Raw genomic sequence first — 42,054 nt, 5'->3', positions numbered from 1 at the left:
GTATGATGTTATTACCCATCGTCTTTTTTCATTTTTTAATTGTATTTTTTAATGATAAAGGTGAATTGGGATTATCAACATGGATGTTAAAATATTTGTATTCTTTCGTTGCTATTATAGCATTGATAAGATCTTTTTACTTTTATACTCCAATAGCATATGAATTATACAAAAATGATACATCAATTATATTAGGTTTCTTCGTACTTGGCTTTTTTCTGAATGTGTATTTGCTAAGTGTTCAATACCTTAAATCTCGAAAACAACAGTCCTATGTGTCCAGTATAATTAAGAGTGTTTGGTGGAGTTGGTTGGTAACATTCTTACCAATTATCTCACTTTCTTTTTTGCCAGAATTATTTATTGGAAAACGCATATTAAATGCTATATCTACAAGTTGGATTCTACTTGTATTTCCAATGTCTTTTGCATACCTAATTGCATCTAATCAATTGTATGATTTCGGTCTAGTTATTCGACGTGTTATTTTCGCGGGATTGTTAGCTATCATACCTGTCTGCTTGTTCACGGGTTTTTATTATTTTATTTTTAGCTCAGTGGTCACTGAAGGCCAATTGTTATATATATTTGGTGGCTCTATGCTCCTTATGACATTGTCTCTTTATGCAGCAGAGTACTGGTCGACTAAACTCGAACCTTTTCTGTTTCCAAGAAAATATGTTCTCCAATCCGCTTTGAAGAAAATAGCAAAGAATTTGGGTTCCATTTCAAGTTTTAGAGAATTAAAAGAAATTATTCTTGTTGACATTGTAAACACATTGCATTTGCATGGTGGAGCTATCGTATTCCGCTATAAGGGTGAAGTGGAAATTATTCATGATGGGGAAATAGATACAATAGAGATAGGGCGGCTTGCAGAATCCTCTACATTATTGGAAAACTCTAAGTACATCAGCATTGAAATGAACGATCATGAAACCTATTCAAGTTATCTCATTGTTACGCGTAAAAAAACAAATATGTACCTTTCAAAAGAAGAGAAACAGTGGCTTCAGCTCATTACCTCTTATTTAGAGGTTAGTTTGGAGAATGTACATTTAATCCGAAAACTTACCCTCAACCTGCAGCAGTTTGCTGCACAGCTCCCACTTGAAGCAAACGCTCAAGATATTCAATGGTTCCGTAAAGTCATGTTTGACTTGCAGGAGGAGGAACGGATTAGAATCGCAAACGATTTGCACGATACAACGATGCAGGATCTATTTTTCCTTAAAAGAAGAATATCTTCAATTGCCGATAAAGGTACTTTGGATAAGTCAGATCAGAAACAGTTAAATAATATGAATAACTTTGTCGACATGATTAACGCGAGTCTGCGCCAAAGCTGCTTTGAACTAAATCCCCATTTGCTCAAAGAAGTAGGTTTAGTTCAAACCCTCAAAATGTATGTTGAGAAGGAATCTTATACAACTCCATTCGAGCTCACCTTGGAAACAGGCTCTTTTTCCATGATCGAAGGGAAGGACTTGCCAACCAAACGGCATATTTTTCGAGTTGTTCAAGAACTTCTGAATAATGCGAAGAAGCACTCGCACGCGGCTAGAGTCACATTTTCAATTAACGAAATTGATCAATATTTATATTTACACTATAAAGATGACGGCGTAGGCTTCAATGAAGCGTATGAAGGATTACAAAAAGAGATCGGCTCTTCAGGGATGGGAATAGAACAAATAAGGAGCAGAATCATTCATATGAACGGTCAAGTGGACATGATTACGTCGAAAGGGAAAGGGACTATTTTTAATATTAGGATTCCGGTCGGGGAGGTCATTTCTGCATGAGTGAGGTTGTTAAAACTTTGGTCGTCGATGATCACCCGCTATTTGCGCGAGCAACTCAGGCGCTGTTACAGCAAATTGATCAAATAGAAGTAATTGGTGTTGCCAGTAATGCCAAGCAATGTTTAGAGTTATTTGCTATTGAAAAGCCCCAGCTTGTATTTCTGGACTATCAGCTTCCCGATCAATCGGGAACGGAAGTCGCCAAGGCTATTAAGGACAATTCTCCTGATACACATATCGTTATTTTCACCGGATTTGACTTAAGCGGTATTATCAACAAACTAATAGAAATTAAAGTAAGCGGTGTCCTGTCAAAAGAGTCGAGTGAACGTGCAATTATGAATATGGTTAATTGTATTTTGGATGGTCAAACGATGCTGCCTCTTGCGTATTTTCATCAGATGCAATATACAGACGGGCAAGTGAAGGGGGAATTTGTGCTGCTTGAGGAAGAAGTCAACATGATGAATATGTTGGTGAAGGGGGCTACGCACGAACAAATTGCGGAGCAAATTTATATGAGCAAGCGCACGGTCGATAATTATTTGCGGAAAATCTACGATAAAGTGGGTGTGAAATCGAAAACAGAAGCATTGGAGAAGTTTATTAAAAGCAAGTATTACATATAAACGCAAGGGGAGAGGGGAATTGAATCGTAATATTCAGCAACATATGTATAACATCGTGGATGCGTATATTTATCCTCGTGATGTAAAGAGATTGTTTAAATCGATCATTTTACGTAAAGAAAATGGGGCTAATGCTTGGAGCGAAATAACAATAAATACTCACTTAATGCTAGGCGGATCTTCACCTGACATTGAACGGTTTGCAGCAGTGACAGAATTAGTAGCTTTGATTATCGATGTTATCGATGGTTTCTATGATCAAGATCAGGAGATTAAGCCGTGGCCACAATATTCAAAAGCGGAGGTTTTAAACGCAATTATTGCGCTGCTAATGGGGGTTGTCGGTGAATTGGGGCAGTTGCAGGTCGCGGGGAGCCGATTGAATGAAATTGCAAAAATAGTTACACGACGTATTAACGGTCATTATAAAGAAATGATGCATACAGTTGGAACGGTGGATGGCTATTTGCAAATAACCCAGGAGAAATGCGGTTCCCTCTTTCGGTTGGCTTGTTTCATGGGCTACATGTCAGTAAAGTGTCCGCGGGAGACGACTATGCAGTTGGATGATCTGGCTGACTGCATAGGGCTTATTCATCAGATTCAGAATGATATGTCGGGCATTGTTCGTTATGACGTGAAAAATGATTTGTATAATAAGAAACGTACGCTCCCCATCATGTATTTGCTTTCTGTGGAAGATCAGGCCTTTCGTCTGTTAAAAGACTACTATGAAGGCTTGATTACGTCAGATTTTGTTCTTCAGCGAAAGGAAACTTTTATACAGATGATAGAAGAGTCCGGCTGTATGGAATATGCTCGGGTTGTTCAAGTAGTATGTTTGCAAAAAGCTGAAGAGATTTATGAGTGTTTGCAGGCAGTCTCTCCTTACAAAATAAGGTTCAAGGAAGCCACTTATGGCAGTTTTCTAAGTGAGGAAAAGGTCCAATGAATATAATAATTGACATAAAAATAAAATTTGGACTACACTAAAAATGTGATAATCACTGTCGGAATTAATTCCCTAAGTGGGACTATAGAAGACCGGGAAGGCAAATTGCCTTTTCCGGTCTTCTCTGCCGTTCAGGCGAAGTTGCCATTCTTTAACATAAGAGACAGAAGCGAGGGCGGATGGGACATGAAGCAAAACGTGAAAGAGCATATGATTCGCTTGGTGGACGAGTATATTGAGGTGGAGGGTCTAAATGAGCTTCTGAAGTCTTTCATCGCGGATAAAGAGAAAGAGAATGGAGCCTGGGCAAAGGTTACGCTCTGCACGCATTATATGATGGGCGGGAGCTCGCCTCATATTGAGCGTTATGCAGCACTGGCGGAGTTGGCCAATCTTATCTTGGACATTGTCGATGATCTGCAGGATCAGGATCAAGAAGACAAGCCGTGGATGAAATGCTCGCAAGCAGAGGCGTTGAATGCGGTTTTGGCACTGTTAATGGGATTCATCGGCGAGCTGGGACAGTTGCAGATCAAGTCGGAATGGCTGGTCGAGGTGACGAAGATCATTGCACGCTCAATTAACGGCCAGCACAAGGATGTGGTGAATGCAGCCGTAACGGTTGACGATTATCTGGTGATGACGCAGGAGAAGTCCGGCTCTTTATTCCGCTTGGCATGTTGTATGGGATATATGACGGTAGAGCCCCCGCGGGAAACGATCGAGCAGATTCATGAGCTGGCCGATTGCATCGGGCTCGTTCATCAGATCCAGAACGATATGCGCGATCTCATCCGCTATGATGTGAAAAATGATTTATACGGCAAGAAGCGCACGCTGCCTATCTTGTATTTGCTTTCCGTCGAGGACGAGGCGTTCACTCCATTGAAGGCGTACTACGAAGGGAAGATTACGTCGGATGTCCTTTTAAGCGATAAAGAAGGCTTCATACAAACGATCCAAGCTTCGGGCTGCCTGGAGTATGGCCGAGTCGTGCAGGCGGTGTGCATTCAAAAAGCAGAGGAAATCTATGAAAAACTGCAAGGCGTCTCGCCTTGGAAGGAAAGGTTCAGGGAAGTGACATACGGCAGTTTTGTTGAGGAAGGATAACAACGATGATCATAGTGGCAGCAGACGGAAGCGGTGATTATGTCCGTATTCAGGAAGCGATCGACAGCATTGCCGATGAGAGGGAAGAAGAAACGGTTATTTACGTGAGAAGCGGCGTTTATGAAGAAAAGCTGCATATCACGAAGCAGCGAATAAGCTTGATTGGGGAGTCGGCAGAGACGACGATTGTCACTTACGGGGATTATGCGAAAAAGCTTTTTCCAAGTGGCGAGCCGTACCACACCTTTCATTCCTATACGGCCTTTATCGGTGCGGACGATGTGACGATTGAGCATCTGACATTCGAGAATTCGGCAGGAAAAGGGGAGGATGTCGGGCAAGCATTGGCCGCCTATGTGGATGGAGACAGGGTCATCTTCCGGGATTGCCGATTCCTTGGGCATCAAGATACGTTATTTACGGGGCCGCTGCCGCCAAAACCGCGGGACCGTTCCAGCTTCGGAGGGCCGCGTGGCGGCATGCCGCCGCGTGCTGTGCGGCAGTACTATGAGCGTTGTTATATTCGAGGCGATGTGGATTTTATTTTTGGCTCGGCGACGGCAGTGTTTCTGGATTGTGAAATTGTATCTTCCGGCAAAGGTTGGGTGACGGCGGCGTCCACACCGGAGGATGTTCTGTACGGATATGTGTTTATTGGCTGTAAGCTGACGGGAGAAGCGCCTGTTGAATCGGTTGGGCTTGGAAGGCCGTGGCGGAACTACGCGAAAGTGGGATTCGTACACTGCTGGTTGGGGCAGCATGTGAAGAAGACAGGCTGGGACCGCTGGAACGAGCGGGAGAGTGTAGAGGCTCTCGCTTTCGCGGAGTATGGGAATTATGGCCCCGGCGCGGATACGGGCATGCGGGTGGATTGGTCCAAGCAGCTTACGGAGCAGGAGGCGGAAGCTTTTGACGTTGACCGGATTCTGGCAGAACGGGATGGATGGAGTCCACGGGCGGCTTTGGGGGAGCCGCGTGCAGCCATCTACTTGGCTGGGGATTCCACCATGTCCGATTATGCAGCTTCCGTCTACCCGCGAATGGGTTGGGGACAGGTGCTCACGCGCTGGTTTGGAAGTGGTGCGGTTGTTTGTAATGCAGCTTCTTCAGGCCGAAGCTCCAAAAGCTTTATCGCGGAAGGACGTTTGGCCGCCATCTGGAGCAGGATTCGTCCCGGTGATTATCTCTTTATTCAGTTCGGCCATAACGATCAGAAACCGGATGAAGCCCGACACACAGATCCGCATGCAAGTTATTTGGATCATTTGCGACAGTATGTGGATGGAGCCCGGGCCAGAGGAGCTCTGCCGATTCTGATTACCTCCGTGCAGAGGCGAAGCTTCGATGAACAGGGGAACTTTACCGATACGCACGGGGAGTATCCGGCTTCGGTCAAACGGTTGGCCGAAGACTTGGAAGTTCCGCTCATCGACTTGGCCGAGAAGAGCAGGAATCTGCTGCTGTCCCTTGGAGCAGAGCGGGCCAAAGCGCTGTTCCTCTGGCTGCAGCCGGGGGAACAGGCCAACTATCCGGATGGCGTAACGGATGACACGCACTTCTCGGAAGCGGGGGCGATTGAAATCGCCCGTTTAATTGTTGAAGGCATAAAGGAGTTAGATCTGCCGCTCGCAGGGCTGATAATAGAATAATGTGAAGCCGATAGACTCGATCGCATGTGCGGTTGGGGTTATCGGCTTTTTTCATTTGCAGGAAAAACTCCCGTTATTCAAGGGGAGGGGTGGGATTATTAGGAGTTTAACTGGAAAATCTCCCATTAAATTGCTTCGAAACACTCGAATAGGGGTAAGTCTATGATATTAGCGGGAGAAATGCCATGTAAATTTGCTGATAGACAGGTACGTATCGAATTAGCGGTATTTTTTCCTGTTATTTGGCGGGCTCGTTGAGCACGGTGGTGGCGGACTCGCATAAGGGCCGGACTCTTACCGATGCCAAGTGGGTAGCCCAGACCAAGCGGGAAATTCTTTGTCGCGAAGTCATTGACAATTATTATCACTTAAAATAAAATAAATACTATATTATAATTATTATAAATAAGAAATTATTATAGCAAGAGGAGGATATTATATATATGACTCAAAATCACAATTACTTAACGACCAATCAAGGCGCTCCCGTAGGCGACAACCAGAACTCCAGAACGGCTGGTAAGCATGGACCTACGCTTCTGGAGGATTACCATTTGCTTGAGAAGATTGCGCATTTCGACCGGGAACGCATTCCGGAGCGTGTCGTGCATGCCCGCGGAGCGGGAGCATTCGGCACGTTCAAGGTTGAGCAAGCAATGAACCGCTACACCAAAGCTGCATTCCTCGGCGAAGCCGGTAAAGAAACACCGGTATTCGTCCGCTTCTCGACCGTTATCCACGGGCAGGGTTCGCCGGAAACGGCGCGCGATCCGCGCGGCTTCGCGGTTAAATTTTATACGGAAGAAGGCAATTACGACTTGGTCGGCAATCATCTTCCTGTATTTTTCATCCGTGATGCGATGAAGTTCCCGGATATGGTGCATTCCTTGAAGCCGGCACCCGACACGAATGTTCAGACACCGGACCGTTATTGGGATTTCATGTCACTCACGCCGGAGTCCACGCATATGCTGACTTGGGTCTTCTCGGATTATGGCACGCCGGCTAACTACCGGGAGATGAACGGTTTTGGCGTTCACGCTTTCAAATGGATTAATTCCGCAGGCAATTATGTGTATGTAAAATATCACTGGAAGCCGCATCAGGGCGTGCGCAATTTGACCAAAACGGAAGCAGCAGCCGTACAAGGGGAAGATTTTAGCCATGCGACGAGAGATTTGTATGACAACATCGCGAGCGGCAACTTCCCGAAATGGGATCTGCATGTACAGCTTCTACAGCCGGAGGATCTGGATGCGTTCGATTTCGATCCGCTGGATCCGACGAAAATATGGCCGGAAGACGTCATTCCTCTGCACAAAGTGGGGACGATGACGCTGAATCGCAATCCGCAGAACTTTTTCGCTGAAGTTGAGCAAGCGGCCTTCGCCCCGAGTGTGCTGGTAGCGGGAATTGAGCCGTCCGAAGATAAATTGCTGCAAGGTCGTCTATTTTCCTATCCTGACACGCAAAGACATAGACTTGGTGCCAACTACCTGCAGATTCCGGTCAACTGCCCGTATGCTGCCGTACAGAACAATCAGCGCGACGGCGCTATGCAAATGAAGCCGCAGTCCGGCAGCGTCAATTACGAGCCGACACGTCATGCCGATGCTCCGAAGGAGGCTCCGGCGTACCGCGACAGTTCCATGCCGCTGCAAGGCTATGCCGCCCGGCAAAAAATTGCTAAAACGAACGATTTTGCCCAAGCCGGTGATACGTTCCGCAGCTTCAGCGAGCAGGAGCAGGCGAACTTCATTTCCAACGTGGTAGGGGACCTCTCTACTGTTCATGAGAAATCGAAGCTGATGGCGATCTGCAATTTCTATCGCGCCGACGCCAAGCTGGGGATGGCCCTGGCGACCGGCCTGGGCATTGATATTTCAGGATATTTGCAGCATTTGAACCGATAAAAGACACACTCGTGTGCCGGCAATCATAGCTCATTCATTTATAGAATCATAAATCGCAGAGGAGGTTTCCACGATGGCCAATCATGATCTGAACCAAGCGCTGCAGCGGATGCGCGCCAAGAACATTCCTTTAACCCCGCAGAGATACGCGTTATTGGAGTATTTATATAAGCAGGGCAGTTACACAACGGTTAAAGAAATCTGTGAAGTATTGATCGTCAAATACCCGACGATCAATGCGATGACGGTGCACAGTTCTTTGCATGTTTTCAAGCAGTTAGGTTTGGTGAAGGAGCTGGCCGTGGTCGGAAGCTCCATGCGGTATGAAGCTGCGCTGAGCTCATGAGCAGTTGAAAAAAAGCGCCCCACTCGCTACAACGAGGATCTATCCTCGCGCAGCCGAGTGGGGCGCTTTGCCATGCTTATTTGGCCTCTGCAAAAGCAGACAGCGGAATCGGGAATTCTAGAATGCCTAGCGCGTAAGGAGCGTATTCGTACAGGCCGAAGTAAACGACTACTTCATCATCTTTTAAATAAAAGCCCTGATCGTTACGAATGGATTCGAACGGTTCGATCAGTTCGTAATCCTGCTCTTTTAATTGCTTTTTGATTTTTTCATTGATGATAGCTTTGTAGTTAGCATTATTGGAGACAACCTGCTTAAGGCTTAGCTCATTTCCCGTGTCGAGATCGAACGTGTGGGAGTCCCAGGAATAGAAACCGTGGGCGCCGCCTGAGAATGTGTAAACAATAAAGTAGAGGCTGAGCTTATGATCCTGATTGTATGTGATTTGATAATTCACATCGAACGTTTTTGGGAAATCAGACATCGCGGTGTCGGTATCCTCGGTAAGGTCGCTTAACTGCTGAATGGCAGCCGCTTTATATTTCTCCACCTCCGCTTGGAGGAAGGCATTGATTTTCGCACTGGCAGCTGAATGATCCCAGCCCTCGATCTGAGGATACTGCAGGGTAATACTCCGATTATCGGTTTTCGTTTGCGACTCGGACTTGTTCGTCAGCTTGAGTTCGTTCTCCTGAATTTTGGCAATCGAAACGACACGGCTTGCATCGTTGTAACCGATCTTGTAGCCCATTTGCTCAAGAAGCAGGCGCAGCGGCAGATAAGTGGTTCCGCTAATAATGACAGGAGGCAAAGCCGCGTAGAACGTGTGTCCATTCAGGGCATATTCCGTATTTTGATTGTGCATTGTCATAGTTTTATTAGGTCCGCTGACGGTGACTGTCTTAGACGCTTCATCCCACGAGGTCTTCAGGCCCAGCTCCTTACTGAGAAAAGCGAGGCCGACATAGGTGTCGCCATCTTTTGTTTTGCCGCCCGGAACATCTAGCAGTTGATCGCCGATCTGGATTTGGACAGGTGCGAGCTTGACGTCGAAATCTGTGCTGGACGTTTCTGCATAGGTGACAGCTTGCTGCGGGAGCACAACTGGACTTACGGCTAATATAAGAGCGGCAGCCAATGTGACTTTCATTGAGAATGTCTTCTTGTTCACGGCAATCTCTCCTTATGGATACATTCTAGTTAGTTAGACGATGGAAAAGTAGAAAAGTTATTGCAGTGATTAGAATTTGTCGAAAAAAAGATGGAAGTGTCATTCAGCTCATGAGCAGGGCTGAACATAACGCAAAAAAGCGCCCCGCTTGCTACAAAGAGGATCAAGCCTCGGGTAGTCGATGGGGGCGCTATGCCATGTTTATTTTGCCGCCGCAAAAGCCGACAGCGGAATCGGGAATTCTAGAATGCCCAACACGTAAGGAGCGTATTCGTACTGGTCAAAGTATACGACCACCGTGTCATCTTTTAAATAAAAGCCCTGATCGTCACGGATGGACTCGAACGGTTCGATAAGTGCATAATCTTGCTCTTTTATTTGCTTTTTAATCGTTTCGTTGATGATCGTCTTGTAGTTAGCGTTATTCGATGTCAGCTGCTGAAGACTCAGCTCATTCCCCGTATCCAGATCGAACGTATGAGAAACCCGGGCAGTGGACCCATGGGCGCCGCCTGTAAATGAATATACCTCAAAGTAGAGGCTGAGTTTATGCTTCTGATTATACGTTATTTGATAATTAACATCGAAAGAATAGGGATACTCGCTGCCGTTCTTGCTTAACCCTTGGTTGGCGGCAGTTTTATATTTCTCTATCTCGCTTTGAATGAATGCGTTAATTTTCTCGCTTGCCGCAGAATTTGCCCATCCTTCAATTTGCGGATAGTTGATCGTAATCTCCTGGTTGTCTGTCACCTTTTTCGATTCTGACTTGTTCGTTAATGTGAGTTCGTTTTCTTGAATTTTAGTAATCGTGACGACATGGCTTTCATCATTGTATCCGATTTGGTAGCCCATTTGTTCAAGGAGCAAACGCAGCGGCAAGTAGGTGGTTCCGTCCACGATCACAGGAGGCAATGTTCTGTAAAATTCGCGGCCATCCAAGGAATATTTCGTGTCTTGATTATGCATGCTCATTTTCTTGTTAGGGCTGCTGACGGTGACGGTCTTCGTAGCCTCATCCCAAGCTGTTGTCAAGCCAAGCTGTTTGCTGAGAAAAGCAAGCCCGACGTAGGTGTCGCCTTCCGCCGATTTGCCGCCCGGCACGTCCAGAAGCTGATCTCCGATCTGGATTTTCAGAGGGGCAAGCTTAATCGCGAACCAGTCGCTTTCTGTCTCCGCATGAACGGTTGCCTGTGGCAGGAGGAGGGCTGGACTAACAGCGGCTAGCAGGGCTGCAGCCAAAGTGACTTTCAGTAAGGTAGGCATGCTTTTTTTCATCATCAATCTCTCCTTTAGAGTTGGAATTCTTCTTTTAATTATTAGACGTTGGATACGTAGTAAGGTTTAACTTTCATCGAATAATGTCGAAATAATAGGAAGGATTGTTCAGGATATGCCCTGAAAACCGAACAAGCATAACGCTGATGTGAGTGTGAAATCAGAAATAGGGGCCTAAACTGGTGTATACTGGGAAAATAACTCCCAAAAGCGAACTATTTCTAAGAAATAGTTAAAAATCGTTCGTTTTTTGAAATTGACATCACACGTCAGTTGGTAGTAAACTAGGGAAGCGGGAATTAGAGCCGCACTAATTGAAAATGTCGAATCGACTCGTATAAAATCAGGGATAAGGCCTGAAAGTTTCTACCCAAAAACCGTGAATTTTTGGACTACGAGGAAGCGAATGAGGGAAACCATAGGAAGACGATGGTCTTTTTGCATTCGGTTCTTTTGCTGTCCAGCGGATAGAATCATGTATTCTAACACTGGGCATTTTTTGGTTTAAGGGGTTTTACCATACAAAAGAGAGTGGGTTAGTGATGACGGTACGTGTTGGTGTCATAATGGGAAGCCAGTCGGATTGGGAAACGATGAAGCACGCATGCGACATGTTGGAAGAGCTGGGAGTGCCTTTCGAGAAAAAGGTGGTTTCCGCACACAGAACACCGGATCTTATGTTCGAATATGCAGCCGCAGCGGCAGGCCGCGGCATTCAAGTGATTATTGCCGGAGCAGGCGGGGCGGCGCATCTACCAGGAATGGTAGCAGCCAAAACGGAGCTTCCGGTTATTGGCGTTCCCGTCAAAACGTCGACGCTGAACGGTCTGGATTCCTTGCTTTCGATCGTGCAAATGCCGGGCGGCATTCCGGTGGCGACGGTGGCGATCGGGCATGCGGGCGCAACGAATGCAGGCCTTCTGGCTGCGCAAATTCTGGGCGCTTTCGATCCCGAGCTGCAAGCGAGGGTCAGAGCCCGCCGCGAGCGCGTCGCGCAAACGGTGATGGAAAGCAGTGACCTGTTATGACCGACACAGCAGGCGGCAAGGTCATCAAGCCGGGCGGCACGATCGGCATCTTGGGCGGCGGGCAGTTAGGCCGCATGCTGGCCTTGGCCGGCCGCAACATGGGGTATCGCTTCGTAACGCTTGATCCCACAGAGGATGCACCTTGCGGGCAAGTCGCGGACGAACAGATTCAAGCGAACTTCGACGACGTCGAAGCGGCGCGGAAGCTCGCGCTCCTGTCCGACGTCATCACGTACGAATTCGAGAACGTGGATGCCCACGTGACAAGCATTCTAATGAATGAGTCCTATGTTCCTCAAGGAAGCGAGCTCCTATACACGACGCAGCATCGTCTTCGCGAGAAGCGGGCGATTGAAGCGGCGGGCGTCCCCGTTGCTCCTTATGCGGAAGTGAAGAGCACGGCTGAGCTGAAGGAAGCGATAGCGAAGTTCGGCACGCCATGCGTCCTCAAGACGGCAACCGGCGGTTACGACGGCAAAGGCCAATGGGTCATCCGCTCTATAGATGAAGCGGAAGAAGCCTTCGAAACTTTGAGCCAGGCCGGAACCGAGCTCGTTCTCGAACAATTTATTCATTTTGACAAAGAATTATCCGTTATTGCAGCAAGAAGCCCTCGCGGTGAAGTGAAGGCGTTCCCTGCGGCGGAGAACATACATGTACATAACATCCTGCATCAATCCATCGTGCCTGCGCGCATTCCGGCAGACGTGCAGCAGGAGGCCGAGAAGCTGGCGACGCGAATCGCCGAAGGACTTGGCGTGATCGGATTGATCGCTGTAGAGCTGTTCCTGACGAAAGACGGTCAGCTCTATGTCAACGAGCTGGCGCCGCGCCCGCACAATTCCGGTCATTACACGATGGAGGCGTGCCGGACGTCGCAGTTCGAGCAGCATGTTCGAGCGATATGCAACTTGCCGTTAGGCTCAACCGAGCTTCTGACACCTGTTGTTATGGTGAATTTGCTCGGCGAGCATATCGAACCGCTTAACGGTCTTATCGACCAACCCGGCTTCTTGGAGGATACGGACTTAGGCGTCAGCGCCAAGGTTCATCTGTACGGGAAGAAGGAAGCGAAAGAGAAACGCAAGATGGGACACATTAATTTACTGGCAAGCGATGTGCAGCACGCACTGACTTGGATAGAACGCACCAGGATTTGGGAAAGTAAGTAAATGAACATTATTGGAGGAACGGAACAATGATCGAACGTTATACACGCCCCGAAATGGCAAGCATTTGGACGGAACAAAACAAGTTTCAAGCATGGCTCGAAGTAGAAATTTTATCTTGCGAGGCTTGGGCTGAGCTGGGTGTAATCCCTAAGGAAGATGTGAAAGTGCTGCGCGAGAACGCAAGCTTCAACATCGACCGCATCTACGAAATTGAGCAAGAGACGCGTCATGACGTTATTGCTTTTACAAGAGCGGTGTCCGAGACGTTAGGGCCTGAGCGCAAATGGGTACATTACGGATTAACTTCTACAGACGTTGTAGACACGGCACTTGGTTACTTGCTAAGACAAGCGAACGAAATTTTGGACAAAGATATTCAAAACTTCATTGAAATTCTTCGCAACAAAGCGATTGAACATAGAGATACGGCAATGATGGGCAGAACGCATGGCGTGCATGCCGAGCCGACGACGTTCGGACTCAAAATGGCGCTGTGGTACGAGGAAATGAAGCGCAACCTGGAGCGTTTCCGTTTTGCCGCCGATGGCGTACAATTCGGTAAAATCTCCGGCGCCGTAGGCACATACGCGAACATCGATCCGTTCGTAGAGCAGTACGTGTGCGAGAAGCTGGGCACGAAACCGGCTCCGATTTCGACACAAACGCTTCAACGCGACCGTCATGCCGAGTACATGGCTACTCTGGCGCTCGTTGCTACGTCCCTGGACAAATTCGCGACAGAAATCCGCGCGCTTCAAAAGAGTGAGTTCCGCGAGGTGGAAGAGCCGTTTGCTAAAGGTCAAAAAGGCTCCTCCGCGATGCCGCACAAACGCAATCCGATTGGTTGCGAGAGCATTTCCGGTCTGTCCCGCGTCATTCGCGGGCATATGATTTCCGCTTACGAGAACGTGACGCTTTGGCATGAGCGCGATATTTCGCACTCCTCCGTTGAGCGTGTGATTCTGCCTGATGCTACGCAGCTGCTGAACTACATGCTGAACCGTCTTGGCAACATCATCAAAAACTTGACGGTGTTCCCTGAGAACATGAAGCGCAACATGCGCAGCACGTACGATGTACCGTTCTCCGGCCGCGTGATGACGAAGCTGATCGACAAAGGCTTTTCGCGTGAGCAAGCGTACGATACGGTGCAGCCAAGAGCGATGCAAGCTTGGGAAGAACAGCGTTCTTTCCGTGAAATCGTTGAGAATGCATCGGTGATCACAGAAGCGCTGAGCCCGGCTGAAATTGCAGATTGCTTCGATCCAAGCTGGCATTTGAAGCACGTCGCTACAATCTTCGACCGTTTAGGTTTGAAATAGCAGGAACTTTGGGAGAGAAGGGAAGTGTTGTCTGTGGCAAGTAAAATCCTTGATTCAGCGGTTGAGCTCGTTAAGGCGCCTCTGGTACACAAAGGGAAGGTACGTGAACTGTATGACTTGGGGGAAAACTTCCTGATCGTCGTAACGGACCGGATTTCGGCTTTTGATTACATTCTGAAGCCGGGTGTTCCGGATAAAGGATACGTGCTGAACGCGCTGAGCAAGTATTGGTTTGGCATTACGAGCGGTTATATGGACAATCATATCATGCACACGGATGTGGAGCTTCTTCACGATATTATCCCGGATGCGGAAGCGAGAGAGCTTCTGAAAGAACGAATTATCGTCGCGAAAAAAGCGGAGCGCATCTCCATCGAGTGCGTCGTTCGCGGATACATCACAGGCAACGGCTGGAGACAGTATGAGAAAACCGGCGAAATCAACGGCCGTAAGCTGCCTGAAGGATTGCGCAAGAACCAACGTCTGCAGGACCCTATTTTCACGCCAGCGGCCAAAAATGATGTAGGCCACGATGAGGATATCTCCATCGAACAAATGATTGATCTGGTTGGCGAAAAGCTGACCTACGCACTGCAAGAGCGCAGCATCATGCTTTATTCGCTGGCTCATTCCATGTGCGAGCGTAAAGGCATCATTTTAGCGGATACGAAGTTTGAATTTGGCTTTTATATGGGCGATCTGATTATTATTGATGAAATTTTCACGCCTGATTCCTCGCGCTATTGGTCGGAAGATAAGTATGCCTTGGATATCGAGATCGATTCCATGGACAAAGAGCCGGTCCGCACGTATTTGGCGGGATCGGGCTGGGATAAAAACAGCGAGCCGGATGAGCTTCCGGCGTCTGTCGTGGAAGAAACGTCGAACCGTTACAAAGAGATTTTGCACCGTTTGGTCGATTCAGAAAATTAGAGCAAGCACATACGAGGAGGAGAATTGAAATGAAAGCAACGGTCTACGTAACGATTAAGCAGAACGTTTTGGATGTTCAGGGAACAGCGGTGCAAGGAGCTCTTCATTCTATGGGTTTTGAGGAAGTTGGCAAAGTGCGCATCGGCAAATATTTGGAGTTAGAGCTTGGCACAACGGATAAAGCAGAAGCAGAAGCGCGCGTAAAAGCAATGTGCGAGAAGCTGCTGGCGAACACTGTTATCGAAGACTACCGCTACGAGTTGGCGTAATAGAGCAAGAGCGAATGCTTACGAAGCAAGTTTTGCCAAAGGCAAAACGCTTAGAAGGAGGAAACGTCATGAATTTTGCGGTGCTTGTATTTCCGGGTTCAAACTGTGACATTGACTGCTACAAGGCAGTAGAAGATACGATCGGACAGCCGGTTGATTATGTATGGCATACGGCGGACGATTTGTCCAAATACGACTGCATCCTCGTGCCGGGCGGATTCTCTTATGGGGATTACCTGCGCTGCGGAGCGATTGCGCAATTTACGAATGTGATGAAAGCGGTGGCTAAAGCTGCGGAAGAAGGCAAATACATTCTAGGGATTTGTAACGGATTCCAAGTGTTGACGGAAGCCAAATTGCTGCCAGGCGCTTTGCTGCGCAACAACGGCATGAAATTCCGCTGCCACGATACGATTTTGAAAGTGGAAAACAACACAACGGCTTTCACGCGCGATTATGCGGAAGGCGAGCTTATCAATATTCCTATCGCACACGGGGAAGGCAACTACTACTGTGACGACGCTACATTGAAAGAATTGCAAGAAAACAATCAAATCGTCTTCCGTTATGAAGCGGGCAGCAACCCGAACGGATCCCTTGACGACATTGCGGGAATCAGCAACAAAGCCGGCAACGTAGTAGGTATGATGCCCCATCCGGAGCGCGCCATTCATGAGATTCTGGGCTCCGCCGACGGCAAGAAAATGTTCACATCAATTCTAAGCGCTTGGAGGGAAAAACATGACGCAGCAGCTATCCGCTAAGGAACCGACAGCCGAACAAATCGTGGAACAGAAAATTTACAAGCAAATGGGCGTAACGGACGAAGAGTTTGCCAAAATTTGCGGCTTCCTGGGGCGTAATCCGAACTATGTGGAGATCGGCGTATTCAGCGTTATGTGGTCCGAGCATTGCTCTTACAAAAATTCGAAGCCGGTGCTTCGCAAATTCCCGGTTACTGGACCTCGCGTTCTGATGGGACCTGGCGAAGGCGCAGGGATCGTAGATATCGGGGACAACCAAGCGGTTGTTTTCAAAATTGAAAGTCATAACCACCCTTCGGCGATCGAGCCTTACCAAGGCGCGGCGACAGGTGTGGGCGGTATTATTCGTGATATTTTCTCCATGGGCGCACGCCCGGTGGCTTTATTAAATTCTTTGCGTTTCGGCAAGCTGCAAAATGACCGCGTTAAATACCTGTTCGAGCACGTTGTATCCGGTATTGCGGGTTATGGCAACTGTATCGGGATTCCGACTGTCGGCGGCGAAGTGATGTTCGACGAGAGCTACGAAGGGAATCCGCTCGTTAACGCCATGTGCGTGGGTCTCATCGACCACGACAAAATCCAACGCGGTGTTGCCAAAGGTGTAGGCAACCCTGTCTTCTACGTCGGCCCGGCAACAGGCCGCGACGGTATCCACGGCGCGACGTTCGCCTCCGAGGAGCTGACGGCGGAGTCCGAAGCGAAGCGCCCGGCGGTGCAAGTGGGCGATCCGTTCATGGAAAAGCTCGTGCTGGAAGCGTGCTTAGAGCTAATCAATTCCGGCATCGTGCTCGGAATTCAAGATATGGGCGCTGCAGGTCTTACCTGCTCCAGCGCGGAGATGGCAAGTAAAGCCGGCAACGGCATGGAGCTTTACCTGGATGAAGTTCCGCAGCGTGAAGAAGGCATGACAGCATATGAAATGATGCTGTCCGAGTCGCAAGAGCGCATGCTGTTCGTTGTTGAGCCGAAGCATGAGGCCCAAGCGAAAGGTATTTTCGAGCGCTGGGGTCTGCACTGCGCGAAAGTCGGCAAGGTAACCGACGACGGTTACCTGAAGCTGATCCACCACGGTGAAGTCGTGGGGAACATGCCGGTCGGCGCACTCGTTGACGAGTGCCCGGTTTACAATAAGCCGAGCAAGGTTCCGGCTTATTACGAAGCCAGCGCAGCGATCGACACGACGCGTTACCCAGAGGTAACGAAGCTGACGGATGCGCTGAAATCGGTGCTCGCGTCCCCGACGGTAGCGAGCAAAGAGTGGGTGTACAACCAGTATGACCACATGGTTCGTACGGATACGGCTGTGCGTCCGGGTTCGGATGCAGCGGTTGTGACCATTCGCGGCACGCGCAAAGGTCTTGCGATGACAACCGACTGCAACGGACGTTATGTGTATCTGGATCCGGAAGTCGGCGGACGGATCGCCGTTTCCGAAGCAGCGCGCAACGTCGTTTGCTCCGGCGCCGAGCCTCTTGCCGTTACGGATAACCTGAACTTCGGTAGCCCGGATAAGCCTGAAATTTTCTGGCAGTTGGAGAAATCCACAGACGGTATGGCGGAAGCTTGCCGCTACTTGGATACGCCGGTTATCGGCGGCAACGTTTCTCTTTATAACGAGAACGCCAAAGGCGCAATCTACCCGACTCCGGTTATCGGAATGGTAGGTCTGGTGCACGACATCGACCACATCACGACGCAAAGCTTCAAAAAAGAAGGCGACATCATCATCCTGCTCGGCGAGACGAAAGCGGAGCTCGGCGGCAGCGAATTCCAATATGTGATTCACGGCGTAACAGAAGGACGTCCTCCTGAGCTTGATCTGGCGGTGGAGAAACGTCTTCAGAACACCGTGCTCAAAGCGATCCAAGAAGGTCTTGTCGCTTCTGCGCATGACTTATCCGAAGGCGGCTTGGCCGTTGCTTTGGCGGAAAGCTGCATCAGCGGCCGCATAGGCGCCGAGGTTAACGTAGCTTCTGAGCTTCGTCCTGACTTCGCATTGTTCAGCGAATCCCAATCCCGTATTCTGCTAAGCGCATCCCCGGACAAAGCGGACGCTCTTAAACACTGGGTTGCTTCGCAAGGCGTGCCTTACCAAGAGATCGGAACTGTCACAGGTACAGGTTTGACCGTTAAAATCAACAACGAACAGCGTCTCCAGTCTCCGGTAAACGAGCTGGCGAAAGTCTGGAAGGATGCGATTCCATGTCTAATGGCATAAAACAATCCAAGGCCCTAAAGCTTCCTGCGGCTCCCCTGGTTTCTCTGGGGAATGGGCAGCATGAGCTTTGGACAGGGGAGTACTTCAACGAAGGTGTCGGCGGCCATGGCGGATTGTTTGACAAGTTGAATGAAGAGTGCGGCGTGTTCGGGGTGTACGGTCACCCCGACGCTTCCTCTCTGTGCTACTACGGGCTGCATGCGTTGCAGCACCGCGGTCAGGAAAGCGCCGGAATCTGTACGGTGGAAGACGGCAAGTTCAACTACTACCGCGGGATGGGGCTTGCCAAAGAGGTGTTCACGAACGAGAATTTGTCGCCTCTGACAGGTTCTACGGCGATTGCGCACGTACGGTACTCGACAGCAGGCGAAAGCAAGCTGGCGAATGCACAGCCGCTCGTGTTCAAATACCGGGAGGGAGACCTTGCGATTGCGACGAACGGCAACCTTGATAATGCCAACATTATTAAGCGTGAGCTTGAGCGTAAGGGCTCGATCTTCCAAACGACCAGCGACACGGAAGTGCTGGCGCATCTGATTGCCCGTTCGGAGCATGACGATATCGTGGATGCGGTCAAAGACGCTTTGACGCAAGTGATCGGCGGCTTTGCCTTCCTGATTGTCACCAAAGATAAATTGATTGCTGCGCTCGATCCCAATGGCTTGCGTCCGTTCATGATCGGCCGTCTCGGCGATGCTTACTTGTTCGCTTCCGAGTCTTGCGCATTCGATGCGGTGGGAGCTACGTATTTCCGTGATGTTCAGCCAGGCGAGCTTATTGTGCTGGATCGCGACGGTTTCCATTCCGAGCAGTTCACAGAAAGCGGCCGACGCGCGATATGTGCGATGGAATATATATATTTTGCCCGTCCGGACAGCGACATTGACACAGTGAACATTCACTCCGCCCGTAAGCGGATGGGGAAGAAGCTGGCGATGGAAGCTTTCGTCGATGCCGATGTGGTGACAGGCGTGCCGGATTCCAGCATTTCGGCGGCGATCGGTTTTGCGGAACAAACGGGAATCCCTTATGAGCTGGGTCTGATCAAGAACCGCTATACAGGCCGGACGTTCATTATTCCAAGCCAAGAGCTGCGTGAGCAAGGGGTCAAAATGAAGCTGAGCGCCGTTCGCAAAGTGGTCGAAGGCAAGCGGGTTGTCATGATTGACGATTCCATCGTTCGGGGAACAACGTCCCTAAGAATTGTTAATTTGCTAAGGGAAGCTGGCGCTACGGAAGTGCATGTGCGGATTTCTTCGCCGCCTTTCATGAATCCGTGCTACTACGGCATTGACACACCGGATCGGAAAGAGCTGATCGCCGCGATGAACTCCATCGAGGAGATTCGCAAGGCGATCAACGCGGATTCTCTGCATTTTCTGACCAAAGAAGGGCTGCTGGATTCCATCGGTCAAGGATCGTCCGGGGCGAGCAGCGGTTACTGTACGGCTTGTTTCGATAACAACTACCCAACGGAAATTGCGGATATTACGAAGGTTGGTTGTGCTTGCGATTAAGGAGAGTGGGATGGCCCTCGGGCCGCCCTCTACATAGACATAGACAAATATAAGGAGTGGTTGCGAAGTGTCGGATGCTTACAAAAAGGCCGGAGTCGATATCGCGGCAGGTAACGAAGCAGTAGAACGGATGAAAAAACACGTCAAACGGACTTTCCGTCCTGAAGTGTTGACTGACCTCGGCGGCTTCGGCGGGCTGTTCAGCTTGAACAAAGACAAGTATGAGGAGCCAGTGCTCGTGTCCGGTACGGACGGCGTGGGCACGAAGCTGAAGATTGCTTTTGCAATGGATAAGCATGATACGATCGGGATCGACGCTGTTGCGATGTGCGTGAACGATATTATCGTTCAAGGCGCAGAGCCGCTGTTCTTCCTTGACTATCTCGCTTGCGACAAAGTCGTTCCAGAGAAAATTGAGTCGATCATCAAAGGGATCGCTGACGGTTGCGCGCAGTCCGGCTGCTCGCTGATCGGCGGCGAAACGGCGGAAATGCCGGGCATGTATGCGGATGGGGAGTATGACATTGCCGGCTTTACGGTTGGAATCGTCGACAAGAAAAAGATCATCGACGGTACGACAATCCGTCCCGGAGACGTCGTGCTGGGTCTGGCTTCCAGCGGTGTGCACAGCAACGGGTTCTCTCTTGTGCGCAGACTGTTGCTGGAAGAGAAAGGTTACACGCTTCAAGGCCATGTTGAAGAGCTGGGCGATAGGCTGGGCAATGTGCTGCTAGAGCCTACTAAGCTTTATGTGAAGCCGATTCTGGCGATGCTGGAAGACGTGGCAATCAAGGGCATGGCGCATATTACAGGCGGCGGGTTTATCGAAAATATTCCGCGCGTTCTGCCGGACGGCGTGAACGTGGACATTCAATACGGCTCATGGCCGATTCTGCCGATCTTCTCTTTGATGCAGCGTGAGGGCGGTATCTCGAACAACGACATGTTCCGCACGTTCAACATGGGGATCGGCATGGTCATTATCGTGAATGCCGACGATGCGGAGAAGGCCATTGCCGCTGCGGAAGCGCAAGGCGAGCAAGTTTACCGTTTGGGCGTTGTTACGGAAGGCGAGCGTGTAGTGACATTCCAAGGAGCTGTGGTGTAATGCAGCCTTATCGAATAGCGATTTTCGCTTCGGGCAGCGGCTCGAATTTCCAAGCGATTGTGGATCAGGTACAGAAGGGGAAGCTTGATGTCAGCATCGAGCTTCTTGTCTGTGACCGTCCGCAGGCTTACGTGGTGGAGCGCGCCAAGGAAGCGAAAGTGCCTGTGTTCGCGTTCCGTCCGAAGGAATATGCGAATCGCGAGGCCTATGAGGCTCTTATTTTGAAAGAACTGCAGGACCGGCAGGTCGATCTGGTCGTCATGGCAGGCTACATGCGTATTATTACGAATGTGTTGGTTGAGCCGTTTTATGGCCGGATGATCAACATCCATCCATCGCTGCTGCCGTCTTTTCCGGGCGTGCGGGCGATTGAGCAGGCCGTTGACTACGGCGTGAAGCAAACCGGCGTTACCGTGCACTTCGTGGATGGCGGATTGGACTCCGGCCCGATTATTGCGCAGCGCGCCGTGGAGATCCACGAGCACGAGACGGCGGAATCGCTCGCAGAGCGGATTCATGCTGCAGAGCACGTGCTGCTGCCGCAGGTCATTCGCTGGCTGCGCGAGGATCGCGTGAGCCTGGATGGCCGCAGGGTGGGCGTGCGGCTGTAGGTTTTACCACGCTATAAATAAATTCATTTTCTGGGAGGAAGAATCGTGGCAATCAAAAGAGCACTGATCAGCGTGTCCGACAAGACGGGGATCGTTGAGTTCGCGAGCGAGCTTGCGAAGCTGGGCGTTGAGATTATATCTACTGGCGGTACGCAAAGTTTGTTGAAGGATAAAGGGGTGCCGGTTATCGGTATTTCCGAGGTAACAGGCTTCCCTGAGATCATGGACGGCCGCGTCAAAACGCTGCATCCGGCTGTTCACAGCGGTCTGCTTGCCGTTCGTGACAACGAAGAGCACCAAGCGAGCATGAAAGAGCTCGGCCTGGATTATATCGATTTGGTCGTCGTGAATCTATATCCTTTTGCCGAGACGATTGCGAAGCCGAATGTCGCTTACGAGGACGCCATCGAAAATATCGATATCGGCGGGCCGACGATGCTTCGTTCAGCAGCCAAAAACCATGCGTTCGTATCCATTGTTGTCGACGCTGCCGACTATGCCAAAGTGCTGGAAGAAGTACAAGAGACGGGCGATACAACGCTGGAAACGCGCAAACGTCTTGCGGCCAAAGTGTTCCGTCACACAGGCTCTTATGATGCTTTGATTGCTGATTACTTGTCCAAGCAAATGGGCGAGCCTTACCCAGAGCGTTACACCGTAACGTACGAGAAAATGCAGGAGCTTCGCTACGGGGAGAACCCGCATCAAAGCGCGGCTTTCTACCGTAAGCCGAATGCGGCTGCCGGTAACATTACGACGGCTGAACAATTGCATGGTAAAGAGCTATCGTACAATAACATTAACGACGCGAATAGTGCGCTGCTGATCGTCAAAGAATTCAGCGAGCCGGCGGTCGTCGCCGTTAAGCATATGAATCCTTGCGGCGTGGGCATTGGCTCGAACGTGCTGGAGGCTTATCAAAAAGCGTATGCGGCTGATCCGACATCGATCTTTGGTGGAATCGTAGCGGCTAACCGCGCGATTGACGAAGCAACGGCTCAACTGCTGCATGAGATTTTTCTGGAAATCGTCATTGCGCCGGATTTCACGCAGGAAGCGCTTGATATTTTATCCAAAAAGAAAAATATCCGTCTGCTCAAGGTGAGCGGCTTGGATCAAGCGGGCCCGCGCAAGTCGGAACCGGTTATTACAAGCGTAGAAGGCGGCATGCTCGTTCAGGACATCGATGTACACCAGTTGACCGAAGCCGACCTGACGGTTGTCACGGATCGCAAGCCGACCGCGGCCGAGCTGAAACAGCTTCTCTTCGGTTGGAAAGTAGTTAAGCATGTTAAATCTAACGCCATCGTACTCGTGGCTGACGATATGACGGTTGGCGTGGGCGCGGGCCAAATGAATCGTGTCGGCTCGGCGAAAATCGCCATCGAGCAAGCGGCTGACAAGGCCAAGGGCTCCGTCATGGCGTCAGACGCGTACTTCCCGAAAGGCGATACGCTGGAACTCGCTGCGAAAGCGGGCATCACCGCGGTTATCCATCCAGGTGGTTCGATCAATGACGCTGAATCGATTCGCGTGGCCAATGAGAATGGCATCGTGATCGTAACAACGGGCGTACGTCATTTTAAACACTAAAACAACGAAGAATGCTCACGATTCGGGTCCGGACCGTGGGCATTCCCTATGAAAGGGACTGGTGGCAAAGATGCGTGTATTAGTAATTGGACGGGGCGGTCGCGAACACGCGATTGTATGGGCGCTGAGCAAAAGCCCGAAAATTAGCAAGCTTTTCTGCGCACCGGGGAACGGCGGCATTGCGGGATTGGCGGAATGTGTGCCGATTACGGAGCTTCAGTTTGAAGAGATCAGCACATTCGCGAAGGAGCAGGCCATTGACTTGGTGATGGTCGCTCCTGACGATCCGTTAGCGGCCGGTTTGGTGGACCACTTGGAGTCCAAAGGAATCGAAGCGTTCGGACCTCGCGCCAACGCCGCGATCATTGAGGGAAGCAAAGTATTTATGAAGGAGCTTCTGAAAAAATACAACATCCCTACGGCGGCTTATGAAACTTTTGACGCGTACGAGCCTGCGCTTGCTTACCTGCGTTCGCAAAAGGCGCCTATCGTGATCAAAGCCGACGGCTTAGCTGCCGGCAAAGGTGTGACCGTTGCGCAAACGATGGAAGAAGCCGAAGAGGCGCTTCGCGATATTATGGTGGATCAAGTGTTTGGCAAATCCGGCGCGAGCGTGGTCATTGAGGAGTTCCTGACTGGCCAAGAGATGTCGCTGCTTGCTTTCGTGGACGGTTCCACCGTTCGTCTCATGGTACCTTCGCAGGATCATAAGCCTGTCTTCGATAACGACAGAGGACCGAACACGGGCGGAATGGGCACGTACTCCCCGCTGCCGCATATTCCTGAGTCCATCGTGCAGGAAGCTCTTGCGAACATCGTCCAGCCAACGGCTGATGCCATGGTCAAAGAGGGCCGCCCGTTCAAGGGCGTGCTGTATGCGGGTTTGATTTTGACCCCCAACGGCGTGAAGACGATTGAGTTCAACGCGCGCTTCGGCGATCCGGAGACGCAGGTGATTTTGCCTCGCCTCAAAACGGACCTGCTCGATATTTTCCTTGCCATCAACAACGGAACGCTGGCGGAGCAGCCGATCGAGTGGAGCGAGGATGCAGCGGTGTGCGTGATCGTAGCTTCCGGCGGTTACCCGGGGCCTTATCCGAAGGGATTGCCGATCATAGGGCTTGAGAACGTGAAGGATTCCTTAGTGTTCCACGCGGGAACGGCTTTGGAGAACGGGCAGATCGTAACGAACGGCGGACGTGTGCTCGGCATCACCGGTATCGGCAAAGATATCGTTGAAGCACGTCAGAAGGCTTACGCGGATGCGGACCGGATTCATTTTGGCGGGAAGCATTACCGGACGGATATTGCGATGAAAGCTTTGAAATAGAACAATGCAAAAACACAGTTTCTTTCTTGCGGGAAAGGGCTGTGTTTTTTTGTTTTATGCAGGTGAATGGAGGTTACTTATCTCTCCCGCCTCGGATGTATTTGTCTTTGTTTTTATACTCATACCAAATGGCCAGGAGGACGCCGATGATGAGCGCCAGCGAGATCCAGTGATTGACGATGAAGTTCCAGAGGGTGTTCATGCGATTGCCTCCTTGGATTGCCTTTAGGTTAGTTTTGGCAGGGGCTAGGTGTTTCATGCATAGCTGTACGTATGAGGAGAGTGGTGTGATGGGGGTGAATCCGCCCATAAAGCCAATTAACAGGACATGGTTAGCGACTGGCGCATATTTTTGCTTCGATAAGATTGCGTTTATTTGAGAATACTGTAGTATACTGGTAAAAAGTTTCCATTCCAAATAAGGGAGTGATTCGCTATGCTGCCAGCTTTCTTTATTGCGCATGGAACTCCAAGCTTGGCGATTGAACAGCATGCATACACCGAGTTTCTGCAAAAGCTGGCGAAGGGCATACCTCGTCCCAAAGCAATTGTGATCTTCAGCGCGCATTGGGAAAGTCCCGTGCAGAAAATCAGCTCGGCCATTCATCCGGAGATGATCTACGATTTTTCGGGATTTTCGGAAAAGCTTTATAGCATTAATTATCCGGCAAAAGGCGAATTTATGTTGAGTTTGCATATTCAGCAGTTGTTTCAAGAGGAAGGGATATATTGTGAGTTAGATGATGAACGCGGGTTGGATCACGGGGCTTGGGCGCCACTGTCTATCATGTACCCGGATGCCCAGATTCCCGTGGTGGCGCTTTCGGTGAATCCGAAGTTGACGGCGGAGGAGCATTATCGCATCGGTGCGGCGCTGGGTTCCTTGCGCGAGGAGGATGTTCTCATTCTGGGCAGCGGAGGCACCGTACACAATTTGCGCCGTTTGGACCGGAATAATCCGGTGCCGAAGCTGTGGGCGGTGGAGTTCGATGAGTGGCTGGCGGAGCAGCTCGAAACGTGGAATCTCGATGCGCTCGTGAGGTACGACGAAAGAGCGCCTTACGCTGCGGAGGCGGTGCCGACGCCGGAGCATTTTGCACCTTTGCTGCTTGCCTTTGGGGCGGCAGACGGCGCACGCTGGGCGAAGCTGCTGCATCACAGCTTCCAAATGGGCACGCTCAGCTTGTGCTGCTGGATGTTCGGCAGCTTGAAGAAGCCGCAGCGTTTTCTGGAGTAAGCCATGACGGTGCGGCTCTACTCCAGAAAACGCTGCTTGAACTCAGGCTTCGGCAGCATGCAATGCTCAGCCTTGCCGAACCAGCGGTAGCGGTTGCGCGCCACGAAGGCGTAGCCGAGGTTCCGCAGCGGAGCCGGAATGACGATGGCGGCATACGCCAGCGGATAGGCGCCACGCAGCCGCCGGGCAATGCGCAGCGCCGCCGTGGAGCGGGTGTAGGCGCGCCCGTCCTCAATCAGCACAATCGTGCTGATGTTGTCCGGGGGCAGCCTGTGCTGCTCGAGCAGCGCGTGTCCGGCAGCCGACTGCAAGGACGCGAAGCGGAAATGGCCCTTCGGGTCATTCCGCAGGATAAACTGCACAGCTCCGCTGCACAGGTTGCAGACGCCGTCGAACAGGATGACGGCTTTGTCGTCGTCGGTCATGGGGCGATGCCTCCTTCATGGAGATTAATGTACTGAGCGTGAGAAGTCCTTTTCAGCCTTCTCAGTAAGGCCTAGCTACTTTTCCGCGAGTGAGGGGGCCATTTAGGTCGTCTCAGCAAGAAAATGAGGAGACTTCGATTATTTTTGAGCGTGAGAAGTCCTTTTCAGCCTTCTCAGTAAGGCCTAGCTACTTTTTCGAGAGTGAGAGGGCCATTTAGGCCGTTTCAGCATGAAAATGAGGGGACTTCGACTATTTTTAAAAATCTCCTATTCAGTTTACCACTAGGCTGCATTTCCCTCTACTATACCTATTTACCGTGAATTAGTGTGGAACTGGTTGTACGATGAGATCATCCAAACGTGCAAAGTAAGCAGACGGTAGATACGCCCCAGCCCAGCCAAAAAGTCTTCTACATAACTATTGCCTAGCATATACATTTCATAGAACGATAGAACAAGAGAAGAGGTGCCTATTGATGAAATCATTGTCCCTTTCCCGTCGCCGAAGAACTCTTAGCGCCTGGCTTGTCCTTGGCTGCTCTGTCATAACCATAGTCGGCTGCAGTGATACGCCTGCGTCCATGCCAACGGTGAGCCCTGACACCGCAGCAGCAACACCATCGGCTTCAACGCCTGACACCAAGCCCGCTGTCACAGCCGTGGAGACCGAGCAGCCCTACAAATTCCCGCTGACCGGGCTTCCTTCCGACAAAGAAGTGAAGAGCCGGCCCTTTATGGTCATGGTCGAAAATGCGCCGCAAGCCAGGCCCCAAACCGGCCTGGACCAAGCGGACATCGTCTACGAGATTCTCGCAGAGGGCGAGATTACTAGATTCGTCTCCGTGTTCCAGAGCCATGAGGCGGCAACGATCGGTCCTGTGCGCAGCATCCGGCCTTATTTTGTAGAGATCGGCGACGCGCTCGATGCCGTGATCGTTCACGCCGGCTGGAGCCAGGAGGCGATGGATATGATGGCCGGCCGCAAGCTGGCCCATCTCGATGAGGTGTATGGCGATGGCGCCTACTACTGGCGCTCGACCGATCGCAAGGCCCCGCACAATCTTTATACCTCTGTGGATAAAATGAAGCAGGGCGCCCTAGCGCACAAATTCCGTACCGAGTGGAACGGACCGCTACTTACTTTTGCCAAGGATGATAGTCAAAGTAAACTTACCGGCGCTGCCGTGCATTATATCCTCGTTCCTTATATTCAAGGGTATTTCGTATCGTATGAATACAATGCCGGAGAGGGCGTGTACATGCGCAGCATGGAGGGCAAGCCTCATCTCGACAAGGAGAGCGGCAAGCAGCTGCAGGCCAAAAACCTGCTCGTGCTGGAAAGCAAGCACAAAATCGTAGATAAAGAGGGACGCCGTGAGGTTGACGTGTTCGGACCCGGCAAGGGCGTCATCCTGCAAGAGGGCAAATCCCAACAGATTACGTGGGAACGCAAAAACGGCATGCTGCGCGCCTACGCGGAAGGCGGTAAAGAAGTGCCATTGCTGCCAGGCAACACGTGGGTGCAGATCGTACCGGAGGGTACGGCGCTGAAAATGGAGTAAGCCGCAAAAAGCTGTACGCACGCAAAGCCGCCCCGCTTGGTGTTTGAACCAAGACGAGGCGGCTCCTGTGCGATATGGCTGTATTTTTGACTCGCTATCTGCGTTTGCGTTTGCCTGTTCCGGATTTGGAGCTGCTACTGCGTCTTTTGGCTGTCCCTGATTTCTTGCGCCGTTTGCGTTTCGGTTTGAAGACTTCAATGGCGTCTTCCGAGGCGACCTTGCCTTTGCCTAAAGCGCCAAAGATCGTTTTCACCATCGGTGCCATTTGTTGAAAGCTGGACATGAACTTCTGAACCTTGCCCATCGTGCCGAGAATGCCGTCAATGCCGCCCATTCGCTCCACGAAGCCGGAGATTTGCTTCATACTGAGGCCACTCAGCGGATTAGAGCTCCCGCCTGCTGCTCCGCCGCCACCTCCGAGGAGGTTGCTGAGGAAATTGCCGCCGCCGCCGCCGCCACCACCGCCGCCGGCGTTACCGCCACCGCCAAAGAAACCGCCACCGCCGCCAGCGTTGCCGCCACCGCCGAAAAATCCTCCGCCCCCGCCACCGGCAGGGCCACCAAAGAAACCGCCTCCTCCTTCGAAAGGAGTAGGAAGACCGCCGCCTTGTGCGAAATCCGAGAACGGGTTGCCGCCTAAGCCGGGATACTGTCCTAATGCGCGACTATCACTATTTTGCGGAGGCAGCGTTGTGAGGCTTCTTGTATGCACTTCAGGACGACTAATGTCTATGAATTGTCTAGGGTTACTCACTGGGATTCACGATCCTTTTTATCAGATTTGTCTCCTACAGGATATGTCACTTGCCTACCGTTGGTATGGACGAATGTCATGGGTCCTAGATATTTGTCTCAATTCAGTTCATTAACGCATAGAAATTTTAACGTTTCGCAATCCTAAAGGCAGGATTTATTCTCGCCGTGTCGAATGATACTCTGGAGCTTACTATATTAAGCTAACATGCATGACTACCAGGAGTTGATAACGTATGCAATTAAAAAAATTGAATGATAAAGCCATAGACCAACTTTTTGAGGCCATACTGACCCTTAAGGATATAGAGGAGTGCTACGTCTTTTTTGACGATCTGTGCACCGTGAATGAAATTCAATCGCTTTCCCAGCGTCTGGAAGTTGCCCGCATGCTGCGCAAAGGATGCACATACAATCAGATCGAAGCGGAAACAGGCGCATCTACGGCTACGATTTCCAGAGTCAAGCGCTGCTTGAATTATGGAAATGACGGCTATGTGCTGACATTAGATCGTTTAAACCGTTAATTATTTAGGTGGTAAAAGAGTTCAAGATCCTGCATTACGATGCGTAATGCGGGATTTTTCGTGTTTATTGAGAGCTCAATTGACATGTGGGAACACATTCGTTAGCATAGGATTGTAAGCATGGTTAGAACGGGTGGGGAAAATATGACGAGCAAGGTCGGTGTCCTGGTCATAAGCCACGGATCTCGGGATAAAGGCTGGGTGGAGCTGGTCGATGAAGCCGTATCTGCGGTGAACTTGCCGACAGACATTCCTATTTATTCCTCTTATCTAGAGCTGGTGGAAGGCCGCTTAATTCAAGACGGTATTTGTAGCTTAGAGGCGCAAGGTGTGTCGGATATCATCGTCATTCCCCTTTTCGTGTCCTCCGGGAGTACGCATATTGATGAAATCAGCTACGCTCTGGGGGTTACCCGGGAGCCGCTGCTGGAGACGGATATGGTGCCTTTCGATATCGCAGCACGGATTCATTTCACATCGCCGATGGATGGCGACCCTGTCATTGCTGAAATTATTTATGCGAAAATCAAAGCGTTATCCGAGTCGCCAAGTCAGGAAATCCTCCTGCTCATCGGGCACGGAAGCAAGGAAGAAGGCTTTCATCAAAAATGGCTTCAAGGCTTGGAGCAGCTCGCAGAGCGGTTAAAAGCGTTAGGCGGCTATGACGAGGCGGATGTTGCCATGCTTTTGCCGGATCAAGTGTCTGCCAAGATGACAGCATGGATGCATAAAAAGCCTGGTCATGCGGTTATTGTGGCGCCGCTTTTTTTAAGTGAGGGTTATTTTACGGGTCAAGTGATCCCTTCGCGTTTGGAGGGATTTGCATATAAATACAATGGACGGGCGCTGCTGCCAAGTCCGCTAATTTCCAAATGGATGGAGAAGCAGATCGCTTCCGCAATTCCAGACGGTGAACAGGTGATGAGACACAATGGTCAAAAGAGCAAGACTGATCTATAATCCGACTTCCGGCCGGGAAGAAATGAAAAAACGCCTGCCAGAAATTCTTCAGCGCCTAGAGCGCGGCGGCTTCGAAACATCCGCTCACGCGACAATCGGCGAAGGGGACGCCACACTTGCTGCGGCTGAGGCCGTGAAGCGTGGCTTTGACCTCATTATCGCCGCAGGCGGAGACGGCACTTTGTGCGAAGTTGTGAACGGCATGGCCGAGAAAGAGGGCCGCCCGCCGCTGGGCATTTTGCCGCTGGGGACGACCAACGATTTTGCCCGCGCGCTTGGCATCCCCAAAAATCTGGAGCAGGCCTGCGACCTGATCATTCAGCAGTACACGACCGACATTGACGTAGGCAAAATCAACAACCGCTATTTCATTAATATCGCCGGCGGAGGCTCGATGACCGAGCTGACGTACGAAGTCCCGAGCAAGCTCAAAACCATGATCGGCCAATTGGCCTATTATATGAAGGGACTCGAAAAACTGCCTAGACTCAAGCCTATCGAGTTGTATGTTAAAGCAGGCGAAATGGAATTCCATGATGAAGTCATGATGTTCCTTGTCGGCAATTCCAACTCTGTCGGCGGCTTCGAGAAGCTGGCTCCGGAAGCAAGTATGAACGATGGGCTGTTCGATGTTCTGATCCTGCGCAAGTGCAACCTTGCGGAATTCATCAGAGTGGTTACACTTGCGCTGCGCGGGGAGCACTTAAGCGACCCGAATCTGATTTATTTTCAGACGAATCATATTGAGATTAATTCACCGGACTACGTCCAGCTGAACTTGGATGGGGAATTTGGCGGCACGCTGCCTTGCGTGATGACGAATTTGAAGAGTCATCTTCAGATCATCGTCGATCAGTCCGGTCAGTCGATTTATAAAAAGAAGCTGATTGAGACGTTGACCACGCCGTTCCAATTGAAGGATCGGCATGGGGATGATGACCATGAGTGGCATCAGTAGGGCATGGAAGCATAGTGGAAAAACAATTATAAAGAAAATCGATTTAATTATAGTTTGGAATTAAGTGAGGGCTTATGAGAGCAAAAGATAGAAGAACGAAGGCCGCCGCTGCGAAAGCGGCGCCGGCCTGGATGGCGGATCTGCCGGTGCAGATCGGGCAGCAAGTTGAAGCTGAGATCATCGGGATCAGCCATGATGGGGAAGGGGTAGGCCGTGTGAACGGCTTTACCCTTTTTGTCGCTGGTGCGCTGCCGGGTGAGCGTGCGCTCGTGCGGGTGGAGCATGTGAAGAAGCAGTATGGGTATGCGCGGCTGCTGCGTTTGGCGGAAGAGAGTGCCGAGCGTGTTACGCCGGATTGCGGCATTTATGAGGAATGCGGCGGCTGTCAGCTGCAGCACCTTAGTTATGAGGCGCAGCTTCGCGTGAAGCGGCAGCAGGTTGTGGATAATTTGCAGCGGATCGGGAAGCTGGCGGTGGCTGGCGAACCGCCTGTCGGGCGGACGGAAGAGACGACGGCAAGTGATGAGGGGATCGTTGTCCATCCCACGCTGGGTATGGCCGATCCATGGCGGTACCGGAACAAGGCGCAGGTTCCTTTTGGGGAAGAGCGCGGCGGCCTCATTGGCGGATTTTATGCGCAGGGGAGCCATCGCATCATTGATATGGAAGAGTGCCTGATCCAACATGAGGCGAACGACGAGGTCGTCGCTCGGGTGAAAGACATCGGTGCGCGGCTGGGTATACGCGCTTATGATGAAGAGCGTAATGCCGGACTGCTGCGCCACGTCGTCGTCAAAGTCGGCTTCCGCACGGGCGAGATCATGGTCGTCTTGGTGACCAATGGCAGCACGATTCCGCGTGCGGACGATTGGGTGGCAGGCATTCGCGAGGCTCTGCCTGCGGTGAAGAGCATTTGCCATAACATTAATGTGAAGCAGACGAATGTTATTTTTGGGGATGAGACTCGCGTCCTGTGGGGCAGCGAAGTCATCTATGACTATATCGGCGATGTGAAATTTGCAATTTCCGCGCGATCCTTCTTTCAAGTGAACCCCGTGCAGACGGAAGTCTTGTACGGGAAGGCACTCGAGTACGCCGGGTTGACCGGCGATGAAGTGGTCGTCGATGCCTATTGTGGCATCGGCACGATCTCCCTGTTCCTGGCGCAGCGCGCGGGACAGGTCTATGGCGTTGAGATCGTCGAAGAGGCGATCGCGGATGCACGGAAGAATGCCGAGTTGAACGGCATGACGAACGTGCATTTCGAAGCGGGCCCTGCGGAAGTGGTCCTCCCCGAGTGGACACGTCAGGGCATTCGCCCGGACGTGATCGTGGTGGACCCGCCCCGCAAGGGCTGCGATGCCGCGCTGCTCGCGACGATCTTGGAGCTGCAGCCGCGTCGCGTCGTCTATGTGTCGTGCAGCGCATCAACACTGGCTCGCGACTTGCGCGTGCTGGTTGATGGGGGCTACGGCGTCGCGGAGGTGACGCCGGTGGATATGTTTCCGCATACGGTGCACGTAGAATCAGTGGCTTTGTTGGTGAGGGATGGTACAGATCGCTGAGATTGCAGTGGTGGAGCGGGTTTGTGGAGTAGTACAGTTAATTCGGAAGTGTGAAACAGAAGTGCGAAAGTAATAGAGTTGACTGATTGTTGACGAAATTAATAGATTAGTGCTGAGAACACCTGATGCGAAATCAGGTGTTTTTTTGTTTAACCTTACATAGTCAGATTGACCGGCAATAGCAGGACAACTTACACCGTTATCCGCATGACATAAAAGGGACTCGCATCTGTGCGGTCCCTTCTGAAAAGTACATCTAGAAAAAGGTCAAATTAGATCTTGCTTGTTTTGTAAATCACATCATTATCTAACAAGGCTTTAAATGATCTTAGTATTTCCGCTTGAATAGCATCAACATAGTAAGTTACATCATCTTTATTGGTAAGATGTGTGTCAATATTTTTAATATATGCTCGAAATTTTGTGCCGAAGGAAAAGTATGCCTCATTCATAACAGGCCGAAAAGTTTTATGGTAAACAAGAGCAGCAGTAACTTTGCGGGTCGAGAAGTGAGACAAAAGCTTGGTCAATAAACGTTCCTCTAACTCAGAATCCTTATTAATAATGCCCTGGATTGAAATACATTGTCTTAGAAGTCTAGAAAGTTCAAGTTCAATTGAATTTAATGAATTTCTAATTGAACCAGGAAATGTAATTTTAAAGGATTGAACATATTTGAATCGCTCATGTAATTCTACTTTATAGCCCTCTCCATACGAGAGTCTATCAGGTAAAGCATTGAAGCTATTCCCGTGAGGGGTTTTCCATGAATTTTCTTGGCAGTTATTTGCTATATTTGCATACAGGCTTGAGTGAATTATGTTCTCTAGTCCGTCTTTGATTAAGTTGTCCATAAGTTTGATTCCGATATCTGATCCATATTCAGGGTTAATTTTAACTGGTATTTTATCAGAAGGCTCCTTTGCAGATGCAAAACTCTCAAACATGGTTATTAGTGTCTCAGATAATTTGTTAATGTCACTAACTTCATAATTATCAAAATTTATAGGAGAGAACGATGTCGCTTTATGCCCCAAAATTTTAACGCGTCCGTTACCATTTTCGCTAACATTTTCGATTAACTCTGTTCTAATGCTATCCATTGACTCAATAAGCTTCTTTCGAATGTAATCCCTAGGGGGAGTAACATGAATTGTATCCTGTTCGAAAGGATCATACACGGTATTATCTCTATTCCACAGGGCTTCAAATTGTTTAACTGCAAGATCTAATTTATTGCTGAGAATAAATACGTTGATATCGAATGGAACACTACGGAGAAACTCACTTGAGAGTGGAAGAAACTTTTTTTCATTCGCTGTTTCTTCCAACGGAGCTAGCCAAATAATACCTTCAAAATCATAGCTTCGCAGCAACCGATTAAAATACTCCTTGTTTTCAGCTTTATCACCAAATCTGTGAAAAGCCCCCATTGTATCAATAATCCCAACTTCAAAATGTCCATTTCTATTTAGGTATTGATTCGCATGAGTACCCAAACGTGAAGCAATCGCCTTATTAATCGGAACGTAAATAACAATATCTTTAAATAAAACTTCAACAGAAATTTTGCCGCTATTATTGTTGTTAAAGAAAGCATCCTTTTTTTGCTGAAGGCCACTATCCGATTCGTCAAGTGGAAAATCGAGACTGAGGTAACCATCTTCTGTCTGATACCCGTTTTCAAAATATTCATGGGCTATACTCGCTAACTGTTGATTAATGGCATTGTATTGAACGGCCAGTTTTGTACCAATTTCTTTACCATTCGAGAGTAGGAATGCCCCTTCTAAATATTCACGTAAGACTTCAGCTAGTTTGATTTCAATTGAAGATTTACTGGAAGCATATTTTGTATCCAATGGTTCTGACTGAGGTTCTTCCATTCTTGTCTTTGCTAGTTGATGTAATTCTCGCATATCGTTTCGACTAATCTCGTCTATGATTTTTGCTGTCTCATTAATCCAAGCTATACCACTGTCTTTTAAAAGTTGCAGGATAGCAATGTGATTTTCTCCGTCAATAAACTTTTCACTTAGCAAATCTTTTGCAACTTTTGGACGTTTTACATTCTCTTTAGAAGCGTCAACACATAAGGCTACAAGCACTTCCACAATAACTTCATCAAAGTCAAAACGGCTCAGCGGCTGAGTATCTAATCTTGCAAATAAAGATATTTTGTAGTCAAACTGCGGATCGTTGGATAATACAATTATTTTTGGTCTTAATGTGGAACTTCCATTTCCGACCATCTTACCAAAAGGTTTGGCTGCCGCTGGCATTATCAAGTTTAAAATGTACATTGTTTTCCCTGCACCTGTCGCGCCTACAAGGAGTAAGCACTCGCCGCCATACCCGCCATACACCGGTAAAGTCTTTAAATTACAAATAACCATAAAAAAACCTCCTGTTATTTAGTCGACTACACGATCCTAAAAGAAGGAATGTGCGTTCGCCTAATAACCCGAGGTTGGGTGCATTTGTAGGTTTCGTCACATTCGCTACTTCATGGTCACAGGCGGTCAACCTGCTACAAATAACGAATAATCGACTTATAATAATTTCAATACCAGAATAACCCAATTTTATTTTATCGTCAAGAACGTTATCGTATTTTCTTTATAGCAGGGTAGAAGATAGTGTATGAAGAGCCTTATCATACGACATATCAAGAGGCTGCCGCCTGCCTGCTGTTCGAGGTCGCGCAGGAGCGGAAAATCGAACAGCGTTTATAGTTACAGAGGATGTCTATTAAATGGATAATAATTTCAAGAGGGAAATTAGTCCAACGGGGGAGCGAAGTGGAAGAGATGTTGAACCAAGCGATGGAGAAAAGTTTTAGTGAATTAAGGATCAAGGATTCATATGCATACATCAGAGGAGTTCGGCGTGGTATTGACTTTCTATTCGAAGACATACACAGACCAAAGCTAAGAGTCATGGGTTGATAAGGGATATGTGGAGGATGTTGTCCGTAACTCGGAAAAACAGTGCTTCGAGCTCAATGATGGTCGCATAAGGGAGTAAAGCACAATATACTCTAGGCGAGCCGCTAGGCATACTGAAACATGGGACCACTAAGCAAGCTCTTCCATTGATGCTGAACGAAGGATTAAAGCCGATTGGGAGGCAGTATGTTCTTTTATCGGAAGGAACGCATTTTACAATATTGGCAGGAAGTCGCAGGGGGGGCAACTAGTCATACTCCAAGTGGACACGGCACATGCAAAACAAGAAGGTGCCACTTTCCAATATGTTGGTACCGAAGTATAGCTAGCTGACCGTGTGCCACTCGTAAGCTGCTATGTGATGGAGACGGAGGAAAAGGAGCACTCGAATCATGAGTCATTTCGTTGATATTGGCGTCAATTTGATGGCATCTTTCATTTCACCAAGATCGTGAGCAGGACTATATTCTCGTTATTTCTCGCCGCGGGACGTACAAGCACCAAGCCAATTTGATTAATGCCTATGTTAACTTTGCCGTTGTTTCTGACTGAACTGGAGGATAGTCTGATGTACCCCCATCGGGGATAAGTGAGTTGTCATTACGGGGAAGAAAACCAACCACAGTCCGTAATGTGAATAGAACCGGATGATCCAGTTATGTTGCTGGTTTCTCCGGTTTTGTTATTTTCTGGAGGCGGGGAAAGGTAAAATGGTTTATGATAATACAAGAACTACACCGGAGGTTTACAATCTTATGAATTTGTCTTTCCAAGAAAAAAGAGAATTTGCTTATCAAATCGTGGATTTTTGGCATACTGTGGAGCTGTTAGACCAAGATCAGTTTCCACAAGACAAAAGAGAAAATAGGAAGCTGGTGGAGCTGACCAAGAAAGGTATTCAGGGTAAACGGGTGAACAAGGAAAAAGAGCGGAAAATTACAAAATTTCAGCTGTTTCATAATTTGCCGTTAAAACATCCGATCGCCGATTTAATCGAAGCCGATACCCTTATGTATCCGGGCCACTCTGTAAATAGCAGTGTGATCCATCTGTGCGTAGGGAGAATGGAAAGAGAGCTTTTGATAGAGGCATTATACAGAGGGTTACAACTTCATGATGACATACCTGAGAAGGATACGAGTGAAATTTGCCTTATTGGTCTCAAATTAAACCAAGAAGGCATCTATATTGAACACAGTTTTAGGTTATCACCATTGGTCTGGGGGATCCGACAAATTCTCAGTGCCGGTAATAATGCAGGGGAGCGTCTGTCAAGCAGACATTATGAGGAAGAGATCAGGGGCTTCGAGGGAAAATTCAGCAAGATAGAGCCCTTGAAGTCAGAGAATATTGAGGAGCTGTACCTTGAGGTATTCGAACAGTATATTAGGCCTATCTGCCAAACCGTAGAGAAGCCGGTACTGAAAGGGAATCTAATTTACACACGATATAACAATGCCGAGACTTTTATGAAGGAAGAAGAGAAGGCAGAGGATGTAAGCGAGCTTGTAAAGGGGTTTTATTCCGAGGATCTGCACATGGTGAAAGAGTCGTTGCGTGCTGCTGGTAAGGAGACGGCCATGCATGCGGACCTTATTGATTATATTGTCGGTGCCTATTTGGAGCAATCTGGGCAGGGTAAAGAAGCCGGGGTTGAAAAACGCGTTGATATAAGAAACGACAGAACCCATATTGAAAAATGGCTCTATGCAGACAAGGCGCCCTCAGGGAAATGGCCCTCCCGGTATAACCCTGTCTTGATGCAGCAGCTCGCGATCAATATGGGGATTAGCGAGACCGGCGAGGTCAGACGGATTTTCTCGGTAAATGGCCCTCCGGGTACGGGGAAGACAACGCTGCTTAAAGAGATCATCGCTTCAAACATTGTCGAACGTGCCAGACTGCTGTGTGATTATAAGCATGCTGACGATGCATTCGAGGCAAGGCATTTCAAACATGGGACCTTTGCCAATAACGGCTATGACCAATATTGCAATAAATATTATGTGCTTAAGAATGAACGGCTGACTGACTTTAATATGCTCGTAGCTTCTTGCAACAACGCCGCAGTCGAAAATATAACAAAAGAGCTGCCGAGCGGCCTGGGATTGCTTGAGAATCTTCAGCCCAATGCTAAAGATTCAGTAGATGTTGCGAAGGGCTTAACCGAGGTGATAGCATTATTCGATTGTTCCAGGAACGGGAAGAAAGAAACATATAAGGTATTCAGACCCGCCGAAGAGGGAAAGGGTCGTTATGAGGCTGCGGAAAAAGGGGAGGTTTACTTTTCGTGGCTGGCTCATAAATTGATGGTTTCAAGTGAAGAGCCGGAGGATACCGAATCACTTAATGCATGGGGGCTGATCTCAGCGCCAATGGGCAAAGCCTCCAACATAAATAAGTATTATTATAATGTATTGAGGGACCTCATTGAACAGTTTCTCTCGAAGAACGATTGGATTAAAGAACGTCACAAGATATTCGTCCAAGCAAAAGAGGAGTTTAAGACTCAATGGAATAAAGTTTCAAAGCTAAAGCAAGAGCTGGCTGATAACAGCCGACTATCCGATGTTTATCGTGAGAAGAAGCAGGAGCATGAGAATCTTCTCCAAGAATACCAAGCTCAAATAAAAAAACTTAGGAAAGAGCTTCAAGAATGTCATTTGAGAGCAGACAGTCTTGCTGCAGAAGAGTCTGCAACCAGAAAGAAAACAACAGCAACACAACAGAAACTAGCCGAACAGCAGAAACACATTCAAGATACGAATCACCAGAGCTCTGTGCTCCAAGAACAGATTGAAATGATTCAGGAGCATTTGATCGAGAAGGAAGATGAAAGAAAGCTGATCGAAATCTTGTTTGGCTGGCTGATAAAGACGGAAAGGCTGAGACAAATCCAAGAGCTGAAGGACCAAAGGGAGGAAATTAAGCGGGAACAAGAGCGTATATGGGAAAGCTTACAGATGATGGACCAGGAACACGGCAAAGAGGAGGCCCTTCTAGCCGAGTATGAGGATATACTGAAACGGCTATTTGTACAAATTGAAGAAGAGAAACATGAAATACGAGAAAGTGAACGCCGGATCCAGGAATTAAACAAACAGATGGGGGATATCCGGTGTCAGATGGAGAAGAACCGCCTAGAGTTGCAAGCCGAACTTTCAGCTCTAGGGCGGAATATGACTGTACTAGATGATAAGTTCTGGGAGGATTTCGGAAGCAGTGAGCTTGAAAAGAATACCCGGGCTCAACTAAGCAATCCCTGGATAACAGAAGAGTATAACCGGGAACGCGAAAAGCTCCTTTATCATGCTTTGCAGGTCCATAAGGAGTTCATCCTCTCCTCCAAATCGTGCAGATTTAATTTTATCAACCTGTCCATGATGTGGAAGTACCGGGAAAACTGTCAAAACGAATTGGTGCAGTTCAGCCTGGACGATCGGAATGATTCTTTTCCGCATTTATTGAATACCCTTTTCCTGCTGACCCCGGTTCTTTCAACCACGTTTGCTTCTGTCGGACGTTTTTTGCGCTATAACCGGATGCGGGGAAGTATGGGGCTATTGATCATTGATGAGGCAGGACAAGCTGCGCCGCATGTCGCGCTGGGGGCAATGTGGAGAAGCAAAAAAGTAATTGTTGTAGGCGACCCCAAACAAGTAGAACCAGTTGTTACAGCGGATTCCGATGCCATAAAAAAGGTCTTGAGCAATAAGCTGCTATTGCCTTACCTGAACAAGACCCTTTCCGTGCAGAATTTCGCTGATCGAATCAACGTTTATGGATCTTATATCGCAGATCGAATCATGAATGAAACGAAGTGGGTGGGTTGCCCATTAATTGTCCACCGCAGATGTACGGACCCCATGTTTACGATATCAAATACCCTATCCTATGACGGAACAATGAAACTGCAGACTGCGGCGGCAAAGGAAGAGGACAAGAGAAGGTTTGTTTTGAAGCAGAGTTGTTGGATAGATGTGGGTGGTTTTGAGGACGGGAACAAGAATCACTTCGTTCCGGAACAAGGAAAGGTTGCACTTGATCTGATTATCCAAAGTTTCCGCAATTATAATGGTCTTCCGGATCTATATGTAATCTCGCCATTTACGACCGTCATCCAGGGCATCCGGGGGATGGTCAGTGGGGCGAATGAGCTCAGTATTTATAAGGATGAAGTGGAAACGTGGCTGGAGCAATATTGTGGAACGGTTCATAAATTTCAGGGAAAGGAAGCGAAGGAGGTTATCTTGCTGTTAGGCTGTGATGCAAGGGCGGAAGGTGCCGTCCGTTGGGTGAAGCCCAATATTGTGAATGTTGCGGCTACACGTGCCAAATATCGGTTCTATATCTTGGGTGATTACAGCGTGTGGAGGAAATCGGAAATCTTTGAAATTACTAAAAATATTATTGAACCGGGAAAATCAATGTAAGGGATATCTCCTGCTAATGCCTCTTAAACCACGGGTGCGGTGGGGGTCCGGCCTGCCGCAGGTGCCTGTTCCGGATGTTGAGACTGTCTTGTATCGACTCGTTGGTAATCTTGGCGGCGTAGACAGTTAAGTAGATTAATATACGATAACACCAGCAATGGATAGCGCGATTGCCTAATTAAATCAGGGCTTACCTGCTGATTTCAAGCTGTGAGATTTGGATTACTTACTAATATAGATTGATAACGAGGAGATGACTCCATGAGAAGAACGATCCTATATTATCCTGATATAATGCTCCCTGACGGACCATGGTTAAAAAAAGCACTATTATATTGGGATGAGGTTAGTTCAATTGTTCCAAGAGGTTTAGAATATGAGCCAGAATTTAATAATTATTTAAATCAATATTTAAGGGATAACGGTGAATACAGACCCATCTACCCTGATCAATTAATGACAAGCCAATATTTTGAACAGTTTGAGGAAGAATGCATTAAAAAAATTCGCAGCTACACTACAGCAAATAATGTATCTCGCAAACACGGCTTTAAGTTGAAATCAAATAAACATAACGAGAAAACAAATGATTTTTATGGAATTCATAGAGATAAAATGTCTAGTAGGATAATGGAGATGCTTTATAGGCAAAGATTATCTTCTTCTACAGTTGATGATAGTGAATGGTTAATTATGGAGAGCCAATTAGCGGAAACTTATATGTCGACTCTTGCAAAGTACATAGCGTTGTCAGATGTTAATTACACAGTAATAGGCACCGATCGCCTTGACGCTATAAACAATGTGTTTCCAGTTAAACAAACTTCCAAAAAACCCTTCATGAATAAAAAACCTTTCTTCAATCTCTCGCTTAACATTTTACCAGTACCTAGTCAAGATGTATCTTACGAGCAGATTTTACGTTTTAAAAATAAATATAGAGATGAGCTGCTCTCATTTAGGAATATCTTAAATGACTTTGAGAAGCAAGTTAGTAATTCAGAATCTGAAGATGAGTTAAAAAATAGTACGATAATTTTTCAGGAAAAGATTGAAAAAGGAACAAGAGATGCGATGAAGATGTTAAAAGGTGCAGGTATTAACTTTTTTTTGTCATCTCTAAAATCAATTATTAATATTAAGTCACCGACAATGTTAGCTGCTATTGCTGGGATTACCGGACAAAAGATAGTCGAATTTTCAACTCCTGCAGTAATAACTGGTGTTGGTGTTGCAGGTGTCTTGGAGATTTCATTGAATTATATGAATCTTAGCAAAAGTACTTACGAGAAACTGTCGGATAAAGGCTTTTTATACCTTCACTATGCCCGTAGCAAAAAGATAATTAAAGACTTTAATTAATGTATGTGCTTATATAATGACTGAATTTGCATTCAATTACTTATTTGTTTGTTTAATGTTACGGTGCATGAAGATTTTTTGCCGATCAAAGACAATTTAGTATTCTTTTGAAACTGTCTTGGTTTTTAAGGATTTTAAGGAGATATCCTAAGTGAGACTTGTTGCACTACCGCGTAGAAGTAACTTGGTTGGAGAAGATATGGGCAATGGAATCAAAAAAGAATTTAAAGTAATCCTTATAATCATAATGCAGATAATTTCATCGAACAATTTAAGAGAGAGAAGGCAGTCTGATGTTTAAGCTAAATACATTAGATATCGATTTATATAATTTTTATAAGGGGCTACTACTTTCCGAAAAAAGGTATCATTTACAAGTAGGCTCTTTAATTGAAAATGAGAGTAGGTTACTTGCTCAAGAGATTAGAGACATACAAGAACACTATTTTTATAAAGAAGTTTTATCAGATAGTTTTCTAAAGAGACATTTTAACATTGACTACATACCAGACCAAAGAAAAGTAATTAGGGCTTGCTGAATAATCAAAAGATCCTTATTTCACAAGGGTTTTAGAGCATTTTTGTCGAATTCATCTGCAAAGA

At 48.5% G+C, this 42,054-nt stretch carries 34 protein-coding genes and 1 riboswitch; of the genes, 29 read left to right on the top strand and 5 right to left on the bottom strand.

Annotated features, from left to right (window positions below; genetic code table 11):
* From AC3WRW_RS27950 to AC3WRW_RS27920, 7 genes are all read left to right on the top strand, one after another.
* The coding region (locus tag AC3WRW_RS27950; protein ID WP_492549503.1) for a sensor histidine kinase at nucleotides 1–1,805 on the top strand (1,805 nt) is incomplete at its 5' end.
* A complete protein-coding gene (locus AC3WRW_RS27945) occupies nucleotides 1,802–2,434 on the top strand; it encodes a response regulator (RefSeq protein ID WP_492549502.1) in 633 nt (210 codons plus the stop codon). The genes AC3WRW_RS27950 and AC3WRW_RS27945, both read left to right, overlap by 4 nt.
* Before the next feature lie 19 nt (nucleotides 2,435–2,453).
* The gene (locus tag AC3WRW_RS27940; RefSeq protein WP_492549501.1) at nucleotides 2,454–3,386 is read left to right on the top strand and encodes a polyprenyl synthetase family protein; all 933 of its coding nucleotides are present in this window, start codon (nucleotides 2,454–2,456) and stop codon (nucleotides 3,384–3,386) included.
* A 186-nt stretch (nucleotides 3,387–3,572) separates the two neighbouring features.
* On the top strand, nucleotides 3,573–4,496 hold the full coding sequence (locus tag AC3WRW_RS27935) for a polyprenyl synthetase family protein (RefSeq protein WP_492549500.1): 924 nt from the start codon (nucleotides 3,573–3,575) through the stop codon (nucleotides 4,494–4,496).
* Nucleotides 4,497–4,501: 5 nt separating this feature from the next.
* Nucleotides 4,502–6,145, top strand: a complete 1,644-nt coding sequence (locus AC3WRW_RS27930; protein ID WP_492549499.1) for a pectinesterase family protein — start codon at nucleotides 4,502–4,504, stop codon at nucleotides 6,143–6,145.
* A gap of 443 nt (nucleotides 6,146–6,588) precedes the next feature.
* A complete protein-coding gene (locus AC3WRW_RS27925; RefSeq protein WP_492549498.1) occupies nucleotides 6,589–8,058 on the top strand; it encodes a catalase in 1,470 nt (489 codons plus the stop codon).
* Between the two features lie 73 nt (nucleotides 8,059–8,131).
* Nucleotides 8,132–8,404 carry a Fur family transcriptional regulator gene (locus tag AC3WRW_RS27920; RefSeq protein WP_492549497.1) on the top strand — a complete coding sequence of 91 codons (273 nt, stop codon included), beginning with the start codon at nucleotides 8,132–8,134 and terminating at the stop codon, nucleotides 8,402–8,404.
* Between the two features lie 76 nt (nucleotides 8,405–8,480).
* On the opposite strand, the gene AC3WRW_RS27915 is transcribed toward AC3WRW_RS27920, so the two are convergent.
* Together AC3WRW_RS27915 and AC3WRW_RS27910 are read right to left on the bottom strand one after the other, a co-directional pair.
* Nucleotides 8,481–9,575: a stalk domain-containing protein gene (locus AC3WRW_RS27915; protein ID WP_492549496.1), complete on the bottom strand. Its 1,095-nt coding sequence runs from the start codon at nucleotides 9,573–9,575 to the stop codon at nucleotides 8,481–8,483.
* 201 nt (nucleotides 9,576–9,776) lie between these two features.
* On the bottom strand, nucleotides 9,777–10,853 hold the full coding sequence (locus tag AC3WRW_RS27910) for a stalk domain-containing protein (protein ID WP_492549495.1): 1,077 nt from the start codon (nucleotides 10,851–10,853) through the stop codon (nucleotides 9,777–9,779).
* Nucleotides 10,854–11,166: 313 nt separating this feature from the next.
* Nucleotides 11,167–11,268, top strand: a riboswitch (purine riboswitch).
* Between the two features lie 127 nt (nucleotides 11,269–11,395).
* On the opposite strand from AC3WRW_RS27910, the gene purE reads away from it, so the two are divergent.
* From purE to purD, 12 genes are all read left to right on the top strand, one after another.
* The gene (gene purE / locus AC3WRW_RS27905) at nucleotides 11,396–11,881 is read left to right on the top strand and encodes a 5-(carboxyamino)imidazole ribonucleotide mutase (protein WP_171682464.1); all 486 of its coding nucleotides are present in this window, start codon (nucleotides 11,396–11,398) and stop codon (nucleotides 11,879–11,881) included.
* Complete coding sequence (purK, locus tag AC3WRW_RS27900; protein WP_492549494.1) at nucleotides 11,878–13,053, top strand: 5-(carboxyamino)imidazole ribonucleotide synthase; 1,176 nt, start codon at nucleotides 11,878–11,880, stop codon at nucleotides 13,051–13,053. The genes purE and purK overlap by 4 nt, the downstream gene beginning before the upstream one ends.
* 26 nt (nucleotides 13,054–13,079) lie before the next feature.
* A complete protein-coding gene (gene purB / locus AC3WRW_RS27895; RefSeq protein WP_492549493.1) occupies nucleotides 13,080–14,375 on the top strand; it encodes an adenylosuccinate lyase in 1,296 nt (431 codons plus the stop codon).
* A 33-nt stretch (nucleotides 14,376–14,408) separates the two neighbouring features.
* Complete coding sequence (locus AC3WRW_RS27890; protein ID WP_492549492.1) at nucleotides 14,409–15,308, top strand: phosphoribosylaminoimidazolesuccinocarboxamide synthase; 900 nt, start codon at nucleotides 14,409–14,411, stop codon at nucleotides 15,306–15,308.
* A gap of 29 nt (nucleotides 15,309–15,337) precedes the next feature.
* Nucleotides 15,338–15,577, top strand: coding sequence for a phosphoribosylformylglycinamidine synthase subunit PurS (gene purS, locus AC3WRW_RS27885; RefSeq protein ID WP_079414612.1), 240 nt, complete (start codon nucleotides 15,338–15,340; stop codon nucleotides 15,575–15,577).
* Nucleotides 15,578–15,645: 68 nt separating this feature from the next.
* On the top strand, nucleotides 15,646–16,341 hold the full coding sequence (purQ, locus tag AC3WRW_RS27880; RefSeq protein ID WP_492549491.1) for a phosphoribosylformylglycinamidine synthase subunit PurQ: 696 nt from the start codon (nucleotides 15,646–15,648) through the stop codon (nucleotides 16,339–16,341).
* Entirely contained in the window at nucleotides 16,319–18,562 is a 2,244-nt protein-coding gene (gene purL / locus AC3WRW_RS27875) for a phosphoribosylformylglycinamidine synthase subunit PurL (RefSeq protein WP_492549490.1), read from the top strand. The genes purQ and purL overlap by 23 nt, the downstream gene beginning before the upstream one ends.
* Nucleotides 18,547–20,079, top strand: coding sequence for an amidophosphoribosyltransferase (gene purF, locus AC3WRW_RS27870; RefSeq protein WP_492549489.1), 1,533 nt, complete (start codon nucleotides 18,547–18,549; stop codon nucleotides 20,077–20,079). The genes purL and purF overlap by 16 nt, the downstream gene beginning before the upstream one ends.
* 67 nt (nucleotides 20,080–20,146) lie before the next feature.
* Nucleotides 20,147–21,187 carry a phosphoribosylformylglycinamidine cyclo-ligase gene (purM, locus tag AC3WRW_RS27865; protein ID WP_492549488.1) on the top strand — a complete coding sequence of 347 codons (1,041 nt, stop codon included), beginning with the start codon at nucleotides 20,147–20,149 and terminating at the stop codon, nucleotides 21,185–21,187.
* Nucleotides 21,187–21,798, top strand: coding sequence for a phosphoribosylglycinamide formyltransferase (purN, locus tag AC3WRW_RS27860; protein ID WP_492549487.1), 612 nt, complete (start codon nucleotides 21,187–21,189; stop codon nucleotides 21,796–21,798). Before purM ends, purN begins: the two co-directional genes overlap by 1 nt.
* 45 nt (nucleotides 21,799–21,843) lie before the next feature.
* A complete protein-coding gene (gene purH / locus AC3WRW_RS27855; RefSeq protein ID WP_492549486.1) occupies nucleotides 21,844–23,391 on the top strand; it encodes a bifunctional phosphoribosylaminoimidazolecarboxamide formyltransferase/IMP cyclohydrolase in 1,548 nt (515 codons plus the stop codon).
* Nucleotides 23,392–23,461: 70 nt separating this feature from the next.
* Nucleotides 23,462–24,721, top strand: a complete 1,260-nt coding sequence (gene purD, locus AC3WRW_RS27850; RefSeq protein WP_492549485.1) for a phosphoribosylamine--glycine ligase — start codon at nucleotides 23,462–23,464, stop codon at nucleotides 24,719–24,721.
* Between the two features lie 73 nt (nucleotides 24,722–24,794).
* Here the strand turns inward: purD and AC3WRW_RS27845 are convergent, their stop codons facing one another.
* A complete protein-coding gene (locus AC3WRW_RS27845; RefSeq protein WP_275691095.1) occupies nucleotides 24,795–24,923 on the bottom strand; it encodes a hypothetical protein in 129 nt (42 codons plus the stop codon).
* 234 nt (nucleotides 24,924–25,157) lie between these two features.
* Here AC3WRW_RS27845 and AC3WRW_RS27840 point away from each other — a divergent pair, with 234 nt between their 5' ends.
* From AC3WRW_RS27840 to AC3WRW_RS27830, 3 genes are all read left to right on the top strand, one after another.
* Nucleotides 25,158–25,958 (top strand): DODA-type extradiol aromatic ring-opening family dioxygenase, encoded by an 801-nt coding sequence (locus AC3WRW_RS27840; protein ID WP_492549484.1) that lies wholly within the window; start codon nucleotides 25,158–25,160, stop codon nucleotides 25,956–25,958.
* Nucleotides 25,907–26,419, top strand: a complete 513-nt coding sequence (locus AC3WRW_RS27835; RefSeq protein WP_492549483.1) for a hypothetical protein — start codon at nucleotides 25,907–25,909, stop codon at nucleotides 26,417–26,419. Before AC3WRW_RS27840 ends, AC3WRW_RS27835 begins: the two co-directional genes overlap by 52 nt.
* Before the next feature lie 440 nt (nucleotides 26,420–26,859).
* Nucleotides 26,860–27,945, top strand: coding sequence for a DUF3048 domain-containing protein (locus tag AC3WRW_RS27830; protein ID WP_492549482.1), 1,086 nt, complete (start codon nucleotides 26,860–26,862; stop codon nucleotides 27,943–27,945).
* 94 nt (nucleotides 27,946–28,039) lie between these two features.
* Here the strand turns inward: AC3WRW_RS27830 and AC3WRW_RS27825 are convergent, their stop codons facing one another.
* A complete protein-coding gene (locus tag AC3WRW_RS27825) occupies nucleotides 28,040–28,699 on the bottom strand; it encodes an aminotransferase (RefSeq protein WP_492549481.1) in 660 nt (219 codons plus the stop codon).
* A gap of 235 nt (nucleotides 28,700–28,934) precedes the next feature.
* Here AC3WRW_RS27825 and AC3WRW_RS27820 point away from each other — a divergent pair, with 235 nt between their 5' ends.
* The 4 genes from AC3WRW_RS27820 to rlmD all read left to right on the top strand — a co-directional run bounded on the left by AC3WRW_RS27820 (nucleotide 28,935) and on the right by rlmD (nucleotide 32,708).
* Nucleotides 28,935–29,225 carry a YerC/YecD family TrpR-related protein gene (locus tag AC3WRW_RS27820; protein ID WP_171682407.1) on the top strand — a complete coding sequence of 97 codons (291 nt, stop codon included), beginning with the start codon at nucleotides 28,935–28,937 and terminating at the stop codon, nucleotides 29,223–29,225.
* 120 nt (nucleotides 29,226–29,345) lie between these two features.
* The gene (locus AC3WRW_RS27815) at nucleotides 29,346–30,185 is read left to right on the top strand and encodes a sirohydrochlorin chelatase (RefSeq protein ID WP_492549480.1); all 840 of its coding nucleotides are present in this window, start codon (nucleotides 29,346–29,348) and stop codon (nucleotides 30,183–30,185) included.
* Entirely contained in the window at nucleotides 30,157–31,143 is a 987-nt protein-coding gene (locus AC3WRW_RS27810) for a diacylglycerol kinase (RefSeq protein WP_492549479.1), read from the top strand. The genes AC3WRW_RS27815 and AC3WRW_RS27810 overlap by 29 nt, the downstream gene beginning before the upstream one ends.
* Before the next feature lie 74 nt (nucleotides 31,144–31,217).
* On the top strand, nucleotides 31,218–32,708 hold the full coding sequence (gene rlmD / locus AC3WRW_RS27805) for a 23S rRNA (uracil(1939)-C(5))-methyltransferase RlmD (RefSeq protein WP_492549478.1): 1,491 nt from the start codon (nucleotides 31,218–31,220) through the stop codon (nucleotides 32,706–32,708).
* A 272-nt stretch (nucleotides 32,709–32,980) separates the two neighbouring features.
* Here rlmD and AC3WRW_RS27800 read toward each other — a convergent pair whose 3' ends face one another.
* Nucleotides 32,981–35,104: a hypothetical protein gene (locus AC3WRW_RS27800; protein WP_492549477.1), complete on the bottom strand. Its 2,124-nt coding sequence runs from the start codon at nucleotides 35,102–35,104 to the stop codon at nucleotides 32,981–32,983.
* A 1,307-nt stretch (nucleotides 35,105–36,411) separates the two neighbouring features.
* On the opposite strand from AC3WRW_RS27800, the gene AC3WRW_RS27795 reads away from it, so the two are divergent.
* The 3 genes from AC3WRW_RS27795 (at nucleotide 36,412) to AC3WRW_RS27785 (ending at nucleotide 41,990) form a co-directional block, all read left to right on the top strand.
* Nucleotides 36,412–40,089: a DEAD/DEAH box helicase gene (locus AC3WRW_RS27795; protein WP_492549476.1), complete on the top strand. Its 3,678-nt coding sequence runs from the start codon at nucleotides 36,412–36,414 to the stop codon at nucleotides 40,087–40,089.
* Nucleotides 40,090–40,350: 261 nt separating this feature from the next.
* Complete coding sequence (locus AC3WRW_RS27790) at nucleotides 40,351–41,451, top strand: DUF6236 family protein (protein ID WP_492549475.1); 1,101 nt, start codon at nucleotides 40,351–40,353, stop codon at nucleotides 41,449–41,451.
* A 293-nt stretch (nucleotides 41,452–41,744) separates the two neighbouring features.
* On the top strand, nucleotides 41,745–41,990 hold the full coding sequence (locus AC3WRW_RS27785; protein ID WP_492549474.1) for a hypothetical protein: 246 nt from the start codon (nucleotides 41,745–41,747) through the stop codon (nucleotides 41,988–41,990).
* Nucleotides 41,991–42,054: the final 64 nt, after the last annotated feature.

The organism is Paenibacillus sp. FW126-R14 (assembly GCF_058789495.1).
This window is presented reverse-complemented; position numbering and strand designations above follow the sequence as displayed.

What these genes read in the sequence shown, in the direction of transcription:
- AC3WRW_RS27945 (WP_492549502.1), top strand. Translation starts at nt 1,802, where the DNA reads ATGAGTGAGGTTGTTAAAACTTTGGTCGTCGATGATCACCCGCTATTT.
- AC3WRW_RS27935 (WP_492549500.1), top strand. Translation starts at nt 3,573, where the DNA reads ATGAAGCAAAACGTGAAAGAGCATATGATTCGCTTGGTGGACGAGTAT.
- AC3WRW_RS27930 (WP_492549499.1), top strand. Translation starts at nt 4,502, where the DNA reads ATGATCATAGTGGCAGCAGACGGAAGCGGTGATTATGTCCGTATTCAG.
- AC3WRW_RS27925 (WP_492549498.1), top strand. Translation starts at nt 6,589, where the DNA reads ATGACTCAAAATCACAATTACTTAACGACCAATCAAGGCGCTCCCGTA.
- AC3WRW_RS27920 (WP_492549497.1), top strand. Translation starts at nt 8,132, where the DNA reads ATGGCCAATCATGATCTGAACCAAGCGCTGCAGCGGATGCGCGCCAAG.
- AC3WRW_RS27910 (WP_492549495.1), bottom strand. Translation starts at nt 10,853, where the DNA reads ATGAAAAAAAGCATGCCTACCTTACTGAAAGTCACTTTGGCTGCAGCC.
- purE (WP_171682464.1), top strand. Translation starts at nt 11,396, where the DNA reads ATGACGGTACGTGTTGGTGTCATAATGGGAAGCCAGTCGGATTGGGAA.
- purK (WP_492549494.1), top strand. Translation starts at nt 11,878, where the DNA reads ATGACCGACACAGCAGGCGGCAAGGTCATCAAGCCGGGCGGCACGATC.
- purB (WP_492549493.1), top strand. Translation starts at nt 13,080, where the DNA reads ATGATCGAACGTTATACACGCCCCGAAATGGCAAGCATTTGGACGGAA.
- purS (WP_079414612.1), top strand. Translation starts at nt 15,338, where the DNA reads ATGAAAGCAACGGTCTACGTAACGATTAAGCAGAACGTTTTGGATGTT.
- purQ (WP_492549491.1), top strand. Translation starts at nt 15,646, where the DNA reads ATGAATTTTGCGGTGCTTGTATTTCCGGGTTCAAACTGTGACATTGAC.
- purL (WP_492549490.1), top strand. Translation starts at nt 16,319, where the DNA reads ATGACGCAGCAGCTATCCGCTAAGGAACCGACAGCCGAACAAATCGTG.
- purF (WP_492549489.1), top strand. Translation starts at nt 18,547, where the DNA reads ATGTCTAATGGCATAAAACAATCCAAGGCCCTAAAGCTTCCTGCGGCT.
- purN (WP_492549487.1), top strand. Translation starts at nt 21,187, where the DNA reads ATGCAGCCTTATCGAATAGCGATTTTCGCTTCGGGCAGCGGCTCGAAT.
- purD (WP_492549485.1), top strand. Translation starts at nt 23,462, where the DNA reads ATGCGTGTATTAGTAATTGGACGGGGCGGTCGCGAACACGCGATTGTA.
- AC3WRW_RS27845 (WP_275691095.1), bottom strand. Translation starts at nt 24,923, where the DNA reads ATGAACACCCTCTGGAACTTCATCGTCAATCACTGGATCTCGCTGGCG.
- AC3WRW_RS27840 (WP_492549484.1), top strand. Translation starts at nt 25,158, where the DNA reads ATGCTGCCAGCTTTCTTTATTGCGCATGGAACTCCAAGCTTGGCGATT.
- AC3WRW_RS27830 (WP_492549482.1), top strand. Translation starts at nt 26,860, where the DNA reads ATGAAATCATTGTCCCTTTCCCGTCGCCGAAGAACTCTTAGCGCCTGG.
- AC3WRW_RS27820 (WP_171682407.1), top strand. Translation starts at nt 28,935, where the DNA reads ATGCAATTAAAAAAATTGAATGATAAAGCCATAGACCAACTTTTTGAG.
- AC3WRW_RS27815 (WP_492549480.1), top strand. Translation starts at nt 29,346, where the DNA reads ATGGTTAGAACGGGTGGGGAAAATATGACGAGCAAGGTCGGTGTCCTG.
- AC3WRW_RS27810 (WP_492549479.1), top strand. Translation starts at nt 30,157, where the DNA reads ATGGTCAAAAGAGCAAGACTGATCTATAATCCGACTTCCGGCCGGGAA.
- rlmD (WP_492549478.1), top strand. Translation starts at nt 31,218, where the DNA reads ATGAGAGCAAAAGATAGAAGAACGAAGGCCGCCGCTGCGAAAGCGGCG.
- AC3WRW_RS27800 (WP_492549477.1), bottom strand. Translation starts at nt 35,104, where the DNA reads ATGGTTATTTGTAATTTAAAGACTTTACCGGTGTATGGCGGGTATGGC.
- AC3WRW_RS27795 (WP_492549476.1), top strand. Translation starts at nt 36,412, where the DNA reads ATGAATTTGTCTTTCCAAGAAAAAAGAGAATTTGCTTATCAAATCGTG.
- AC3WRW_RS27790 (WP_492549475.1), top strand. Translation starts at nt 40,351, where the DNA reads ATGAGAAGAACGATCCTATATTATCCTGATATAATGCTCCCTGACGGA.
- AC3WRW_RS27785 (WP_492549474.1), top strand. Translation starts at nt 41,745, where the DNA reads ATGTTTAAGCTAAATACATTAGATATCGATTTATATAATTTTTATAAG.